The sequence below is a fragment of the Nostoc sp. DedQUE08 genome, from assembly GCF_034530895.1.
Taxonomy (GTDB): domain Bacteria; phylum Cyanobacteriota; class Cyanobacteriia; order Cyanobacteriales; family Nostocaceae; genus Nostoc.
The window spans coordinates 1-57,671 of sequence record NZ_JAVRCD010000041.1; the positions used below are offsets into that span (position 1 = coordinate 1).

At 41.7% G+C, this 57,671-nt stretch carries 48 protein-coding genes, 1 tRNA gene and 1 CRISPR repeat array (1 of these 50 running past the window's edge); of the genes, 22 read left to right on the forward strand and 27 right to left on the reverse strand.

Translation table 11 applies throughout. The annotated features are described in order from the left end of the window. Window positions 1-154: 154 nt before the first annotated feature. The 3 genes from sigC to lipA all read right to left on the reverse strand — a co-directional run bounded on the left by sigC (window position 155) and on the right by lipA (window position 3,955). Window positions 155-1,405: an RNA polymerase sigma factor SigC gene (gene sigC, locus RMY64_RS24120; protein ID WP_322674151.1), complete on the reverse strand. Its 1,251-nt coding sequence runs from the start codon at window positions 1,403-1,405 to the stop codon at window positions 155-157. A gap of 705 nt (window positions 1,406-2,110) precedes the next feature. Next, on the reverse strand, window positions 2,111-3,046 hold the full coding sequence (locus RMY64_RS24125) for an NAD(P)H-dependent glycerol-3-phosphate dehydrogenase (protein WP_322674209.1): 936 nt from the start codon (window positions 3,044-3,046) through the stop codon (window positions 2,111-2,113). 24 nt (window positions 3,047-3,070) lie between these two features. Next, window positions 3,071-3,955 (reverse strand): lipoyl synthase, encoded by an 885-nt coding sequence (gene lipA, locus RMY64_RS24130; RefSeq protein WP_322674152.1) that lies wholly within the window; start codon window positions 3,953-3,955, stop codon window positions 3,071-3,073. Window positions 3,956-4,091: 136 nt separating this feature from the next. Between lipA and RMY64_RS24135 the strand changes: the two genes are divergently transcribed. After that, window positions 4,092-4,165: transfer RNA gene (locus tag RMY64_RS24135), tRNA-Pro, on the forward strand. A 109-nt stretch (window positions 4,166-4,274) separates the two neighbouring features. Beyond that, window positions 4,275-5,967: direct repeats of the CRISPR family, unit length 37 nt; unit sequence GTTTCAATCCCTAATAGGGATTTTAGTTGATTGCGAT. Between the two features lie 253 nt (window positions 5,968-6,220). On the opposite strand, the gene RMY64_RS24140 is transcribed toward RMY64_RS24135, so the two are convergent. Together RMY64_RS24140 and RMY64_RS24145 are read right to left on the reverse strand one after the other, a co-directional pair. Beyond that, window positions 6,221-6,988: a circadian clock KaiB family protein gene (locus tag RMY64_RS24140; protein WP_322674153.1), complete on the reverse strand. Its 768-nt coding sequence runs from the start codon at window positions 6,986-6,988 to the stop codon at window positions 6,221-6,223. A 200-nt stretch (window positions 6,989-7,188) separates the two neighbouring features. After that, entirely contained in the window at window positions 7,189-8,472 is a 1,284-nt protein-coding gene (locus RMY64_RS24145; protein ID WP_322674154.1) for a type IV pilus twitching motility protein PilT, read from the reverse strand. A 731-nt stretch (window positions 8,473-9,203) separates the two neighbouring features. Between RMY64_RS24145 and RMY64_RS24150 the strand changes: the two genes are divergently transcribed. Next, a complete protein-coding gene (locus tag RMY64_RS24150) occupies window positions 9,204-9,575 on the forward strand; it encodes a hypothetical protein (RefSeq protein ID WP_322674155.1) in 372 nt (123 codons plus the stop codon). A gap of 260 nt (window positions 9,576-9,835) precedes the next feature. Beyond that, window positions 9,836-10,948 (forward strand): non-hydrolyzing UDP-N-acetylglucosamine 2-epimerase, encoded by a 1,113-nt coding sequence (wecB, locus tag RMY64_RS24155; protein WP_322701329.1) that lies wholly within the window; start codon window positions 9,836-9,838, stop codon window positions 10,946-10,948. 127 nt (window positions 10,949-11,075) lie between these two features. On the opposite strand, the gene RMY64_RS24160 is transcribed toward wecB, so the two are convergent. The 5 genes from RMY64_RS24160 to RMY64_RS24180 all read right to left on the reverse strand — a co-directional run bounded on the left by RMY64_RS24160 (window position 11,076) and on the right by RMY64_RS24180 (window position 15,134). After that, window positions 11,076-11,666, reverse strand: a complete 591-nt coding sequence (locus RMY64_RS24160; RefSeq protein ID WP_322674157.1) for a peptidoglycan-binding domain-containing protein — start codon at window positions 11,664-11,666, stop codon at window positions 11,076-11,078. Between the two features lie 377 nt (window positions 11,667-12,043). Beyond that, window positions 12,044-12,463, reverse strand: coding sequence for a response regulator (locus RMY64_RS24165; protein ID WP_322684839.1), 420 nt, complete (start codon window positions 12,461-12,463; stop codon window positions 12,044-12,046). Window positions 12,464-12,603: 140 nt separating this feature from the next. Then, window positions 12,604-13,380: a Crp/Fnr family transcriptional regulator gene (locus RMY64_RS24170; RefSeq protein WP_322701330.1), complete on the reverse strand. Its 777-nt coding sequence runs from the start codon at window positions 13,378-13,380 to the stop codon at window positions 12,604-12,606. 80 nt (window positions 13,381-13,460) lie between these two features. Further along, the gene (locus tag RMY64_RS24175; protein WP_322701331.1) at window positions 13,461-14,207 is read right to left on the reverse strand and encodes a Crp/Fnr family transcriptional regulator; all 747 of its coding nucleotides are present in this window, start codon (window positions 14,205-14,207) and stop codon (window positions 13,461-13,463) included. A 189-nt stretch (window positions 14,208-14,396) separates the two neighbouring features. Beyond that, complete coding sequence (locus tag RMY64_RS24180; protein ID WP_322701332.1) at window positions 14,397-15,134, reverse strand: Crp/Fnr family transcriptional regulator; 738 nt, start codon at window positions 15,132-15,134, stop codon at window positions 14,397-14,399. A gap of 837 nt (window positions 15,135-15,971) precedes the next feature. On the opposite strand from RMY64_RS24180, the gene RMY64_RS24185 reads away from it, so the two are divergent. The 3 genes from RMY64_RS24185 (at window position 15,972) to RMY64_RS24195 (ending at window position 19,183) form a co-directional block, all read left to right on the forward strand. Continuing rightward, window positions 15,972-17,009, forward strand: a complete 1,038-nt coding sequence (locus tag RMY64_RS24185) for an NADP(H)-dependent aldo-keto reductase (RefSeq protein ID WP_322701333.1) — start codon at window positions 15,972-15,974, stop codon at window positions 17,007-17,009. Window positions 17,010-17,217: 208 nt separating this feature from the next. Beyond that, window positions 17,218-18,345, forward strand: coding sequence for an aryl-sulfate sulfotransferase (locus tag RMY64_RS24190; RefSeq protein WP_322701334.1), 1,128 nt, complete (start codon window positions 17,218-17,220; stop codon window positions 18,343-18,345). Between the two features lie 166 nt (window positions 18,346-18,511). Further along, on the forward strand, window positions 18,512-19,183 hold the full coding sequence (locus RMY64_RS24195; RefSeq protein ID WP_322684844.1) for a glutathione S-transferase family protein: 672 nt from the start codon (window positions 18,512-18,514) through the stop codon (window positions 19,181-19,183). A 242-nt stretch (window positions 19,184-19,425) separates the two neighbouring features. Here RMY64_RS24195 and RMY64_RS24200 read toward each other — a convergent pair whose 3' ends face one another. Together RMY64_RS24200 and RMY64_RS24205 are read right to left on the reverse strand one after the other, a co-directional pair. Then, window positions 19,426-20,439 carry an NAD(P)-dependent alcohol dehydrogenase gene (locus RMY64_RS24200; protein ID WP_322701335.1) on the reverse strand — a complete coding sequence of 338 codons (1,014 nt, stop codon included), beginning with the start codon at window positions 20,437-20,439 and terminating at the stop codon, window positions 19,426-19,428. Window positions 20,440-20,620: 181 nt separating this feature from the next. Beyond that, window positions 20,621-21,643, reverse strand: coding sequence for a tetratricopeptide repeat protein (locus tag RMY64_RS24205; protein ID WP_322701336.1), 1,023 nt, complete (start codon window positions 21,641-21,643; stop codon window positions 20,621-20,623). A gap of 837 nt (window positions 21,644-22,480) precedes the next feature. Between RMY64_RS24205 and RMY64_RS24210 the strand changes: the two genes are divergently transcribed. Continuing rightward, entirely contained in the window at window positions 22,481-24,361 is a 1,881-nt protein-coding gene (locus RMY64_RS24210) for an ABC transporter ATP-binding protein (protein ID WP_322701337.1), read from the forward strand. A gap of 200 nt (window positions 24,362-24,561) precedes the next feature. Here RMY64_RS24210 and RMY64_RS24215 read toward each other — a convergent pair whose 3' ends face one another. The 3 genes from RMY64_RS24215 to RMY64_RS24225 form a co-directional block, all read right to left on the reverse strand. Next, window positions 24,562-25,263 carry an acetoacetate decarboxylase family protein gene (locus RMY64_RS24215; protein ID WP_322701338.1) on the reverse strand — a complete coding sequence of 234 codons (702 nt, stop codon included), beginning with the start codon at window positions 25,261-25,263 and terminating at the stop codon, window positions 24,562-24,564. 215 nt (window positions 25,264-25,478) lie between these two features. Continuing rightward, complete coding sequence (gene dnaK, locus RMY64_RS24220) at window positions 25,479-27,407, reverse strand: molecular chaperone DnaK (protein WP_292869714.1); 1,929 nt, start codon at window positions 27,405-27,407, stop codon at window positions 25,479-25,481. A 480-nt stretch (window positions 27,408-27,887) separates the two neighbouring features. Beyond that, entirely contained in the window at window positions 27,888-28,706 is an 819-nt protein-coding gene (locus RMY64_RS24225; protein WP_322674169.1) for an SDR family oxidoreductase, read from the reverse strand. A gap of 777 nt (window positions 28,707-29,483) precedes the next feature. Here RMY64_RS24225 and RMY64_RS24230 point away from each other — a divergent pair. Further along, the gene (locus RMY64_RS24230; RefSeq protein WP_322674170.1) at window positions 29,484-31,199 is read left to right on the forward strand and encodes an ATP-binding protein; all 1,716 of its coding nucleotides are present in this window, start codon (window positions 29,484-29,486) and stop codon (window positions 31,197-31,199) included. Between the two features lie 198 nt (window positions 31,200-31,397). After that, window positions 31,398-32,948: a HAMP domain-containing sensor histidine kinase gene (locus tag RMY64_RS24235; RefSeq protein WP_322674171.1), complete on the forward strand. Its 1,551-nt coding sequence runs from the start codon at window positions 31,398-31,400 to the stop codon at window positions 32,946-32,948. 109 nt (window positions 32,949-33,057) lie between these two features. On the opposite strand, the gene RMY64_RS24240 is transcribed toward RMY64_RS24235, so the two are convergent. The 4 genes from RMY64_RS24240 to RMY64_RS24255 form a co-directional block, all read right to left on the reverse strand. Continuing rightward, on the reverse strand, window positions 33,058-34,299 hold the full coding sequence (locus tag RMY64_RS24240) for a M20 family metallopeptidase (RefSeq protein WP_322674172.1): 1,242 nt from the start codon (window positions 34,297-34,299) through the stop codon (window positions 33,058-33,060). Window positions 34,300-34,536: 237 nt separating this feature from the next. Beyond that, the gene (locus RMY64_RS24245; RefSeq protein WP_322701339.1) at window positions 34,537-35,304 is read right to left on the reverse strand and encodes a phycoerythrobilin:ferredoxin oxidoreductase; all 768 of its coding nucleotides are present in this window, start codon (window positions 35,302-35,304) and stop codon (window positions 34,537-34,539) included. Window positions 35,305-35,340: 36 nt separating this feature from the next. Continuing rightward, the gene (locus RMY64_RS24250) at window positions 35,341-36,075 is read right to left on the reverse strand and encodes a 15,16-dihydrobiliverdin:ferredoxin oxidoreductase (protein WP_322701340.1); all 735 of its coding nucleotides are present in this window, start codon (window positions 36,073-36,075) and stop codon (window positions 35,341-35,343) included. 224 nt (window positions 36,076-36,299) lie between these two features. Beyond that, a complete protein-coding gene (locus tag RMY64_RS24255; protein ID WP_322682882.1) occupies window positions 36,300-36,878 on the reverse strand; it encodes a phycobiliprotein lyase in 579 nt (192 codons plus the stop codon). A 115-nt stretch (window positions 36,879-36,993) separates the two neighbouring features. Here RMY64_RS24255 and RMY64_RS24260 point away from each other — a divergent pair, with 115 nt between their 5' ends. Beyond that, entirely contained in the window at window positions 36,994-37,818 is an 825-nt protein-coding gene (locus RMY64_RS24260) for a pentapeptide repeat-containing protein (protein WP_322688562.1), read from the forward strand. A 93-nt stretch (window positions 37,819-37,911) separates the two neighbouring features. On the opposite strand, the gene RMY64_RS24265 is transcribed toward RMY64_RS24260, so the two are convergent. Both RMY64_RS24265 and RMY64_RS24270 read right to left on the reverse strand, forming a co-directional pair. Continuing rightward, window positions 37,912-38,112 carry a hypothetical protein gene (locus RMY64_RS24265; protein WP_322674177.1) on the reverse strand — a complete coding sequence of 67 codons (201 nt, stop codon included), beginning with the start codon at window positions 38,110-38,112 and terminating at the stop codon, window positions 37,912-37,914. A 151-nt stretch (window positions 38,113-38,263) separates the two neighbouring features. Then, on the reverse strand, window positions 38,264-38,926 hold the full coding sequence (locus RMY64_RS24270) for a HEAT repeat domain-containing protein (RefSeq protein WP_322682885.1): 663 nt from the start codon (window positions 38,924-38,926) through the stop codon (window positions 38,264-38,266). 202 nt (window positions 38,927-39,128) lie between these two features. Here RMY64_RS24270 and RMY64_RS24275 point away from each other — a divergent pair, with 202 nt between their 5' ends. From RMY64_RS24275 to RMY64_RS24310, 8 genes are all read left to right on the forward strand, one after another. Then, window positions 39,129-39,710 carry a phycobilisome protein gene (locus RMY64_RS24275; protein WP_322682886.1) on the forward strand — a complete coding sequence of 194 codons (582 nt, stop codon included), beginning with the start codon at window positions 39,129-39,131 and terminating at the stop codon, window positions 39,708-39,710. A gap of 452 nt (window positions 39,711-40,162) precedes the next feature. Beyond that, window positions 40,163-41,026, forward strand: coding sequence for a phycobilisome linker polypeptide (locus RMY64_RS24280; RefSeq protein WP_322688559.1), 864 nt, complete (start codon window positions 40,163-40,165; stop codon window positions 41,024-41,026). A gap of 476 nt (window positions 41,027-41,502) precedes the next feature. Continuing rightward, window positions 41,503-42,261 carry a phycobilisome rod-core linker polypeptide gene (locus RMY64_RS24285; RefSeq protein ID WP_322701341.1) on the forward strand — a complete coding sequence of 253 codons (759 nt, stop codon included), beginning with the start codon at window positions 41,503-41,505 and terminating at the stop codon, window positions 42,259-42,261. A 242-nt stretch (window positions 42,262-42,503) separates the two neighbouring features. Further along, complete coding sequence (locus RMY64_RS24290) at window positions 42,504-43,028, forward strand: phycobiliprotein lyase (RefSeq protein WP_322701342.1); 525 nt, start codon at window positions 42,504-42,506, stop codon at window positions 43,026-43,028. A 155-nt stretch (window positions 43,029-43,183) separates the two neighbouring features. After that, the gene (locus tag RMY64_RS24295; protein ID WP_322688557.1) at window positions 43,184-43,813 is read left to right on the forward strand and encodes a chromophore lyase CpcT/CpeT; all 630 of its coding nucleotides are present in this window, start codon (window positions 43,184-43,186) and stop codon (window positions 43,811-43,813) included. Continuing rightward, window positions 43,807-44,145: a CpeR family transcriptional regulator gene (locus RMY64_RS24300; RefSeq protein ID WP_099102916.1), complete on the forward strand. Its 339-nt coding sequence runs from the start codon at window positions 43,807-43,809 to the stop codon at window positions 44,143-44,145. The genes RMY64_RS24295 and RMY64_RS24300 overlap by 7 nt, the downstream gene beginning before the upstream one ends. A gap of 345 nt (window positions 44,146-44,490) precedes the next feature. Next, window positions 44,491-45,498 (forward strand): phycobilisome rod-core linker polypeptide, encoded by a 1,008-nt coding sequence (locus RMY64_RS24305; RefSeq protein WP_322701343.1) that lies wholly within the window; start codon window positions 44,491-44,493, stop codon window positions 45,496-45,498. Between the two features lie 421 nt (window positions 45,499-45,919). After that, window positions 45,920-46,837 carry a M23 family metallopeptidase gene (locus RMY64_RS24310; protein ID WP_322701344.1) on the forward strand — a complete coding sequence of 306 codons (918 nt, stop codon included), beginning with the start codon at window positions 45,920-45,922 and terminating at the stop codon, window positions 46,835-46,837. Window positions 46,838-47,095: 258 nt separating this feature from the next. Here RMY64_RS24310 and RMY64_RS24315 read toward each other — a convergent pair whose 3' ends face one another. Together RMY64_RS24315 and RMY64_RS24320 are read right to left on the reverse strand one after the other, a co-directional pair. Continuing rightward, window positions 47,096-47,950, reverse strand: coding sequence for a cyanophycinase (locus tag RMY64_RS24315; protein WP_322682894.1), 855 nt, complete (start codon window positions 47,948-47,950; stop codon window positions 47,096-47,098). Between the two features lie 403 nt (window positions 47,951-48,353). Continuing rightward, the gene (locus tag RMY64_RS24320) at window positions 48,354-48,557 is read right to left on the reverse strand and encodes a hypothetical protein (RefSeq protein ID WP_322674187.1); all 204 of its coding nucleotides are present in this window, start codon (window positions 48,555-48,557) and stop codon (window positions 48,354-48,356) included. A gap of 328 nt (window positions 48,558-48,885) precedes the next feature. On the opposite strand from RMY64_RS24320, the gene RMY64_RS24325 reads away from it, so the two are divergent. Together RMY64_RS24325 and RMY64_RS24330 are read left to right on the forward strand one after the other, a co-directional pair. Beyond that, entirely contained in the window at window positions 48,886-50,796 is a 1,911-nt protein-coding gene (locus RMY64_RS24325) for an acetate--CoA ligase family protein (RefSeq protein ID WP_322701345.1), read from the forward strand. A 226-nt stretch (window positions 50,797-51,022) separates the two neighbouring features. After that, window positions 51,023-51,613, forward strand: a complete 591-nt coding sequence (locus RMY64_RS24330; RefSeq protein WP_322701346.1) for a thioredoxin family protein — start codon at window positions 51,023-51,025, stop codon at window positions 51,611-51,613. A 122-nt stretch (window positions 51,614-51,735) separates the two neighbouring features. Here the strand turns inward: RMY64_RS24330 and RMY64_RS24335 are convergent, their stop codons facing one another. From RMY64_RS24335 to RMY64_RS24350, 4 genes are all read right to left on the reverse strand, one after another. After that, window positions 51,736-52,755, reverse strand: coding sequence for a sensor domain-containing diguanylate cyclase (locus RMY64_RS24335; protein ID WP_322701347.1), 1,020 nt, complete (start codon window positions 52,753-52,755; stop codon window positions 51,736-51,738). 923 nt (window positions 52,756-53,678) lie between these two features. Further along, the gene (locus tag RMY64_RS24340; RefSeq protein ID WP_322701348.1) at window positions 53,679-53,993 is read right to left on the reverse strand and encodes a hypothetical protein; all 315 of its coding nucleotides are present in this window, start codon (window positions 53,991-53,993) and stop codon (window positions 53,679-53,681) included. 107 nt (window positions 53,994-54,100) lie between these two features. After that, the gene (locus RMY64_RS24345; RefSeq protein WP_104906287.1) at window positions 54,101-54,331 is read right to left on the reverse strand and encodes a DUF6737 family protein; all 231 of its coding nucleotides are present in this window, start codon (window positions 54,329-54,331) and stop codon (window positions 54,101-54,103) included. Between the two features lie 59 nt (window positions 54,332-54,390). Continuing rightward, window positions 54,391-56,010 (reverse strand): cyclic peptide export ABC transporter, encoded by a 1,620-nt coding sequence (locus tag RMY64_RS24350; protein ID WP_322701349.1) that lies wholly within the window; start codon window positions 56,008-56,010, stop codon window positions 54,391-54,393. A 406-nt stretch (window positions 56,011-56,416) separates the two neighbouring features. Between RMY64_RS24350 and RMY64_RS24355 the strand changes: the two genes are divergently transcribed. Further along, window positions 56,417-57,295 (forward strand): NAD(P)H-binding protein, encoded by an 879-nt coding sequence (locus tag RMY64_RS24355; RefSeq protein WP_322701350.1) that lies wholly within the window; start codon window positions 56,417-56,419, stop codon window positions 57,293-57,295. Between the two features lie 292 nt (window positions 57,296-57,587). Beyond that, on the forward strand, window positions 57,588-57,671 hold the 5' end (the start) of the coding sequence (locus tag RMY64_RS24360; RefSeq protein WP_322701351.1) for a B12-binding domain-containing radical SAM protein. 1,572 nt of this gene lie beyond the right edge of the window; 84 of the gene's 1,656 nt are visible here — the first part of the coding sequence; the start codon lies at window positions 57,588-57,590; its stop codon lies beyond the right edge, outside the window.

The window sequence follows — 57,671 nt, forward strand, 5'->3', positions numbered from 1 at the left end:
CAGAAGTTGGACTTTAATACACATAATCATGATTCTGTCAATGCGTAAGTCCTAAGCCAATAAAAGGCTTTTGACCTGGGAATAAAATCACCCTTTTGTCCCTAGTCATTTGTCAAGTGTAGTTTTCTAATGACAAATGACTAATGACAAATGACTAACTCAGAGACTCCAAATAGTCGCGGATGAGGTTGCGGCGCTTGGGTTGACGTAGCTTTTGCAAAGCCTTAGATTCAATTTGGCGGACTCGTTCGCGCGATAAGTCAAGAGCGCGGCCAATTTCTGCTAAAGAATAAGGATGACCATCTGCCAAACCAAACCGCATCAGAATTACATCGCGCTCCCGACTAGTCAAATCTGATAGAAGATGATGCAAATCTCTTTGTAAAGATTCTCGCATTAACATCTCTTCTGGAGTTACACTGTCAGTTTCGAGTAATTCACCTAACTCAGTGTCTTTATCTTTTCCTACTTTGGTTTCCAAAGAAACGGAGCGAGGAACCCGCAACAAAACTTCTCGGACTTGGGTAGGTGTCATCTCTAACTCAGTTGCTAAATCTTCCAGAGTTGGGGTGCGACCTTTTTCTTGAGCAATTTTGCGTTGAGCTTTTTTGATTTTGTTTAACTTTTCGGTAATATGGACAGGGAGGCGGATCGTGCGACTAGAAGTAGCGATCGCCCGTGTAATACCCTGACGAATCCACCAGTAAGCATAGGTACTGAAGCGATAACCCTTAGTTGGGTCAAATTTTTCTACAGCCCGCTCCAAACCTAATGTACCTTCTTGGACTAAATCTAACAATTCCAAACCACGATTTTGATACTTCTTAGCAACAGACACAACTAAGCGAAGATTCGCCTTAATCATGTGTTCTTTTGCTTGGAGTCCTTGGGACTGGACTTGCTCCAACTCTTCTACAGTCAACTTAGCGATTTCAGCCCAGCGACGTTTCCCATTTGCCAAAATCGGTCTGAGATCGGATAAAATTATGTCAGCAGTGGCAGCCCATCTTTCCAAAGACGGGCGATGTCCTAGTTCCGAGGTTAGACGTTCTTGAACTTCAACTAACCTTAGATAGGGTGTAATCACTTCATCCCCTTGCTTTGCGGCGTTAGCAAGTACTATCCGCATCCGCAAGTAGCGCTGGACTTTTTGAGCTTCTGAAACCTCTTCATCGCGCCCCAACAAGCGAACCCGACCAATTTCTTGAAGATATAGACGTACTAGGTCTGTACTCCGACGGTTGGTGCTAGCAGCAAAGTTAGCATTGTCTACAGTTGCCAGTTCTAGCTCCTGTAGGTCATCTACCGATAACTCACTGTCATCAACCGTGAGATCCGAGTCCAAAGCCTGGCTAGACTTTTTGGTGTTGTAGGGGGCGTCTGCATAAAAAGATGTTGCTGGCATAAAGATCGTCTCAATGGCTCCAGGTAACAATAGATTTCGGTCAGCTTAGATTACGGTCAGCTATTCAACTGTTGCTATTGTTCCCGCGATTAACGATGAACTAACATGGTTGAACGTTCCCTTACAATTTTTTTTAGAAATTAACTGTAAGGGTTTTATTGGATACAGAATTACTGAACTTAATCGGCTGCTAAACTTTTGATTAAACCAATAGCTATTTAAATCCACAGCTAGGTTTGCAATATTTGAACTACTTAGTTAATATTTCAACCTTGATGGTTTTTTGATAGTAACTTTTGTAACACAGTATAAACATCCTTCAGTGAATGTCATCTTTATAATTGGCATAGTCACATTTACATGGGTGCAAAAGTAATATCCTGACGATTTAGCAATTTTTTCTCAGGATTATTCAGGTATAAGTAGAACTAATAGATATCGGGAAAGTGATTAGCATTAACGGCAAAAATTCTCTCGACACGGAGATAGAAGATGCGGATAAATTATCAAACACCCTCTCCGTGTTCCTGCGCCGTCTTGTATGTCAGTCTGAAAGTGCCAATTTCAAATTGACAGACTACTAACTAGTAGTCCATCAAGCTAAGGAAAGCTTGTTATGTAGTAAGCACTTCAGTGCTTAATATAAGGACTAAAGTCCTTACTACTAACTTATTTAGCTATCAAGTTGATTTGACAGACCAGTAACTAGTAGTTGTATTCTGGCTTGATATCTCGCAACATTAGTTCATCAAGTGCTTGTCGGGGTGTGATTTCGCCTTGAAGTAATCGATAAACTTGCTCGGTAATTGGGACTGCGATATTTTGTTGGTTGGCTCGTTGCATCAAAACTCGGCAAGTGTTTACTCCTTCAGCAGTTCCTTGTAAATTGGCGAGAGTTTCTGTAAGTGACTTACCGCCAGCTAGCTGATAGCCGACTTGGTAATTGCGACTTAAGGGACTGTTGCACGTTGCTAACAAATCTCCTAGACCCGATAAACCATAAAATGTTTCCGTCTTAGCGCCCCAGTTGTTGCCGATGCGAACCATTTCTGTAAGTCCACGGGTAACTAAAGCAGCTTTGGCATTGGTTCCCAGTTGTAAACCATCGCATACACCAGCTGCGATCGCAATCACATTTTTCAGTGTTCCTCCCAGTTCTACCCCCAAGGGATCGGGATTCGTATATACCCGGAAACGATGAGAAGAAAATACTAACTGCACTACTTCCGCAGCCGTGGGGATGTTACTAGCTACCACCGTGGCTGCTGGTAATTCCATTTGAATTTCTTTTGATAAATTAGGCCCAGATAAAACAACCACTGCATGGTTAGGGAATATTGTTTGCCAAATTTGTGAAGGTGTACAGGTGGTTTGGGGATCTAAGCCTTTCGTCGCCGTCACAAAAATTGTCTCTGGAGAAAGGGGGAAAGACTCAACTTCAGAAGCAACACCTCTCACACCAATCATTGAGATAGCGGACAGGATTATTTGAGCATCTTTTAAAACTGCTTGAAGAGTTTGGGAACCTTGACGCGACCACACGCGCACCTGATGACCATTTGCAGCAGCAAGATTTGCCAGAGATGCACCCCAAGCACCCGCACCCAGAATTGCAACGGAAAGTTTTGTGTTGGAGTACATCTGCTCACTCATAACTCCTAATTCCTAACTCCTAACTTTTGAGCGTGGGTAGCGTTCCATCAACTCCCTGACTTGTTCAGCATGATAAGAGCTTCTTGTCAATGGCGAAGAAACAACTTGTAAAAATCCGATTTCTTCGCCGAATGCCTTCCAATCAGCAAATTGTTCTGGATTGACAAATTCGTTTACCTGCAAGTGTTTTTGACTGGGTTGGAGATATTGCCCAATGGTCAAAATGTCGCAATCGACAGATCGCAAGTCTTGCATAACTTGGCGAATTTCGGCATCAGTTTCACCAAGTCCAACCATGATGCCAGATTTAGTGTATGTGCTAGGAGAAAGTTGGCGAGTGCGTTGCAATAATTCTAATGTGCGATCGTAGTTTCCTTGGGGACGCACCCGGCGATATAGGCGTGGAACAGTTTCGGTATTGTGGTTTAATACCTCTGGCGCAGCCTGTAGAATTAACTCTAGAGCATTCCAATTACCGCATAAGTCAGGAATTAGCACCTCAATTGTGGTGTTGGGTGAAACAGAGTTAACTGCATCAATACACGCTATAAACTGAGATGCACCACCATCAAGCAAGTCATCTCGGTTTACAGAAGTGATGACTACATGATTAAGGTTCAGGCGGCGAACAGCTTGGGCCAGTCGTGTAGGTTCTGTGGGGTCTAGTGGTTTGGGTTTTTTCTCAAAATCAATATCGCAGTAGGGACAAGCGCGTGTACAAGCGGGCCCCATAATCAAAAACGTGGCAGTCCCAGCGTTGAAGCATTCACCAATATTCGGACAGGACGCTTCCTCGCAAACTGTATTGAGGGCTAAATCCCGCAAAATTTCTTTAACGTTACCGATGCGCTCACGTCCAGGTGCTTTCACCCGCAACCAGTCTGGTTTTACAGTCACAATCCGCTTTTACCACTAGAGTTATACAAACTTAATCCTAGCAAGCAAAGTCTTTGATGAAGCGATCGTATATAGATGTAATTCTGCTATTTAGTGCAGGTTATGATATTCTTAATTTACAATGCCATTTTTATGGCGGGATGTGGCGCAGCTTGGTAGCGCACTTCGTTCGGGACGAAGGGGCCGCTGGTTCGAATCCAGTCATCCCGATTTTTTGATGTAGAGCGACAAATTATTTGTCGAATGCTCCTCTATTAACTTAAATATAGCTGACTTTCTTTGAGTCTAAAAAGTACCGCCCGAAGTCGTGTACTTAAAGGTTTCAATCCCTAATAGGGATTTTAGTTGATTGCGATGTGTAGCGGTATCAATAGAATTATCACCAATGTTTCAATCCCTAATAGGGATTTTAGTTGATTGCGATTCTTTTGATTCACCTTTGCTACAGTGTCAATAAAGGTTTCAATCCCTAATAGGGATTTTAGTTGATTGCGATCTTTTGCCAGTACCCATTTCACCGATAATCATTGTTTCAATCCCTAATAGGGATTTTAGTTGATTGCGATATGTGGGATAAAAATCAAAAAAGTGAAGTGTTTCTGTTTCAATCCCTAATAGGGATTTTAGTTGATTGCGATATCCATTTTTGCTAAATTTGATAAAATGTGTTTAACAAGGGTTTCAATCCCTAATAGGGATTTTAGTTGATTGCGATTGGTAGCGTTGGCAGTTTGGGGAATGTGCTGGTTGTTTCAATCCCTAATAGGGATTTTAGTTGATTGCGATTTTTTATGCAAGCCCCATTAATGCAATCATATTTGTTTCAATCCCTAATAGGGATTTTAGTTGATTGCGATATTGTGTGTGAATCAGTTAATAAGTACGATAAAAGTTTCAATCCCTAATAGGGATTTTAGTTGATTGCGATCTGATAGCACTACTACGGAGAAAAATGAGTTTTCTGTTTCAATCCCTAATAGGGATTTTAGTTGATTGCGATTTTACGCATAATGCGACCAGCTATCGGCATCTTCAGTTTCAATCCCTAATAGGGATTTTAGTTGATTGCGATGAATCGCAACCATCACAAATGCGATCGCAAAACCAGTTTCAATCCCTAATAGGGATTTTAGTTGATTGCGATCAATTCTTTATATTCGGGCTTGGCCTGCATAATCTGTTTCAATCCCTAATAGGGATTTTAGTTGATTGCGATTAAAGTAATTAAAGTCAGTAAAGGATTTGAATTGAAGAGTTTCAATCCCTAATAGGGATTTTAGTTGATTGCGATCCGGTGCTAACGTATTCCCCTATTGACCAAATTAACGTTTCAATCCCTAATAGGGATTTTAGTTGATTGCGATCTGTTCAATTGCTTCTGCAATCGCGTCTTCTGCAATGTTTCAATCCCTAATAGGGATTTTAGTTGATTGCGATCAGATTTTTTAAGTCTGCTCCTGCCGTCTTTTCAGTTTCAATCCCTAATAGGGATTTTAGTTGATTGCGATCCTAGCATCGAAACTGGTGTCAGCATTGATATTAAAGGTTTCAATCCCTAATAGGGATTTTAGTTGATTGCGATTAATGTCACACTTTCTTAGTTCGATTTGGAGAAGTTTCAATCCCTAATAGGGATTTTAGTTGATTGCGATTCGTCAAGATATCAAATATTATTCTCTGAATTTAAGTTTCAATCCCTAATAGGGATTTTAGTTGATTGCGATATGAGCTTGCGAATCAGCAGAATACAATAAATCGTTTCAATCCCTAATAGGGATTTTAGTTGATTGCGATTCAATTTCGTAATCATTAAATACTAACCAAGCCAAGTTTCAATCCCTAATAGGGATTTTAGTTGATTGCGATCTTCCACTTTGACGTAAGAACAGCTAAAAATTAATGTTTCAATCCCTAATAGGGATTTTAGTTGATTGCGATTTTAGCCGAAACGCGCACTAGAGTAAAAGCAGAATGGGTTTCAATCCCTAATAGGGATTTTAGTTGATTGCGATCGCAGGCGTTTGAAAGCCCTGTGTTATTTTGTTTTCAAGGTTCAACAGCGCGAATGCGAAAATCATAACATAAGGATTGGGAATTGTGCTAACTGTAAATAGCTGAAAGTCAGTTTATATGAGGTGCGCGGATGGTTTCAAGATGCTAAAGCTCTCAAATTCTTGCAGATAAAGCAATCTAGCCATTTTTGTACTAACCCTTTCACCAACACCTACCCATTCGCGCATTTAGCAAAAAAACTAGTCTAATTACTTAAAAGTTTTCCTTAACAGCTAACATCTGTAAAATCTTTTCTACACGATCCAACTCTCCAACGATTCGCCGAATTGGATGAGGCCAAACCTTGACAAGGGTAGGAGTTGCAGAAACCTGATTTAGTTCTGCTTGTTCTGGATGGCTTAAAACATCAATCACCTTCAAAGTATAAGGGTGTTTGAGCGATCGCTCTAACAATTCGTGTAAATTTTGCAGAATGCGTTCAGTAGAACTGCTATGTCCGGCAACAAATAAGCGGAGAACATAGCCTTGGGTAATGGCTTCTTTTTTTTGTACTATTACTGGTTGGTGATATTTTGGCACAGGTTCAGAAAGGTCTAGACGGACAATTAAATCGTGATCCTCCCAAAGCTGGCCAAATGACGAACGATAGGTTGTTAACACCATGCGATCGCACAATCCCTCTTGCCAAGGAGCTGCTTGCCATACTAATTCCCCTGTGCCAAAAACAGCATTAAGCAAAGCTTGATGTCTAATTACAGCCGGATAAGCTTCAGCAAAAGTTCGCACTTGTTGAGTGCGCGGATCTAACCAATTGTCAATAGTTGCAGTATAACAAGGCACTAAAAAGTGTGGTGGCTCTGGTAAATCTAGAATTTCTTGCAAAGCCGAGCATAAATGCAAATGCCATCGACCTTGCTTGCTAGGGTCGATGCAGTAAATTAAATCTCCTCCAGGTGTAAATAGGGCAATGCCTTTAAACAACTGGGGTGTAGATAGTTTATTTGTCGTCAAGTTATTCACAGAGGTTAGGAAGCTAAAAGTAAAAAATTCTCTCTTTACCTTTTACCTTAGCTATAACCGCAACCAGGATAACAAAGATATTTGGGAGTGGAAAGTAGGGAGTGGGGATGAGGGAGATGAGGGAGAATATTGAACAAGTCTCTTCTCCATGCCCAATGCCCAATGCCCCATGCCCCATGCCCAATTCCCAATTCCCAATCCTAAACTCGACCTCGGAGAAACTGCGCCATTTCGTTAGGAGTTGGTGACATTTCCAAAGCAGTTTCTTCAGTGATTCGTCCGTCTTGATAGAGATTCAGCAATGACTGATTCATCGTAATCATGCCGTCAAAGCCGGCTTGTTTCATCAGCTCGCCAATTTCATCATACTTACCATCTTTGATCCATTCTTTAATCGCCTCAGTGTTGATCAGGACATCATGGAAAGCAGCCCGCTTACCGTCAGTTGTGCGACACAAACCTTGAGCAATTACTGCCACTAAAGACTCAGAAATCGCCACCCGCATTGCATCTTGCTCATCACCAGAATAGAGGTTGAGAATCCGTTCAATGGTTTTGACCGCGCTATTGGTGTGCAAAGTTCCCATGACTAAGTGACCAGTCTGAGCGGCTTTTAGGGCGGTGTTAACGGTTTCCTTGTCCCGCATTTCCCCTACCAGAATCAAATCTGGGTCTTCCCGCAAAGCTGCTTTCAAAGCGTTGTCAAATTTCCGGGTATGCATTCCCACTTCCCGCTGTTTGACTAAGGACTTGCGGCTTTGATGGACAAATTCTATCGGGTCTTCAATGGTAATGATATGCTTGGCCATCTCCTTATTGATGTAGTCAATCATCGCTGCCATTGTAGTGGACTTACCAGAACCAGTGGGCCCTGTTACCAAAATTAAACCTTTATGGTGATGGCAAATATCCCGAAAAATCGGAGGTAATCTCAACTGTTCCATAGTTAAGATTTTTAGCGGAATCAACCGCAACACCATTGCAGGCCCTTTGAGGGAGCCAAAAACATTAATCCGCACGCGAGCAAATTCGTATTGAGTTGCTCCGTCAAATTCTAAGGATTCTTCAAAGCGCTGAATTTCTCCCTCAGTCATCACCTCCCGCAACCAACTCATAAAAGTTTCTTTATCTGTTTCTGGATAATCTCCTGATTGAATTTCTCCTCGGCTGCGGAAGCGGGGTGGTTCACCCACACCCAAGTGCAAGTCAGAATATCCCTGATCGTAAGCTTCTCTAATTAACTTTTCTAAAGTTAGTTCTGGACTGCTGTTTTGAGGGCGAACTGAACTAGGTATTGGCGGTGGACTAGCCGGACGATGACCTGCAACAGGCGCATTAGTGCCCCTATCCATTGACATATCAAGTGTTTGTGTCATCTGTCGCTGCGTACTAAAGGTTGGGGCTGGCGGTGGAGGCGGCGGCATTGGTGGTAAATTACGTCCGGCAGCAGAGTTAGAATTTAATGGAGACTGTGATTCTGTCATATATCTTCACATTTGGCAGTTAAAAAGTTGAATTCACGAGAAGTAAAGTCACTTGCTTTGATGACTTTTGGAGAATGCTTGTCTGCAAGCCTTAGCGGTGATAGAAGGCGATTGAAACTCTAGAACCACGGTCAATCTATTTCATCCACCTCAATTGGTATCTTTTATTTCCTAAGATTTCAATACTCAGAATATTTAGACAGATTATTTAACCTATCTAGACTGGTTTAACACACGCAAGTACTTAAAAGACCTCAGAAAATACACATAGGTTACGAAGTAAGATTTAATGCTTTTACTTTTAAAGTAAATATTCTCATGACTTAGATGAGAAATTTATCCCAGGCATGGGCACGAATTGCTAGCAATTAACAGTACAAATACTAGCAGTTCATTTATTCAGCCCGTCTAGGAATTATGAGAAAGACTACTAGTTTTTATAAGAAATGTTAAGTTGAATCGGAGCGATCGCTTGGGGATCGAGGTTTAAAGCTCATACCTTTTAGGTTCTATACCTGAAGGTAGATGCAGTAAACAAGTTTTTCTCATAGATATAAAATTGACTTTATATCCATAATTACAAAAAATTAACTGTAAACTTTAGTAAATAAATGCTCATTTTCCCAATTAGTTTTTATATACTGAATTTCACTGAGACAATTCAGTTTACTCGCAAAAAAGTGAGATATTACTGAAATTAAAATCTGTTGTGTATTTTGGGAGGAAAAGTCATGGTTTCTGCTCAAAGCTCTAATCAAGGAAAGACCTACTCCTTGTTGATGATTAAAAGCTTTTTAATATGGACTTTTACATTAGCAGTATGTTTGTTGGTTGTGGGTTTTCCACTAGTTGTCTTAATGGCTACGGTTGGATGTCTTTTGTCGATTATCTTGCAATCTGTAATGCCTGTTAGTGCGGTTTTGCTTGTAGCAGGCGCTCTAATAATGTTTAATGTCATGGCAGTTGTATTGGCTGCGGGTGTGCTAACCGTTAAGGGAGTTCATCCTAGTGAAATTAAATGGTTAAGCTGGCTGCATGGAGAGGCAGACCAAATGCAGGCTACTGTTTACGCTGCTTGCCCTCTAACTTGTGAAATTAAATAGTTATTACAGGTTAATTAGACAAACAGTGCGTCTGCCCGGTTAAGCCGGGTTTTTTCATGGTTTTTATAATGTGAACTTTTAAATAGTTATTACAGCTTAATTAAACAAATAATGCATTTGTCAAGTTAAGCCGATTTTTTTATATCTTGTGTGATTTATCCATTAATATTTATGGTTTATGTGAGGATTGACCGCCGACTATTGACCATAGAGCATTGACTATAGACCATTGACTATAGATGGTAAATTACAGATAACTAATGACTAATCAAAAACGCGTTTGCATTATCTTAGGTACTCGCCCGGAAGCAATTAAACTCGCTCCAGTGATTCAGGTTTTCCAGAAGTCTTCAGAATTTCAGTTGCAAGTAATTTTAACTGGACAACATCGGGAGATGGTTGAGCAGGTTATGCAACTGTTTAATATCAAGTCGGATTATAACTTGGAAATTATGCAGGTTCAGCAATCTCTAAATGATATTACCTGCCGTAGTTTACAAGGATTAGAAGCATTATTTAAGGCGGAAAAACCAGATTTAGTAATCGTGCAAGGAGATACTACCACTGCTTTTGCCGCAGCTTTGGCAGCTTTTTATCAAAAAATTCCTATTGGTCATGTAGAAGCAGGGTTAAGAACTGATGATATCTTCAATCCTTACCCAGAAGAAGCTAATCGCCGATTGATTTCTCAAATTACTCAGTTGCACTTTGCGCCGACTCCTTGGGCTGTGGAAAATTTGCACCGTTCTGGTGTTTTGGGTGAAATTCACATGACAGGTAACACTGTAATTGATGCATTGTTAAATGTCGCTGCAACTCAAGTAGTTTGCGATGTCCCAGGCTTAGACTGGGAATCATATCGGGTTTTATTAGCAACAGTTCATCGTCGAGAGAATTGGGGAGAACCTCTGTTAGCGATCGCTCAGGGCTTTTTACAAATCTTAGACAAGTTTCCTGATACAGCTTTGCTCTTACCATTACACCGCAATCCGACAGTGCGAGTCCCGTTGCAGGAACTTTTAGGGAATCATCCCCGAATTTTCTTGACAGATCCTCTAGATTATGGGGAATTGGTGGGAGCAATTGGGCGATCGCATCTTTTACTCACTGACTCTGGAGGCTTGCAAGAAGAAGCTCCCAGCTTGGGAAAACCAGTACTAGTTTTGAGAGACACTACCGAAAGACCAGAGGCTGTGGTAGCCGGTACAGCCAAACTTGTTGGCACTACGACTGAGAACATTGTTGCAGCTGCTGCTGAATTACTCAGTGACTCAGATGCTTATGAAGCGATGGCAAACGCAATCAATCCCTTTGGGGATGGTCATGCAGCAGAGCGCATTTTGCAGATTGTCCAAAATTACATTCATGGGTAAGCAAGTTCGTAGTAAGGACTTTAGTCCTTATTTTCTAAGCACTAAAGTGCTTACTACAAACCCTGAAAACTAAAACTAGTTTGACAATATTTACCGAACCACGAGATATTCCAAGGGTAGCTTCTGGTTAAATACCCAGAGCCGATCGAGTTTCGGGGCCTACAACACCATCTACAAGTAGACCTTTGCTTTGCTGAAAGCTTCGGACTCGGCTAACAGTTTCTTGACCGTAAATTCCATCAATTCTAAGATTACCTAAAGCTGTTTGCACGTCTCTGACGAGCTGACCTTTTGAACCAGGAGTAAGAATCACCGAACCGCCAACACCACCAGGTCTAGTCACAGGAGGATTGTTAGGTCTATTACCAATCCATCGCGCAAAAACGTATCTACCTGTAGAAAGTCTGGCAAAACCATTTTCATATCGTTCAATTGCTGGAAGTGTTGCACCATTTGGTACACAGTCCACATACGAGTAGTTGCTGCTTGGGCCGGTACGGACACGTAAACAACTGCCGTTAGTCTTTACATAGGCAGCTGAACTTACTTGAATTTGAGTTACAACAGCAAATAATACACCGACACCAGCAAAAGTTAACCAAGCCGAAGATTTAAGCAGTTTTTTCCAATTGAATTGAGGTTGAGGAAGATGATACTTAGTGTTTCCAGATGCCTCTTCTTGAGCAATAAACATCTGAGAATAAGCAAGATATTCCATAATGCACTCCTTAATATGAAAAAATGAGTACTTCCAGAGAATTACTTGGTCGTTCTCTGTATTTATTCTTAGTATATTTTATATCACTGTATTTTAAAAAGTTTTTTATTGATAGCGAAATTAATAAAAAATAAAATAGGACTCATATTTGATTTTTGAAAAAAACTCAGTACAGCTTTATTCCTTCTTCCCAGTCCCCAGTCCCCAGTCCCTACGATTAATTCAGAAATCAAATCAGATTGCTAAATTAGTCAAAATATTCCTGAAAAAATGCGATGTCTACAACGGGTTAGCTCGTGTAGACATCGCATTTTGAAAATAAATAAAATTTAGTTTAGTTAAAGCTTTTTTATTTAATGATTTATCTCTAGTTACATCTAAACATGACAAACGTATTGTTCGATTCCAACTAAACTAGCAACAATAGAAGTTAACTCGTCTAAATCTATTGGCTTGCATTGGTATATATCATAACCTGCTAATAATGCACGTTTATGGTCAGCCTCGAAAGTAGATGCTGTTAAAGCAATCGCTGGAATCTTTCTACCTCGCTTTGCTTCTAAATTTCTGACTTTCAAGAGCAGTGAGTAGCCATCTTCGTCGGGTAAGCAAATGTCACTAATTAAGATGTCTGCTTTAAAAGATGACATTATTTTTAAAGCCTCGTCTGCTGAAGCCGCTGCAATTACCTCTGCTCCCTCTAATTCAAACAGAAAAGTAAGTAATATTCTCGTATCAGCGTCATCATCAACAATCAGCAATCGCAGACCTTGAAAAGACATCGATTGATTAGACATTATTTTCACGGCTCCGTAGCATAAAGACTAGAAGTAGCGATCGCATAAAAACGCGCTATTTGATTGCATACTTTACTAAATCTTAAAGGAAGCAATTAGCAAATGTCTGTCCGGTTTCAGACATAGTAACTTAATATTCTTCATTGGCGATGTCTACGACGGTCACTGAGCGCAGCCGAAGTGCGGGCTACGCCTATGCGCCTTGACTTATTCCCCAGCAACCGAGTAAATTCCTTTTGGATGACTCGATAACACTCACAGGAAGTTGCTTCCAAATCCTCTCGGTTCAGAATTTTAATATGACCACGTTGGTAGCTAATCATTCCGGCTCGGCTGAGGGTGCTAGCCGCTACTGTCACACCGGAGCGCCTTACACCCAACATCTGGGCGATAAATTCTTGCGTGAGCGGAAATTCTTCTGATGCCAAACGGTCAGAGACTGTGAGCAGCCAACGAGCCAGTCGTTCCTCCAATGAATGAAGACGGTTGCAGGCACATGATTGTGTAAGTTCGGTATATATAGCTCGTACATAGCGCAGCAGCAGCTTTTGAATAGCTCCACCCCGATTGAATTCGGTTCTCAGAATATCTGCATCTATCTGCATTCCAGCACCCGCAACTTGGACAAACGCTTTTGTAGTTGTTGTGTTGCTTCCTAAAATTACTGGGATACCTACCATACCTTCATTGCTCACTATCCCAACTTCCACCGTCGATCCATCTCTCATACAAGTGACTATAGAAACCACTGCGTTTTGGGGAAAATAGACGTGTGTGATGGGTTGTCCCGGTTCGTAAAGAACTTGCCGAGTGGGAAGCGAAACTAACTTTAGGTGCGGGAGAAGACGCTCGTAATCACTGGTTGGCAAAGCCGCGAGTAACTTATTTACTTGCAGCTTAAGAGTGTTTTCGCTCACTGAACATTAAAATAGAAATTCGCTCATAATACTTTAAATTAACTTACTTTTGCAAGTCTGTTCGGTTTCGCACACATAGCTCAAAAAAATTTTTTGGCTCGGTTACTGGGCTTCATGCCCAGTAACCGAGCAAATTCGTTTTGGATAACTTGACGACACTCGCAGGAAGTTGCTTCCAAATGCTCTCGGTTCAGGATGCTAATATGACCGCGTTGGTAGCTGATCATTCCGGCTCGGCTCAGGGTGCTAGCCGCTACTGTCACGCCGGAACGACGTACACCTAGCATCTGGGAGATAAATTCTTGCGTGAGGGGAAAATCTTCTGATTCCAGACGGTCAGAAACTGTCAGTAGCCAGCGAGCCAGCCGTTCTTCCAGTGTATGGAGACGGTTGCAGGCAGCACCTTGCGCCAGTTCAGAGTATACAGCTTGTACGTAGCGCAACAGCACGTTTTGAATAGCTCCGCCCCGATTGAACTCGGCTTTCAGGACATCTGCATTGATTTGCATAGCAGCGCCAGAAATTTGCACAAAGCCTGTTGTGGTTGTGGTGTTGTCTCCTAAAATTACCGGGATACCCACCATGCCTTCATTGCTTACTATCCCAACTTCTGCCGTTGAGCCATCTTCCATAGTGGTGACAATAGAAACCACTGCCTTATCAGGAAAATAGACCTGTGTAATGGGTTCGGCTGCTTGGTAAAGGATTTGCTGAACTTGGAGCGGAACTAGCCTTAGATGGGGGAAAAGACGTTCATAATCACTCGCTGGCAAAGCTGCCAGCAGCTTATTTGGTGGTTGCTGAAAAAGGCTTTTATCTAATGACATTAAAAGTCACTCTCCTTAAGATAGGTGACTTTAGAAAAGCCAACTCAGGGCACAAGGAAAGAACTTCAGAATTTGATCCTAATGTCGAAAGGTGTATTCTCTAAAAGAACACAGGGACGATATAAAAAAGCTTAAATGAACAGACTTTAACAAGTCTGTGCGGTTCCGTACATAGAAGCTTCAAAAAAATTATTTTTGCCGTTTATTGGGCTTATTGCCCAATAAACGGATAAATTCATTTTCTATAACCTGATAACATTCGCAGGAGGTTTTTTCTAAAGCCTCTCGATTCAGGATGTGAATCTCACCACGGTGGTAGGCGATCGTTCCGGCTTCGCTCAGGATGTTAGCTGCTTCGGTGACACCAACACGACGTACACCTAACATCTGCGAGATAAATTCTTGGGTGAGCGGAAATTCGTCTGATTCCAGACGATCGGAAACTGTTAGCAGCCACCGAGCCAACCGCCTCTCTAGTCTATGAAGACGGTTGCAGGCAGATCCTTGTGCTATTTGAGTGTATACAGCTTGCACATAGCGCAGCAGCACACTTTGAATAGCTCCGCCCCGATTGAACTCGCTTTTGAGTATATCCGCATCCATCTGCATCGCACTACCTGGAATCTGCACAAATGCTGTTGTGGTTGTGGTGTTGTCTCCTAAAATTACGGACATACCCACCATGCCTTCATTGCTCACTAAACCAACTTCCACAGTCGAGCCATCTTCCATAGTGGTGATTATAGAAACTACTGCTTTGTTAGGAAAATATACCTGTGCGATCGCTTCGCCTGCATGGTGAAGTATTTGGCGAGTAGAAAGCGAAACTAGCTTCAGGTGGGGAACAAGACGCTCATAATCACTGGCTGGCAAAGTTGCCAGCAACTTATTTGCTGGTTTTTCAAGGATATTTTTATCTAATGACATTGGAATTCTCCTGAATGTAGCCGTCTTTAGAAAAGACAACTTACGGCATAGGGAGAAAAATCAAGAGTTTAACCCTAATGTCAAAAAGCGTACTTCCTAAAAAACTTATAATAAAAGATTGAGATTTTTATACTCATATCTATAATATAACAAAATTGAGTTGTTTATAATAACAAAAAATCCAGAGAAATTAACTTAATTACATTTGCGACATTTGCGATCGCATAATTAAATGAAATTATGTTCGTTAATCATCTTGCTATAGACACGAGCATCCTTGGAAGCGATCGCAGCAAAAAATTCCTGATTATACAACTCATTAAAACCTAAATCTTTTTCATTGCTACAAATCTTTTTAGCTCTCCCAAATAGTCTTGGTATATTTTTATTATCTTAAAAAGAAGATACTTAGAAATTACCCAATTAAGATGAATATTTATTAAGACTTCATTCTAGAAGAATCTTAAGATTTTTAGCTTACTACGGTAAATCTACCGATTTATTGTACTATATACTTAGTCTAAAACAGTCTATTTCACAAATACTCAATAAAAGCAAGTATTTTCTAATACATATTTAAAATTTTGATTACTTAAAACTAACTTACTTATCTGGTTCATCTATGCAATAATAAACAGCTATATACATTAACTACACTTTAACTATCAATTTACAGGAGTATAAACTGTATATTCTCTGAAAAACTTATATTGGCTTAGTGCCGAATCCAGTGTTGTTTGAAGCTAATTTACTTAAAAAATAATAATGCCCTTGACAAAATGCAAAATCTCTAACAAAAATATCACTGTTCAATCGAGTGAATAAAAACGTAGAAATATGAAGTATAACCAACTTGGCAAGAGTGACTTAAAAGTTTCAGAAATTTGTCTGGGCACTATGACTTATGGACAACAAAATACTATTGAAGAAGCCCACGAACAGCTAAATTATTCTATTGCCCAAGGAATCAACTTTATTGATGCAGCTGAGATGTATCCTGTCCCACCAAGTAGAGAAACTTATGGATTAACTGAAACTTATATTGGGGAATGGTTAAAGCGTCAACAAAGAGATCGAGTTATTATAGCTACTAAGATTGCGGGCCCTGGTCGAGGCTTTAAATGGTTACGTGGTGGAGCCGAAGCAATTGACCGTGATAATATCAAAAAAGCTGTAGATGATAGTCTAAAAAGATTACAAACAGACTATATCGATCTATACCAAATTCACTGGCCCGATCGTTATGTGCCACGATTTGGACAAACGGTATTCGATCCGACTCAGGTGAAAGAAACGGTTCCCATTGCTGAACAGCTAGCAGTTTTTGCCGATGTAATTAAGGCTGGGAAAATTCGCTATATCGGTTTGAGTAACGAAACTCCTTGGGGAGTTGCCCAATTTAGTAACGCTGCTAAACAGTTAGGATTGCCTAAAGTTGCTTCGATTCAAAATGCTTACAACTTGTTGAATCGAGTATTTGACGGAGCCTTAGCAGAAGCAGTTTATCACGAAGAAATTGGATTACTAGCTTATAGTCCTTTGGCATTTGGCTTCTTGACTGGCAAATATCTAAACGGCAAACCAGAAAAAGCCAGAGTCACTTTGTTTGATAATTTCGGTCAGCGCTATCTCAAACCAAAAGTAAGTCAAGCCGTATCAGCTTACGTAGAAATTGCCAAGCGCCATCAACTAAGTGCAGCGCATCTAGCTTTGGCATTTGTGCGGAGTCGTTGGTTTGTGGCTAGCACAATTATTGGTGCCACCACACTGGAGCAACTCAAAGAGAATTTAGAAAGCGTGAATGTAGTTCTCGACAAAGACATTTTGGAAGAGTTGGATATAGTTCATGCTCAGTCGCCAAACCCAGCACCGTAAACAATTCAAAATTCAAAATGACGCTCGCGGACTCGCTAACGCTGCGCTAACAAAATTCAAACATTTTAGATAGTTCGCCTCGTTACCAGGCTCCAGCCTGGTAATGCCTCCTTAGAGCTTCTGGCTCTCATTCTCAGAGTAGAAGTAGAGATGCGCGATGCACTTTCTCAATTCTTAGATTCAAAACTAGATATTTAGTCGGTAAAATATGACTTTTACAGCAACATTAATTGACCAAAATACTATTCGTCGTCGGGGTACTGGTTTAAGAGCTTACAATCCCGAAAAAGTATTTAAAGGATACACACTTTTCACACCCCTGACAGGTAAAGGTGAAGTCTACCTTCTGAACTTGGAAGGAGAAGTAGTACACCAGTGGAATCTGCCTTATCCACCAGGGTTATACGGTTATCTTTTGCCCAATGGCAACCTTTTTTATAATGGTAAGACTCCGCCAGAAGAACCCCTACGTTTTGCTTTGTGGGCTGCATTCAAAAGTGGCGTTGTTTTAGAAGCAGATCCCAAAGGAAATATTATCTGGGAATATAAGCATCCAGATCATCATCATGATGGACGCAGGCTAGCCAATGGCAACACGATTCTACTCGCCATTGAAAAGATACCTCAGTCTTTGGTTCCCCGGATCAAAGGTGGCGTACCAGGTACAGAACCAAATGGTGATATCTATGCGGATGTGCTTTATGAGGTGACTCCAGTAGGTGAAATCGTTTGGACTTGGCACGCTCACGAACACCTCGATCCAGATATATTTACGATTACACCCCAAGATCATCGACATGAATGGACTCATGCGAATACTGTGGGTGAACTCGCCGATGGCAGCATTATAGTGAGCTTTCGCAATATCTCCACAGTTGTGATTATCGATCGCAAAACGGGAGAAATCATCTGGACGCTAGGCGATGACGTGCTAGCACAGCAGCACTTTCCGAACGAATTAGCTAACGGTAATATCTTGATTTTCGACAATGGCGCACATCGCCGTAACATTGCTCTCAATTTTTCTCGTGTGATTGAGGTGAACCGTCAAACTAAAGAGATAGTTTGGGAATACACCGACAACCCGCCCCAAAATTTCTTTAGTGCATACATATCAGGAGCGCAACGTTTAGCCAATGGCAATACCTTAATTACAGAAGGTGCTTACGGCCGGATATTCGAGGTGACAGTTGCAGGAGAGATTGTTTGGGAATACATTAATCCCTACTTTGCAACTCGGAATATCCCAGGTGAGAAGTCGCCGGTAACTCGTGGAGAGCAAAATACAGTCTTCCGCGCCTTCCGTTATGCACCTGAAGAAGTGCCCTGGCTTTAGGAGAAGGCAGGGGGCAGGAGGCAGAGGGGCAGAGGAGCAGGGGAGAAGTTGCAGTAAGTTTTTGCCCAATGCCCAATGCCCAATGCCCATTTAAGATTTGGGATTTTGGATGAAAATTCAATTCTCAATGGCGATTAACAAGTCCTATTTACCAAGGAACTTAAACATGACTGAAATTAAAGTATACAGTGCAGTTGTTTGTCCTTATGCTCACCGTACCCGCTTGGTACTCCAAGAGAAAGGCATTGACTTCGATTTGATTGAAATTGATTTGCAGAATAAACCTGAAGGGTTTACCCAAGTTTCCCCTTATGGTAAAGTGCCTGCACTAACTCATGACGATAACCGAGTTTGGGAGTCAGCGGTAATTAACGAATATCTTGATGAGGTATTTCCCAATCCACCACTGTTACCCAGCAACCCCATTGATCGGGCACAAGCTCGCATTTGGATCGATTTTGCTAACACCAGATTCGTTCCCGCTTTTTCTACTCTGCTGCGGAGTTCAGATCCCGAAAAACAAGAAGAAGCGAAACAGGAACTATCTAAACATCTGGAATTCATTGAAAACGAAGGTTTAGCAAAGCTATCTAAAGAAGGCCCTTATTGGTTTGGTGAATCTATTAGTTTGGTAGATTTCACCTATTTCCCCTGGTTTGAGCGCTGGGCTGCATTGAAGCAATATCGCGGTTTTGGAATACCAGAGCAATTTACCCGTGTACGTCAGTGGAAACATGCTTTGAAAGAGCGTGAATCTGTGAAAGCGATCGCTCACTCTAAAGAATTCTACATCGAGCGATATGCTAAATTTGCTACGCCTACTCTCGCTGCTGTTTAAAGGTAATTCATAATACCAATTTAATTAATGATTGCAACACATCCTTAGGTAAAGACGCGACGCCAGTCGTTACAACGGGGAGGCAGCGCGGTCTTGGGGGTTTCCCCCATGAGCGACTGCCGTGGGAACCCCCGCAACGCGCTGGCTCATGAATCGCGTCTCTACAAATGGTCTATTGGTATAACTATGTTTAAACTGGGAATTCAAACCCCACTTGAAACATAGAATTAAACTCTTGAAAATTACGAATTACGAATTACGACTTTACCGAAGTGAGCCGCACTTTTGAGGTAATGATAAGCCTCTCGTGCTTCATTGAAGGGAAAAACTCGATCGATAATTGGTTGGATTTGATGCTGTTGCAGCGCCTGATTCATCGCTTCAAACATTTCCCGACTGCCAACATAAATTCCCTGAACTGTTAAACTCTTAAAAAGTATTGGCATAGGGTCAATCTCATTTCCTCTGCCTGACAATACGCCAATCAAGCTAATACGTCCCCCAATGCGGACTGCTTGTAATGATTTTGGCAGAGTACCTGCACCGCCTACCTCAACTACATGATCTACACCTGTGCGATTGGTTAATTGATAAACTTGCTTTTCCCAATCTGGTGTTGTTTTGTAGTTGATTGTCTCGTCAGCACCAAGCTGTTTGGCTCGTGCCAACTTTTCATCACTGCTAGAAGTAATAATCACTCTAGCACCATGTATCTTGGCAAACTGGAGAGCAAAAATTGAAACTCCTCCAGTACCGAGTAATAAAACACTATCACCTGCACCAATATTGCCTTTTGTTACCAGCCCGTGCCAAGCTGTGACTGCTGCACAGGGTAAAGTTGCACCTTCAATATAGGATAAGTGATCGGGTAATATTACTAAACCATCTTGGTGTAATAAGACATACTCGGCTAGCATTCCATCGATACCGCCTCCGAGATCGGATTTCATTTTCTCTTTGGTTAAAGAGCCATAAATCCAGTCTTGGAAGAAAATACCAGCGACGCGATCGCCTATTTTCACCCGTGTCACACCTTCCCCCACCGCCACAACTTCTCCCGCACCATCAGACATGGGAATTAACGGATATTTCTGTCCAGAACCGTAAGCTCCTTCAATCACCAGCAGATCGCGGTAATTTAAGGATGTTGCTTTGACTTGAATCAGAACTTGTCCAGCTGCGGGTTTTGCTTGGGGGCGATCGACTAATGCCAAGGCATCAATCCCGGCGTTGCTTTGAATTTCGTAAGCTTTCATAGATGTCCTTGTTCTAGCTACAACTTTGGTATTGTAGCTAGGGTAAAAAAGAATCCTTGTAGAGACGTAGCAAGTGCTACGTCTCTACAAGGATTCTGCATAACGCATATTTAATTTCACTAGTAAAGTTGCCCTCATCCCCTAACCCCTTCTCCCAATATGGGAGAAGGGGAACTGGAAGCTACAGAGAATCTATGAACTGCTGTACTTTTTCTAAAAGTGGCTGATATTCAATTTGCTCTGCTAACTCTTGGGCATTTTGGTAGCACGATCGCGCCATTTTTTTGCGTTTTGTGGTGGCGTAAACGTTTCCCATATTTAGCAAAGTTGAAATTTCTCCAAGATTATCGCCCAGTTCTTGATAAATCCCAATGGCTTGCTTGTAGAACTTCATTGCTTGGCGATGCTCTGCCAGGGTGCTGTAGGTAAAACCAATGTTGTGAAGGGTTGTTGCAACGCCTGCGCGATCGCTAATTGCTTGACGTGTCAAAAGAACTTGATAGTAGAGCAATAGCGCTTGTTTCGGTTTTCCTAAATCATGATAGACAGAAGCAATATTGTTCAAGGTGGTTGCTTCTTGAAGCAGATTTTTCACGGCTCGTTGAATTGGCAGTGCTGCTTGAAAAAATTCTAGCGCTTGCTCAAACTTGCCTAAGACATTGTAGGCAAATCCAATACCATTGAGCGTTGTTGCTTCGCCAGAAAAGTCACCTAACAATCGCCGCATCCTCAAAATTTGGTGTTGTAGCAACAGTGCGCGTTTCGGTTCTCCTAAGCGGGTATAAATTAGCGCGACATCATTAAGAGTAGAAACTTCACTTTGAGTATCTTGCGATCGCCTAAAGATTGGTAGTGCTTTGTCAAAATATTCCAACGCTTGCGAAAAGCGTCCAAGACGGCTGTAGGTAGAACCCAGATTGCTAAGTGCAGTTGCTTGTGCTGGCGTGTTGCCAATTTCAATAGCAACCGAAAGCGCCTGATGAAAACGCTCTAATGCTCTTTGAGGTTGCCAGCAACTGAGGTGAGCTAAACCGAGGTCGTTTAATGTATAACCTTCTCTGGCTCGGTCTGGAATTGCTCTGGCCAAGTGTAAATTTTTGGTTGCAAGATCGAGAGACTCTTGAAATTTGCCCCGTTGGTAGTAGCGGTTTGCTTCATCACGACGTTGTTCCCATTCTTTGACTTGATTTAAAGGTTGCGTCATCTGACCTCAGTTGCATTCTGCGATAAGTAGGTAGAACATCTCTTGGGAATGAACCCCTCTTAGGTTTCCCAAATTTTAACCTCAATCTTCTATCTTTAGATATAAGACGTAAACAGATAAGTATGCTATTATTCCATACTTACAGGAATATTTATGAAGCAATTAATACAAATACTGTAGGGGCGCACTTCTCATAGGTGTCTACTTAACGCTCAACCCGCTTGGTAACAACGTTTTGCCTTCACCCCCAGCCCCTCTCCCATCCGTGAGAGGAGAGCTAGACATTCAATTCCCCTTCTCCCAAGGGAGAAGGGGTTAGGGAATGAGGGTGTAAGGGATTTGTAAAACGCTTGTCCGATATAGTTTTCGGCTTAAGTTGACACCAATGATAGCAATGCACCCTGAAGACTTCCACCCCTTGAAAGTCCTGATGTGGCGTTGCTGAATCAAGGGATGATTCTTGTAGGGTGGGCGACACGAGCGCCCTGAAATACAAGGGACGGGCTTTTCGGCCCATCCCACAAAACTAGCAAAATCATCCCGCTTTCTCTGCAACGCCCCTGATGTTTCGCAGTTGGTTCGCCAATGATTTTGCTAGCTGCGATTGTAAATCGTTTTGAATCGCCAAATTAAATTAAACAGTGGCAACATTTCTGGGTAGAAGACTGATAGTTTTAAGATTGCAAAATGTAAAGGAAATCATCCAAATCTTGAGGAATATCCGGATCTTAGTAGTAGTCTTGCAGTCTCTATCTCAGGCATGGTATCAGAGTAGAAAAATAAACGCTACTTTAAACAAGCGTGTTTTTTTCCAAACATTAATATAATGCTCTTACTATGAGCATCTACCAATCTCTGAAAAAATCTTATACCCCAGATCGTCGGCGTGAAAATGACTGGCGGTTATTTTTGCGTTTGGTGCCTTATGCCCGTCGTAACGGACGGCTATTGGCGCTGTCGATGTGCCTACTCATACCGATCGCACTAGCTAATGCCGTACAACCTTTCTTGATTGGGCAAGTAATCTCTCTGATTCGTCACGAACCAAGCACTTACGAACTTTTCAGGAATCGTCCCTTCTCGCAAGGGCTAAATATCCTAGAGGGATTATTGGTAATTGCGATCGCCATCCAAGTGATGTTGACAGGTTTTCAAGGTTATATAGTCCAAAAGCTAGGGCAACAAATCACCGCAGCAATTCGCCAAGACTTATTTCAGCATGTAACATCTCTAGCAGTGCGCTTTTTTGACCGCACACCCGTAGGTAAATTAATTACCAGAATCACCAGCGATGTGGAAGTGTTAGGCGATGTCTTTTCGACTGGGGCAATTGGCATCATATCCGATTTGTTTTTAATGCTGGTGACTTTGGGTTTAATGTTTTCCATCCAGTGGCAACTTTCTTGCTTGCTGTTATTGATGCTGTTACCAACTAGCTGGGTAATTGTTTACATTCAAAAACAATACCGCAAAGCCAATTACAAAGGGCGAGAAGAACTTTCGATCCTAAATTCACAGCTACAAGAAAATGTGCTTGGTATTAACGTCGTGCAGTTGTTCCGTAGAGAAAAATTTAATGCCGAATTGTTTCGTGCTACGAACAGGAACTACACTCAGCAAATGGATAAAACCATCTTTTATGATTCATTTGTTTCAGCAACCTTAGAATGGATTGGACTGATTGCGATCGCAGGTGTTTTATGCGTGGGTGGTTGGTTGCTGTTGGAAAAAACCTTGACTTTCGGGACTTTATCGACATTTGTATTGTATGCCCAGCGATTATTTGACCCTTTAAGGGCTTTTGCGGAAAAATTTACAGTAATACAAGCTGGTTTTACTGCCATTGAACGCGTAGGGGATATATTAGATGAACCGATAGAAATTAGCGATCGCGCCAATGTCCGCTTCTCAATATTTGATGCGAAATTTGGCTACATAGATGAGATCGTAGCTAATCTAGAATCCCCAGACCTCACTTCCCCGCCAGAACTGGGAGAGATTCGCTTTGATCGTGTCTGGTTTGCTTATAAAAATGATGATTACGTAATTAAAGACTTAGATTTTACCATTCATCCTGGTGAAAAAGTGGCATTAGTCGGCCCTACAGGTGCGGGTAAAACTTCGATTATCCGTCTTTTGTGCCGCCTTTACGAACCCACCCAAGGACGCATTCTCATAGATGGCGTAGACATTCGGGAAGTACCACAAGCAGAACTGCGGCGCTACATGGCAGTAATTTTACAAGAAGGCTTTTTGTTTGCTGGCGATGTTAAAAGCAACATCTCTTTAGGAGATGGCTACACCATTGAGCAGATTCAACAAGCAGCCGAAGAAACCAACATTGCCCAGTTTATAGAAGAATTACCCCAAGGTTATGATACTCAACTTCGAGAACGGGGCACAAATATTTCTAGCGGTCAAAAGCAACTTTTAGCCTTTGCGCGGGCTGCCATTCGCAATCCGCAAATTTTGGTACTAGATGAGGCTACCGCTAGTTTGGATGTTGGTACAGAAGCTTCAGTTCAAGAGGCATTAAACCAGCTTTTGCTTAGACGTACCGCCATTATTATCGCTCACCGCTTGTCTACGATTCGCAACGTAGACCGGATTTTTGTTCTTAAGCGTGGCGAATTAATCGAACAGGGAAGTCACGAGCAACTACTGCAACAAGGAGGGCTTTATGCCACTTTACATAACTTGCAGATGTTAGGAAGTTAGGATATTTTATAATTCCAAAGTGGAAAAGAGCGATCGCATAAAATAATACCAATTTGAAAAAAGAATGCGACAAATAGACCATTTGTAGAGACGCGATTCATCGCGTCTTTACCCAAAGATGTGTTGCAATCATTAATTGAATTGGTATAAATTTCTCAAGAATTCATTTCGGTAAAGGGGAAAGAGGAAAGAAAAAACCTTTAACCCTTACCCTTTTCCCTTTTCCCAAAACCTGATTCCGAATTAAAAATACCTAACCGAGAAGTATTGATACCCATCTGACCTACCACTTTTGGCGCATCAACCCGTAAATTCATCTGCTCATACCGCACAGTTAACCAAGGCTGACCTAAACCGATTCCAGAAAAAGGACTTTCGTCTGGGATTTCTAACTTAGAACCAATCAAACCTAATACAGACTCAACTTCAGCAGGGAACATCAGCAAATCACTACCCTTGACGCTGAAACTAGAGGCACTTAACCACTGTCTCCATGCCAAACTTTGTTGATTATACTTAAGACTACACAACTTCCGGTTTTCCTGATGCACAGTAACTTGCTTTCCTTGTTCCCAGGTAAACTTAGCTAGTTCCTTTGGTAGCCCCCAAATTTCTCGACCGCCAGCCACCGAATCAGCATTATCTACATAAATGTGGGAAACCCAACCACCGATTTTTCTTTGGTAATTAACCAAAGTTGGGACAACAATTAACTCACTATACTCCAGTACTGAGCCTGACCCATAATGAGATAAATACACGCTAGCGAGAGTTTTACCAGGCCATACAGAAATAATTTCTAACTCTAAGGGAATTAAAGGGCGCACTTGGTCAATATTTACCAAATGCAAAGTTTGGATGGCATAGCCTTGGAGTGTCCAAGGTGCTTGTGGATATGACATAAGGGAGTTAGGAGTTGAGAGTGAGGAGTTAGGAATAAAGTTAAGAATTAAGAGCAAGAGTTACTAATATTAGTTCTACTCTAACTCTAGACTTCAAACTCCTAACTCCTAACTTCTAACCTCTAACTCCTAAAAAAAAATCCCCACTCAGGCATTTGTCTGAGTGGGTAATATGAGGTCGAACAAAACAATCTTCTCAAAAGAAAGCAGAGGAATTATTTGCTCTCTGTAAAATCAGCGTCAATCACATCGTCGCCGTTACTAGAACTAGAAGAACTGCTACTATCTTGAGGTTCACCACCAGATGTAGCACCGGCACCAGCGCCAGCACTGGCACTAGCACCAGCTTGTTGATAGATGTTGCTACCAACAGCGAATAACGCTTGTTGCAATTCTGGAGTGAGCTTCTTGATTTGCTCATCGTCTTCTTTAGCAACAGCTTCCCGCAGTTCTTTCACCAAACCTTCGACTTTAGTCTTGTCAGCATCGGGAACTTTATCGCCCAATTCTTGTAACTGCTTTTCAGCTTGGTATGCCAAAGAATCGGCTTGGTTCTTGCGTTCAATCTTCTCACGCCGTTCTTTGTCAGATGAAGCATTTTGTTCAGCTTCTCTTACCATCCGGTCAACGTCATTTTTATCCAGAGTGGAAGCGCCAGTTATGCTGATGGACTGTTCTTTACCAGTACCTTTGTCTTTTGCGGTGACGTTAAGGATACCGTTAGCGTCAATATCGAACACCACTTCAATTTGAGGAACGCCACGTGGTGCAGGAGGAATACCATCGAGACGGAAGGTTCCCAAACTCTTGTTATCGTTAGAAAATTCGCGTTCACCTTGGAGGACGTGAATTTCTACGTTGGTTTGTCCATCCACAGCAGTGGAGAAGACTTCCGATTTCTTGGTGGGAATTGTGGTGTTGCGGGGGATAATTTTGGTCATTACGCCGCCCAATGTTTCCACACCCAAAGATAGGGGTGTCACGTCTAACAGCAAGATGCCAGTTACATCACCAGCCAGTACTCCAGCTTGAATGGCTGCACCAACTGCTACAACTTCATCAGGGTTCACGCTTTGGTTGGGGTCTTTACCCAATACCTGCTTCACAATCTGTTGGACTGCGGGAATCCGCGTAGAACCACCAACTAACACCACTTCATCAATATCGCCTTTGTTTAACTTGGCATCCCGAAGGGCGTTTTCTACAGGAATACGGCAACGGTCGATTAAGTCAGAGCAAAGTTCTTCAAACTGGGCGCGAGTCAGGGTTGTATCCAGGTGCTTGGGCCCATCCTGGGTAGCAGTGATAAATGGTAGGTTGATTTCTGCTTGGGTAACGCTAGAAAGCTCAATTTTGGCTTTTTCTCCAGCTTCCGTCAGACGCTGTAAGGCTTGTTTATCTTTGCGCAGGTCAATACCTTCGGCTTTCTTGAACTTCTCAGCTAAGAAATCAACTATTTTTTTATCAAAGTCGTCACCACCAAGGTGGGTATCACCAGATGTGGCTAGTACTTCAAAAACTCCGTCTCCTACTTCCAGCACGGATACGTCGAAAGTACCACCACCAAGGTCAAATACTAGGATGGTTTCGTTACTCTTCTTGTCAAATCCATAAGCCAGAGAAGCAGCGGTAGGCTCGTTGATAATCCGCAGAACTTCAATCCCGGCAATTTTACCAGCGTCTTTTGTTGCTTGCCGCTGAGAGTCGTTGAAGTATGCAGGAACAGTGATTACAGCTTGGGTTACAGTTTCACCCAAGTATTTGCTGGCATCTTCAACTAATTTGCGAAGAACTTTTGCAGAAATTTCTTCAGGAGCAAACGGTTTACCAGCTATTGGACAATCTAATTTGACATTGCCATTGCTGCTAAGAACTTTGTAAGAAACTTCTGTAGCTTCGTTACCCACTTCATCGTAGCGGCGACCGATAAAGCGTTTGACTGAGTAAAACGTATTTTCGGGGTTCATCACCGCTTGGCGTTTGGCGATTTGGCCAACCAAGTTGTCGCCATTTTTCGCAAATGCGACTACTGATGGCGTTGTCCGAAAACCTTCAGCATTAGCAATTACTGTGGGTTTACCACCTTCCATCACTGCCACGCAGGAGTTCGTTGTTCCTAAGTCAATTCCAACTACTTTTGCCATTTTAGGTGCTGGCTCCGTATAACTACAAATGAATGAATGAGAATATAAAGCACTAAATTTTGAACCAACAGGGTCAAGAAATCAGCCAGTTCAGCATGAATACCTTTAATTTGGCTTTCCTGGGGTTAAAACTCCAGACTATGCTGATATATATACTGAAGCTTAGTGGTAGCCAGTCCATGAAGGGTGGTTTCCCGAACCTTACTTGGGACGGTTAAACTAACTAAATTTTGTTTTTAGTTGGTTCATGGATTAATTTGTCTTCACTCTGTCTAATGTAGAAGAATTAATACTTTCAGTAATTAGGGTGAACCGTAACGTCTGAGTGGTGTTTGCCGTCTTTTGAGGCAATAAAGTACAGAAGCATTGGGGATTGGGGATGGGGCATGGGGCATGGAAGAGAATAATAACTCAGCATCAGCACTTGGCACTTGGCACTTAGCACTCAACACTCAGTACTCAATACTAAAGACTCAGTAGTTACTTAAGCCCAGAAAAAAGAGTTTCCCAGGCAATCACAGGTGGTCTTTGTCCTTGGTTGACTATTTCAAAAATTTTCCTAGAGCTATTTGGCTGAAAAAGGCATTCTACACAAGCGTTTGCAACATCAATCCGGCTGGCATCACCCGAAAGGGTATCACCAGTGCCTATGACCACACCGTATTTACCCCCAGTTTTTGCCTTCAGGAGGGTGTTGAGGTCGTATGAGGTATAGGGGCCGTCAATAAGGCGTCCTGGGCGGATAATGGTGTAGGGCAATCCTGAATTAATAATGGACTCCTCACCCTTTTGTTTAGCATCCAACACGCCAAAACTATTAAGAATACTAAAAGGAAACTGATTTTTACGGAGAATTCCACAGGAAGAGACGAAAACGAATCGCTTCAAATTCTGGGGTGCTGCTGCTACTAGATTGCTGACACCTTGAGCATCAATCTTTGTCGGACTATTCTTTGCTTTTGCTTCACTAGATTTGGGATTAAAGAAAATAATTCCCCATTCAATCAAGTTCGGGGTTTCGTCAAACTCCCATCGCGCAGAGGGAAAGGCAGTAGTTCCAGTACAATTTATGATGTGGGTAACACCTAGCATTGCTGCTGGCAGTGTAGCTGGCTGGCGAATGTCACCAACGGCAATTTCCACTTTTTGGTTAAACATCTCTTCAGCTTTTGCAGCATTGCGTGTCAGAACGCGAACTTTTAAACCCTTTTCGAGTAACTTGCCTACCACTAATTGCCCGACTCCACCTGTAGCACCAGCAACTAGTATTAAATCTTTAGCTGAATCAAAAGAAGTCATAAAGTGCCCTTGAGATAGTCTATTGTTAATCTACCTAAAAAATACGATGTCTACGAGAGGCTGTGCCAATCATTATTAGACCTCTTGCAAAAATCCTTGAATCACCCCTCTCCAACCCTCCCCTTGTGAAGGGGAGGGGGCAAGATTTCAAGTTTACCGCTAATATATCGGGGGGATAAAGGGGGTTTATTCGACTTATGCAAGAGGTTTATTAGAATACAAATTAATTGTAGATAGCGCAGAAAGCCTATAGAAAGACCTACGAATTAACTAGGTATTTTTATTATGTTTTAATAGTTAAAAAGAGCTATTTAAAATTAAATATATTTAATTGTATTTGGGATAAAAATTTTGAGAAAAATGTGACTCTTCGCCTTGAAACCCTGATTCTATCCTCAAACTATTGTCAGCGATCGCCAGCCCCAAATAATGGTTCAAACCTATTCCTAGCATACATTTGCTAATTTGCGGATATGTCTACTGTTGTTGGTGTTGATACTATTACTGACTTCAATAGTTCTGAAGGTTACAAGATTGTACTGGATAAGGCTACCTTTAGTGCGTTCCCGCTTCTCCTGTCAAAGACGCTACGCGTCGTTTCGCCGCAGGGGTACGCTATCGGTAATCCACATCATCAAAAAGGAACCAGATTAAAGATTTGGCTAATGGCTGTTGACTCTGTAGCTTTCAGGCACACATCTGGGAATTTTAGGAAAAGCGCAAATTCCCTAGAACTGAATTAGCGCAGTAGCCAGTACTTGAGGTTTCGAGCAAGGAATGAAAATTAGTCAGAAATTAATTTCGGGAATTCTAGGAATAGCGACTCTCTCAGTAATTACTGGTGCGATTAATGCCCATCAACAATTGAAAATAGCTAAGTATATTGCTCAACAAGAGGCTGAAGAAGTTGCTGGACTAGTAGCATATTTCGTAAGTCATGAACTTGATGAATACCACGAAATGGAATCGCGAGATAAGATGTTAGCCGAATTGCAAGAGCATGTTATCTCGCTACACAAGAGACGTCAGCGCGATCTGGAGATTGTAGACCGCAATAAAATCATTTTGGCAGATGTAGTTCCAGAAGACATTGGTACGCGATTAGATCGCGATCGCAATAATGAAGTTGGTAAAACTATTCAAGATGGTATACCAAGAACATATATTGAGTTCAGTCCTGAGTACCCAAATGGGATTCGATTGATTGCTGTTCCTTTTAAGACTGGCAAGGGTGAAAGAATTGGTGCAGTCATTCTGGAATATACACCGCTTTATGAAGCAGCCCTAGCAACAGCCCATAAAAATATTGTTGCCACGTCAGTTATCAGTTTGGCATGTGGCATACTCGCACTATTAGTAGGCTATTTGATCTCTAGAAGCATTTCAAAACCGATTAAACAACTCCAGCAAGCTGTGGTAAATCTGTCTGAAGGTAAGCTGAATACCAGAGTTAATATTTGCTCCCAGGATGAGATTGGCGAGTTAGCTACCTCGTTCAACAAAATGGCGGACGATCTGCAACATTCCAGAGATGAATTGGTCAATGCCAACGAACAATTACGAGACGAGATTGTTGAGCGTCAGCAGACAGAAGCAGAACTTCAGCAAGCTCTGAAAGACCTGCAAAAAACCCAAATCCAATTAATTCAATCTGAAAAAATGTCGAGTCTGGGTCAACTAGTAGCAGGAGTTGCCCATGAAATCAACAATCCAGTTAATTTTATCTACGGCAATCTGCAACACACTGATGATTACACTCAACAACTGCTGTTGTTAATTAAGCTTTATCAAAATCATTATCCCAACCCAGAGCCAGAAATTAAAAATGCTCACGAAGAAGCAGATATTGAGTACCTAACAGAAGATTTGCCTAAGATGTTAACCTCAATGAAGATGGGGGCTAAACGCATTCGGGAAATTGTTCTCAGTCTCCGAATTTTCTCTCGTTTGGATGAAGCTGAGTTCAAAACGGCCGATATCCATGAAGGAATCGACAGTACTCTATTAATTTTGCAACACCGTCTGAAACTACAAAATAATCGCCCTGAAATTAAAGTGATTAAAGAATATGGTGAAATACCTCAAATCCAGTGTTTTGCAGGGCAAATGAATCAGGTATTTATGAACCTCTTAACAAATGCGATCGATGCTTTAGAAGATTGTTTCCAAAAAGAACTTTGTCCAAATCCCTTGATTCGCATTTCTTCTCTTCAGGTAAATGAAAATATAATTATTCGGATTGTTGATAATGGGGTAGGAATTTCAGAAGAAATCCAGTCGCGTTTATTTGACCCTTTTTTCACCACAAAACCAGTTGGCAAAGGGACTGGTATGGGTCTATCAATAAGTTACCAGATAATTACTGACAAGCATGGTGGATCTTTGCAATGTATTTCATCACCGGGACAAGGTGCAGAGTTTGTAATTACAATCCCAATTCGAGTAGCGAAACCAGCACAATTATTAATTGGCGATCGCCACGCCTATCGGTAAAAGTCAGTGCTAATGTTTTTCAGCCTCTAAGTGCGTAAGCATAGCCCGTCATAGACATCGCAGTTAGAGGGTAATTGCCCCTGAATTGTTCGGTTCTACCACTGTCATCAGTATACAAATAGCTATAACCTCTTAGATAGTAGTGAAATGTCTAACCTAGACGCTGTTAGTCGCTCTTGAATTAAGGGGTGAAAGCCTGTGTACCAATGGATATTGCCAAGCCTGAGCGAAATCTTGGCCCAAAATCAATCAAGTGTGGCAGAATGTTCACCTGCTAAAGCAGAGCAGCAGTGGCGTATCAGCCTCGCAGCGACAGAACATTTGCTATTAAATACTTTAGCAGACCCTTCAGTTGACACAACCCAAGGATTAGTTTTAGCTGCACCAGCACCCTTGTTTAGTCAACCAAAATTGACTCAAAGTTTACAAACAGTAACTTTTACAGCAAAACCATTTAACCCTTTGGCGCTGATGCCATTTCAGATGCCAGGTGCAATTGCGTCTGTCAATGAAGATATTGCTCCTAATGAATCGGTACTTCCTTTACTACCTGCCGATCCGCTCGGAGCAGAACAATTTTGCTTGGTTTTTACAGATAAATTCAGATTAGTACTAATTTTAGCAACTCACAAAGACGGTAAAAAAACCTTTTCATTTTCTTTTGAGCCAGAGATAGTGCAGCAGGCTTGGCGATCGCTAGGGGCACGGGTAATGCTGGCTAATCCAGAATTTTTCGCCCGCTTGGACGCATTAGTAGAACAGTATTCTCCGGTAGCACCAGACTACCGCATGATGATCCACTTTAGTCAGTTATTACTTCAGGAATTAACAGAACCAGAAGAGACTAAAGACTGTTTACTAGGGACTGTGGAAGAAGCAGGGGAGCATACTTCGACTGCGCTCAGTAACCGGGGGAGCAGAGGAGCAGGGGAGCAGGGAAGAAAAGTTTTACCCAATGCTCAATATCCAGTTGCCCTGAGCAAAGCCGAAGCGATGCCCAATGTCCAATCCTCAAATCCTGATGTAGAATTGCTCCAAGCTTTTGCTCACGAAGTCCGCACACCTTTAACAACTATTCGCACCATGACTCGTCTGCTGTTGAAGCGGCGAGACTTAGATGCTAGCGCGATCAATCGCTTAAAAGTTATCGATCACGAGTGTACAGAGCAAATTGACCGGATGGAATTGCTGTTTAAGGCCGCAGAACTAGAAACTACTGCCCCAGCAAAATCGTCAAAAACTCAACTCACGCCGATGTCTTTAGATCAAGTGTTGCAGCAGAGCATTCCCCGTTGGGAACAAGCAGCGCATCGGCGGAACTTAACTTTGAATGTTGTTTTACCCCAGCAACTACCGACAGTAGTGAGCAATCCCACCATGTTGGATCAAGTTCTCACTGGTTTGATGGAAAACTTTACTCGCAGCTTACCCGCTGGTAGCCATATTCAAGTACAAGTTATCCCCGCTGGAGATCAACTGAAGTTACAATTATCGCCGCAATTAAGGTGCAAAGATTCAAATAAAGCCACCATACCTGCAACGCCACCAATCCGCAAATCTCTAGGTCAACTGCTAATGTTCCAACCAGAAACAGGTACGATTAGCTTGAATATCGCTGCAACCAAGCATTTATTTCAGGCGATCGGTGGCAAACTAATTGTGCGCCAGCGTCCACACTATGGGGAAGTGATGACGATTTTCCTGCCTTTAGAAGTTAGCAATAAACAGAAACCGATAGTCACGAATTAGAGATATAGCCATCCTAAATGAGATTGTGAAAATTTTTATTATGGTCGTCCTTTGTCATTTGTGACTACAACGGACAAATGACAAATGACAAATGACAAATGACTAATGACTAATGACATGAAACAAAGTACTTTTCCACGCATCTAACAAATATTTCCACACCCATTGCCAAGGCGGTTTCGTCAAAATCAAACCGGGGATGATGATGGGGATATACTAAGTCTTTTGCGGGATTAGCAGAACCCAGAAAGAAATAACAACCAGGAACCTTTTCTAAGAAAAATGACATATCTTCAGCAGCCATAGTTTGACATTCTGGCACAATACCCACAGGAGTTTCTACCACTTCTTCTGCTACAGATCGCACTAGTTCTGCTACTTTAATATCATTAATTACTGGTGGATAAAGTGACCAATATTCTAGATCGTATTTTGCACCATGACTCTGACAAATTCCAGCAATAATCTGCTCGACACGCTGGTTAAAAAAGCCTTTTAAATTAGGATTAAAATACCTGACAGTAGCACTCATTCTCGCTGTATCAGCAATTACATTACGTTTAGTTCCAGCGTGAAGTTCTCCCACTGTCACTACTGCTGAATCAATGGGATTAACATTCCGAGCGACAATAGTTTGCAAAGCATTGACGATTTGGGCAGCAACAACAACGGAGTCAACAGTTTGATGCGGTAGTGCGCCGTGTCCACCTTTACCCAAAATTGTGCAGTTAAAGCACTCTACAGCTGCCATCAATGCGCCAGCGCGCACACCCACTGTTCCTAAAGGCAAATTATTCCACAAGTGCAAACCAATAATCGCTTCAACATCAGGGTTTTTCAAAACTCCAGCTTCAATCATTGGCTTTGCGCCTCCTGGTGATTCTTCCGCTGGCTGAAAGATAATTTTCACAACACCAGAGAAATCTTGGCGATGCTGTTGGAGATAATAAGCTGTACCTAAAGCGATCGCTGTATGTCCATCATGTCCACAAGCGTGCATCACTCCATTATGCTGCGATTTGTACGGCACTTCATTGAGTTCTTGGATTGGCAAAGCATCCATATCCGCGCGAATCGCTAAAACTTTTGGATTTTGGATTGTTTCTGAAACTTCCTCTTTACCCTTGATAGTGGCAACAATGCCAGTGTGGGCAATGCCAGTTTGATGCTCAATTCCCCATTCTTGCAGCTTTTGTGATACAAACTCAGCAGTCAGTTTTTCTTGAAAACCCAACTCTGGTTGTTGATGCAATCGCCGCCGCCACTCTACTAATTGCGGTTGCAATGAGCGGATCGAAAGTCGGATGCGAGATAGATCGACAGAAGCGGGATTGGGAAAGGTGGAAACCATTATAAAGACAAACTAGTTTAAGTACAGCTGATACCAATTTCAAAACGAATGCAACACATACATATAGATAATATCCCTTCCCAACCCTTTCCAAGGTATCGGGGAAGGTGCGCATCAGCGCATCATGTCGCAAACATTTTTTGAATTGGTATTACTGAGATTATTTTCCTAGTTTAACGTTACTTGGATGAGTCTTCAGTAAGGAGGTACTCAGCACTGAGTACGGTCAAAGAGCCTCTAGTTAATAGCTGTTAATTTTCTCTCTAGGTCAAATAAAAAGCCGTGGATATACTCTTCAGTCCATTCGGCACCATAGAAGCGTTTAAACATCCCTCGCGCTGGGTCTTTTTCAGCCCGATATCTGAGGTATCGCAGTTGGGCTTGTTCAATGGCTACTAAATTTTGGGAATCTGTTATGGGTTCTGCGTGCTCTACGAAATCGAGATAAGCTTTCAAATAGTCTTTGAAAGCGGCAAACACCTGAGTTTCTACTACAGCCGTTTCTTGGGGACGAGTCCACAGAAAAGCGGGAGAGAAAAAAGGCTGTGCTTCTTCGGGAAAATCTCCTCCCCAGGATAGATGTTGCTGGTGGGTGTGGAAAATAGGCAAAATTGGTTCAGTATATTTCGCCTGATATGCTGAATCATCCCGAAATAGAGGCTGCATATCCAAAGCAATTAGATGTCCTCCTGGCAATGTCACCAAATCTGCCCCAAAAAAGGGCAAATCGTAGTTGAGGCGAGGAAAAATTACAAAATTCAACACTTGCAGCGAATTGCCACCCTGTACGTGAGCTGCTCGAATTTGCCGCAATTTTGAAGTTTGAAAGGCATAACTGGTGGTGACAACTTCTTCCTGATTCTTTCCCTTGCCCACAACAGCACTTTTGGACTCAAATCCAGTGGGGATAGGATAGGGCTGTAAATCCAAACGCGATCGCATATAGGCGATCGCATAATCGAGAAATGGCTGATAAAGCGTCACGTTGCTTCGCTCCGAATTCAAAATTAATAATCCCCAATGCCCAATGCCCAATGCCAATTATCTTTTGCCGGCACCGACTGCTAGGGGAACAGCATCTTCAAATAAGAATTCATGGAGAAAGCGTTCTGCCCATTCATGACCAAAGTAACTGCTAAACAAACCAGATGCTGGATCGCGGTCTGCACTATATTGGTCATAGTCTTTTTGGGCTTTGACAATCCGTTGGATATCTTCAGGGTCTTGGAGCGGTTTGGCATCGGCTAACATTTGCCAATACAAGTTTAAATAATCCTGAAAAGCTTCAAAGACTCGTGTTGCCACTGTTTCCGGGTCGGTTTTGGCAAACAATAGATATTTAGAAAAATACTGGTTGGCATCGTAAAACTTCATTTCTAAATTTTGCGCCAAATCCGGGTATTTATCGTGAAGACATTTTAGCGGAACTATATATTTTTTTTGATAATCTTCATCCTGAAATAAAGGCTGGAAATCAAGCACAATCAGATTTTTGACTTTTCCAAAAGATAAAAAATCAATCCCTAACAGAGGTAAATCGTAGTGGTGGCTGGGATAAATTACGCTGTTAAAAATTTGAGCGCTTTCTCCAGCATCAATGTAGGTATAGCGAATTTTCCGCAACTCTTGAGATTGGTAACACCAACTGCGAATAGTTGCTGGGTTTCTGCCGCGATCGCTAACTTTGAATTCCAAACCAGGGGGAATGACCCTACTTTGTAAATCAAATCGCTGAAATAGCTCTTTTTCTAAAAATTCCAGGAAAGGCTTATACATGGAGCATGATTTGTTAACCCTTGCATGAAAATAAGTTATGGCGATCGCGCACGTCTCATTTATGAGAAACAAAGCAACATTCCTTAATGGGGAATTGGGGATTGGGGATTGGGGATTGGGGATTGGGGATTAGGGATTGGGCATTGGGCATTGGGCATTGGGAATTAAGAAAATTCTTTCCCAGTTCCCAGTTCCCAGTCCCCAGTCCCCAGTCCCCAATCCCACTAACGCCTAGCATGATTGCGACCGATCATTTGCTGCAAGACTTCTTGGGAAACACAGCGACGCTCCGAACAATAAGTCATCAAGTTAATTCCGTTCATCATTCGTACTGTACTGACTCTGACACGAAAATCATCCGTAACAAACCAACAACGTTCCTGACCTTGATTGTTGTCATAGTCAGTATCAATCGTCAGCACTCCATCATCAGCAAATCGATATCGGCTCACAACCGGAATGCTCTCAACATAGCCTTGGTTGCGAATCAGTTTTCCAGAACGCCTCGTTTCGTCGGGAACATCAACCAAAATTGCAGCATTATCGGTATTCGGTAGTCTGGTATCTAGGTTAGCTTGCCATGCAAAGCTAGCACCGCTTGTTGCTTTATTAGGATCTATCCCTTGGGCTTTACAAACTTCTTGGACTTTCGGATCGTCCTTTTCCATGACTTTTATAATCAAATTCGACTCCCCCGACTCATCCGCCGCCGAGTCAAAATGATGAACGGCGCGTTCCGTAAACCACGTACCCTCACTTTTACGGAAGAAGTCGATCATTGTCAAAGGCGGTATTATATGCATCTGTTTTGAAACCTCGTTTTATCAAATTTTGGCGTTATTAATACTGAGTGATGAGATGAAGTCCCGGTTTAGCTAAAGTGTAGAATAACTCCAAAAGTGATATTTTAATCAGCTGATGACAAATAGTGAAATTCAACTTATTACAAGCGTTCGCCCCAGTCCAACTCCAGAAATCTTAACAGCCCTGAAAGCCGGAATCCCTGTGGATTCGATAGATTTGTACCAATTTAATCTCAAGGAAGTCGATTTCCGACAAGCTAACTTGAGTAAAGCCAATCTATTAGGAGCCGACCTTAGTGAAGTGCTATTAAGTAATCTCGATTTGAGTGGGGCAGATTTGCGAGGCGCTAATCTGCAAGGAGCCGATTTGAGTGGGGCTAATTTGCAAGGAGCCTATTTAAACCGTGCTGACCTCCAACAAGCAAATCTCAGTGGTGCAAATTTGGAGGGAGCCAAACTCCAAGTAGCACGTTATGATTCACAAACGAAATGGCCCGAAGAATATAACTACAAAACTTCGGGAGCGGTAGGGCCGGGTGCTAATCTCAATGGTGCTTTTCTGAATACAGCTTCTTTACGAAATGCAGATTTACAAGGTGCTAATCTGCGTGGAGCCTATCTGAGTGGCGCTGACTTGACAGGAGCCAATTTGCAAGGTGCTTCTTTGAGTGGTGCCGATCTAACAAAAGCTTATTTGACAGGGGCTTGCTTACGGAATGCTCGATTGACAGGAGCCGATTTGCGGGATACAGACCTGCGAGCAACCGATCTCAGTGATGCAGAGATGGAGCATCTTCAAAGTATTGCTGGGGCAGATTTTACTCTTGCTCAAGGACTCACAGAAGCAACTAAAGCTATGCTTTCCAGTCGTCCACATTCAGAACTCGATGTTTGGAACGCCTATACCCGCAAAACAACTCGTGAAAGTTTGAGTGCTTGACCGTGCCAATTTTAGATTTTAGATGCAAGCCGCGCTCCTTGTGAGCGAAATAAATCGATCCAAAATTGTTTGACCAGTTGCTCTGTAGTGAGTTTACAACGGCTGCCAGTTCTTTTTCAGGAGTGCTAAAAATGTCGCGTATCCTTCGGAAAAACCAGGCGGATCGGGTAGAACATATTGGGGAAATTCTTTATACGATCGCCAAGGTTCCGAAGCATTATGCCGCAAATGTAAGGCAATTTCTGAGGAACCTGGTAATCGCCAAGTCATTTGACCCGTTTGTATATCAGTCACAAATGCCTCCTCATCTCGAAAAAGTTGATCTTTTATTCCAGATTTTGGCAGATTAACCGGATATTTTGGTCAAATTTAAGGTAAAATCAAATATTTACTATTTATCTAATAAGTTTTCTCACAATATTGCATTGCAGACAAATCCACACGGCTATTGTGGCAACAGGTCTTCTAAAGCAGCGCCGACAACCCGGTGATCTTTATCCTGTCTGAGTTGGTTCAGGGCTGCTTTGGCTTCCGGTTCATCAAATCGTTTTAGAGCATAGCTAACTCGCACCCGCATCCGCCAAGATTCATCATTCACCAACGTTAGTATTTGGGATAATGCCGCAGTATGTTGACTAGAATTAGCTAGTAAGCCAAGTGCATCAACAGAAGATTCCTGAACTGTGAAATCTTCATCTTTTAAACCCTGAACGCATATATCAAATAGTTCTTCAGGGCAATCCATTTCAGCGATCGCAGCCAAAATGCTCCGTCTAACTAGCCAGTGGTCATCCTGATAATATGCCAAAACTAGATGAGAAACTGCGACTCTGCCAAATAGCGATAAAGAATTTGCCGCCTCAGCCCGCACATTGGGAGTATCATCAAATTTCATAATTTGCATCAAAGCTGCAAAAGATTCCGCTGATTGTTGATTACCCAATCCCCTAGCCACAAAAGAACGCACCAAAAATTCTGAGTCATGAAGTTTACTCGTAAGCAGAGGAACTGCAACTTCTGATTCATAATCATTTAGGGCGGCGATCGCCTTCAAACGATAGTGAAAATCTGGGTTCTTTAGTTCAGCTTGGATTTTATGGATTTCCATAAGTGCATTTGGTACAGCTATTCTTTATTTTAGGGCATTGGGCATAGGGCATTGGAAAAGAAGAGGCAAAGGCAGGAGGCAGGAGGCAGGAGGCAGAAGCTCTAAAATGTTTGAATTTTGAATGCGTGAATTTTGAATTGATTTGTCCCCCTTCCAGCACAATGCCCAATGCCCCATTCCCCATCCCCTATCCCCTAAATCAATGACTCAATTAAGCGAAACCGTTAAAGAATTAATCGCTAAAGCTAGAATTGTCAGCTTTGCTGAGTGGGAACAGTCCCATCCAAAAGCCGCGATCGCTATATTTCAAGCTGCGGATGATGCTTTTCGCTACCTCAGCGACGAAGATTTATCGCAGATTAAAACCTTGTCACCCGATAATTCTGAGTTGATTCCTGTTGCTCAATTGTTACGCGATCGCGCTGCCGAAATCGTTGATGAATCTAGAGAACAAGTGTTGGCAACTTATCCCGAAATTATCCAGCCTGGAGGCGGTCTTTATCCACCTGAACGCGCCCAAGCTTGCTGGCGAGATTTTTGGCATTTTCTTCGCTGCATTACTTATGGCATAGCGGGTGGCCACACTGAATATACAAGTCCCACAGGACTGCATTATATGAATTTGCTCTATCAGGAATTACAAGTTCCATTGGATGCAATGATTTTAGGCTTAAAAAGCATCAAAACTGCTAGTTTGAAACGCTGCCAAGCCGATCGGCAGCAAATTCTTGCTCCCTATTTTGACCATTTAATTAGCCAATTGGCTACTTTCCAAATTCGATAAGTTAAGCGTAAGTGGGCATGAATAATCAAAGGTTTGTAGTCAGAGCTTCAGCCCTGACTAACAAACAATATTACTTAATTTTATATTGCGTAAGATAGTTGAATTTATTCATGCCCACTGATTGAGATAAACTTAAGTGACTCAGCACAATTAATACTCTGGCTTAAGGGAATGGCAAAATACCATCACTTGCATCCCAATTGCAAATCCAATACTAAAAAAAAGCTAAATTTTCTCTAAAGTATAATTTAACTTAACAAATTTTAATAAATATGGTTTCAGCATCGTATCACAATGTGTAAAGGCAAACGATGCAAAAACTTAAAATCATCACGACTAATAAGGATTTAAAGTCTCTATGTCCCCTACTTTGTCACTATGATGTAAAGTTTTTTAACATCTGCTGAATATCCTTCTCATAAAATTTAGTTATTAACTGGGAGATAGTTTGAATGGCTTTTGGACCAGCATCACGATTAGGGGTCGCTCTGTTTGAAGACACCGATCCTATTGATCTGTGGCCAAATCGCTCTAATGAGGATGTTGAAACCGTAATTAGAACTGTCTATAAACAAGTTCTAGGCAACGCTTATGTAATGGAGAGTGAGCGGCTTTCTGTTGCTGAATCTCAACTCAAACGGGGTGAGATTAGCGTTCGCGGGTTTGTGCGTCAAGTCGGGAAGTCAGAACTTTACCGTTCGCGGTTTTTTGATAACACCCCTCGTTATCGGGCGATTGAATTAAATTTCAGACATTTCTTTGGTCGTGCGCCATTGAATTTAGAAGAAACGCGTACACACAGCACTATTCTGGATACAAAGGGTTTTGAGGGTGAGATTGATTCTTATCTAGACAGCGACGAATACCAAGAAACTTTTGGGGAAAACATTGTGCCTTATATTCGGGGCTACAAAACCGAAGCTATTCAGAGTTTGGTTCAGTTTACCCACTTGTTTCAACTGGTACGTGGTTCTTCTAGCAGCAGCCTGAAAGGTGACTTAGCTGGCAAACAACCAAAATTAAACAGTTTGCTAATTCAAAGCACGCCTACTCCTGTAGTTTCACCAGCCAGCAAGGGCGCTACATTCCGCAACCCAATATCTACCCCTCGCACTCGTCAGGGTGTGGGTTCTGGTGATGATGGTAAGGTATACCGGATTGAAGTTACTGGCTACAAAGCAAATGTGGTAAATAATATTTCCAAATTTCGCCGCAGTAACCAAGTCTTTTTCGTGCCATACAATAAGCTTTCACAAGAGTATCAGCGGATTCACAAGCAGGGCGGCACGATCGCCAGTATTACCCCTGTCAACTAAAGAATAAAAATTGGGGATTTAGAGATTAGGGATTGGGAAATAATTCCGGTGTACTCAGTCTCTAATCTTTCAAGCCCCAGTGTTGCTCGTTCTGGGATTTACGCAAAACTAAACGCACTCAAGGGCAATACCTTGCGGAAAGCCGCTTCTGAGCGAGACACTCCGCATAGCTAGCTTCCACCTAGAAGTATGCGTCTACATAAAATTGCCCTTACCTGAAAAGAATGATTTTCGGCTATTTTTTGCGTAAATCGCGATCGCTCAAAAGTTAGCCAAAGCGATCGCTAATCTGGAGTTTAACCAATTCCGCCGTCAGTTGTGATATACGAAGACATTTAACACACTTTCACAAACTAAAGTTTTACAAAAGCTAGTCAGTAGCAAAAATAACTGACAACTGATGGGAAATTCTACCTCCATAAGGGGTAGAAAGCTCGAAAATTAAATTAAATTAGCGTTTTTCAGGAGATACCTCAATGTCACTTTGGGCAATTGATTCACCTAATGTTGAACTGCGTCCGAACACCAGCGAAAGTGAATTACAAACACTGATTCGGGCAGTTTACAAACAGGTTTTGGGTAATGCTCACTTGTTGTCAAGTGAGCGACTAGCCACTGCTGAATCGCAATTGCGCGATCGCAAAATCAGCGTCCGCGAATTCGTCAACATAGTTGCGAAATCAGAGATTTATCAATCCCTGTTTTTCAACTCTTCTTCCCAGTATCGGTTCATTGAACTGAACTTCAAGCACCTACTAGGGCGTCCTCCTGCCGATCAGGCAGAAATTTCCGAACACGTCCGCATCTACAACGAACAGGGCTATGATGCTGAGATCGACTCCTATATCGATAGCAACGAATATCAGCAGAATTTTGGCGAGAATATTGTTCCTTATGTTCGCAGCACAAGCTCCCAAATCGGAATTAAAAATGTTACCTTTAACCGCACCTTTAGCTTAGTCAGAGGATTCGCTAGCAGTGATAGCGATCGCAAAGCTAAACTAATCGGCGATATCGGTTCTAATTTATCCACATCCATCAAGGCTCCCGCAGCTGGTTCTAGTGTAAACAGCACCGACAAACGCTTCTTGATTAAGGCTGTCAAAGGTGCAGGTAATCTCCGTACTCGTTTGGGCAATCTCGAATATGTAGTTAACTACAACCAACTGTCTGGACAAGTGCAAAACATTCATCGCACAGGCGGCAAAATTATCAGTATCACTGAAGTTGCTTAGATTTGTCTAAGTAAGGAGACTGGGGACTGGGGACTGGGGACAAGGGGACAAGGGGACAAGGGGACAAGGGGACAAAAAAAACTCCTAACTCTTAACTCCTAACTCTTAACTCAGCACTCAGCACTCAGCACTCCAAATTCAGTTGTGGTCAAGGAGGCTAACATATAGACTAGGAGAATAACTTTCTTTTTTACCAAGATATCTCTTGGATTTTAAGCTACTTTTTTAAGATCACTTTTCTAATGGAAATTACTGACTTTTTTGAACTTTCAATTGGACGATGGCGATCGCAGCGTAGCGCTCATCATTTAGCATTCGCCCACTTTGAAGAAGTGTTATCTAACATTGACATTGAGTCTCTATCCACTAACGATCCAGCAGTGGCAGCAATCTGTCAATTGTATAACACTGAACCCGCCAGTATCACTCACCCTTTTCGGATGACTTGGGAAGGTGAGTCAGACTGGGACGATAAACCAATCTCTGGCAGTACTGTACTAGTACCAATTCCCGATGTCGAAAATCCTTCTAGAGGCAAACTCCTGCGGGATAAGGGGTACGCTGAAACAATTCCAGCAGTGGCTAAATATCATCTGAGTGATGATGGGATTTTTACCCTGTTAACAGAGTATGAACTCGCTGCTGCTGAGGAGCGAATTTGGTTTGCTAACCCAAATCTTCGGTTTCGGGTAGCGATGATTAAAACCAGTGATGGTAAAGGCGTAACTACAGCTTCCTTTTCTTCAGAGATTCGCTCTTTGTCTTAAACCAATTAGCAAATATCAGGTTAAAACATAAAAGGATACAAACTCCTAAATTTATTTATGGAGATTGTAATACGTGAATACTTCTCCTGGCGGAGAGGCTACGCCAACGACAAGCTCAGTACAAGTTTTGAATTTTGAATTTGGAGCGAAGCGACGTGACGATAGCGCCCAGCGAATCTAGCACTAACGCTAGCGATTTGCTCACCTTAGCCTGTTGGATGGCAGGAGATTTTAGCAACTACAAGCAATCTTTTGCAAATCCGCAACTTTACGCCCACATTCACATTTATTTTCGTCCTTTACCGATTGAATTTTTTTCTGGTATCGGTTTCTATTCTGAACAAGCTTATGACCACGATTTATGGACACCCTACCGTCAGGGAGTACATCGACTAGTCGATTGGGGCGATCGCATTTATATCGAAAATTACAGCTTGAAAGATCAGATGCTTTATGCAGGTGCAGCTCGTGAATTAGATATCCTCAAAACCATCACCCCAGAAAGCATCGAACGGCGTTATCACTGTTCAATGGTTTTCCAACGAGAAGGTGAAATGTTTCGAGGTAGTGTGGAACCAGGCAATCAATGTCTGATTAAACGCAATGGATGCCAGACATATCTTGTCAGCGAAGTAGAAATAACCGAGCGTACTTGGATAAGTCTAGATAAAGGCATGGATATTGAAACCCATAAGCAAATATGGGGATCTACTGCTGGGCCATTACAATTTGAAAAACGGGAGAGTTTTGCTGATGAATTACGTGCGGTGAGCGCATCATGTTGATTCAGCTTGAATCTGTTAAAACCAAAATGTTGCCTCCACTGGCTGAAAAAAAAATGCGCTGCTGGATTCGCAGCCGCCATTTGATTTGTTCGGGTAATTTTTTTATATTCGAGACATTAGAATATACAACGATTGAGAGATTCTCTGAATGCGTTGCTTCTTTAGGAGGGACAGTAATATCCGTTGACCCAGTTAACAAAATTTGGATGGGCGATCATCGCCAAGTAATTTTATATCAGGCAAAAGCCAGTTTACATACACCTCATCATACTTTGAAACAATACTGGATCAAATACGGTGGTTTCTACACTAGATTTGATGAGCGTGCTTGAGAGTTACTATCCTGTAGAAATTGTTCTGACAGGCGTTTATACTCTAATTCAAAATTAAGTTTTGAATTTTAAATACTCCCCAAGGGGGTTGACGGCTAATTATTAATGTCTAATTGCTAATTTCTCATTGTGATTAGTTGTTAGTTATTAATAGTTAGCCGTCTAAGTTTGTTAGAAAATGTAACTAAAAAAATCACCAAAAGTTGATAAGTTAATATCAATAACCAGGAATTAGTAAATCTTAAGTAGGGACTGTTATGGCTTTGCATTTTAGTATTGCCACCCTACTACAGAAATTTTATTTTACTTGACAAATTAGTTCCCCTTACCCACAATAACCCAACTATGCAAACCTTCTTAGACGAAGAAACCAGACGACGCCAATATCAAGCATTTCCCCAAACAGAACCTATAGAACTGTGGACTACTGCTTCAGTTGATGACATTGAAATTGTAATTCGAGCAGTTTATCGGCAAGTGTTGGGTAATGCTTACATCATGGAAAGTGAGCGGCTCGTAGTTCCAGAATCCCAACTCAAGCAAGGTATAATCGATGTGCGTGAGTTTGTGCGTCAAGTTGCCAAATCAGAGTTATATCGCTCTAGATTTTTTGATAACGTTTACCGCTACCGAGCAATTGAACTTAACTTTAAGCACCTGTTGGGTCGCGCTCCTGATGATTACTCTGAGACGATACATCACAGCAACATTCTAGATGAGAAAGGTTTTGAAGCGGATATTGATTCTTATCTTGATAGCGACGAGTATCTAGATGCCTTTGGCGAGAACATAGTGCCATATTATCGGGGTTATAAAACTCAAACGGGCAAAAAGATATTGGAATTTACCAATATGTTACAACTGCTGCGGAGCAACTCTAGCAGTGATAAGAACTTAGCAACTAATAATGAACCTCAACTGGTGCGATCGCTAATTACCAACGCTCCTTACGGTAGACAGAAACTCACAGATATTAGTGCATTGCTGGCTGAAATATTCAAGCCTAAGCCAGAAACTGCTGCTCCAGTTAATACCTTTATTGCAGCTTCCACAGCAGCCGAGGAAAGCTTGCGGCAAAAAATTAAAGAGCAAGAAAGCCAGATTGCAACTTTGCAACAACAATTAGCAGACTTACGACCATTTGCCAGCATCGGCACAACAAAATTTAGTAGTACTTGGCAGTCTTCTAGTGTACCCACCAGCACAGGTGAATATACATCTTTGCAACAGCAAGCTGACGCCCAAGAAAAACAGATTTCAGCTTTGCAAGAGCAAATTGCTGATGCTCGACGATCTGCAACAATTGGGGAAGCTCGGTTGAATAAATGGCGCAGTCGCGTTTTTAATGGCTAATTTCTCTAATATTTCTCTAGTGTTTAGTTTTATCGGGTGGGTTAGGCAAGTTTAACTCACCTATTTTTTTACTGTAGACATGATATAAAATCAAGACCTCGTTGGTGAATTCAAAATCTAACAAGCTAAAAAGCTATAAACTCACTAAGCTAACGCGCCTACATATTGCACTATTTTCTGTGTAAACCGTCATTAGTCATTAGTCATTTGTGTTTACCAATTGGACTTTGGACAATTGACTTAGGACAACCTCTCCTGAAGGAGACGCTGCGCGTAGCTTGCTTCCCCAGAGGGGTACACCAGTTGATGTGCTTTTCTTTTTGCGTAACAGCTTAAAGATTTCCTGATATTTTCCGAGTAAGCTTGAAACAACAAATAATCAGAAAGTGTCTGAATTATTGTTCTAATAGACTTACAACTTATGCAAAAAGCTATAATTTATCGATACCGTACTTATGGACTAGTTGGGTTAATATCCTTAAGCGCTGTATTAACTACACCTAAATCTGCCTTAACACAATTGGCAGGCGATTCCCCAATTGGGCAAACTCCTATCCCTACTGCTAACTTAATCTGGCCAACTAAAGGGTTTATTTCTCAAGGCTTCCGTAAATATCAACATGAAGGCATTGATATCGCAGGAGAATCTGGAACTCCTGTTGTTGCTGCGGCATCCGGTACAGTTGTTAAAGCAGGTTGGGATAATTGGGGATTAGGAAATGCCATAACTATTAAACATCTCGATGGCAGCACTACTGTTTATGGCCACAATCGCCGTTTGTTGGTAAGCAAAGGTCAACAGGTTATTCAAGGTCAAATGATTGCCGAGATGGGATCTACAGGCAATAGTACAGCACCTCATCTGCATTTTGAAGTTCATCCAAATGGTCGAATAGCAGTTGACCCCCTTCGTTTGCTGACATCGGTAACTGCAAGTGTTGGCTCCGGTTCTCAAATTCAGCAAGTGGATAACCAGAACCGCCCAGTCTCGCCATCGCCAATAGCAAATCAAGTTTTACCCTCACAGCAGATAATTCCTATAAATTTTGCACCTGTAAGCACTGATACGAAATGTAATGGAATTAGTCTTATTGAAGGTGAGACTGCAAGCTCTCGTGTAAAAGTCTGTGAAGAAAATGGTCAATTATTTTATATTGGGCAATTGAAGCAAGCCCCTAGCAAGCCTATAAAGATAGTAGCTTTGAATATTGGTAAAGACAGATATCGAGCAGATAATGGTAGTTTTTATTATTTAGTCACTCCACAAAGAGTTGAAGTTTGGCGAAATGGCAGTCAGATTCGTTCTGACAGTTTTTATAGTTTAACGAAATCGCCTTGATATTGTTTCTACCTTACTTTGGTGAAGATGGTTATTTTAAATATCACTCTTTGCTATACCAGATTGTTAAAAACTTAACTACTACACAGACTTTATTTCGCTTAAACTCAGGTTTTAAACAGCTTTCATACCCCCTGCCTACCAAAGGTTCAGACAGGGGGTATGAAAGCAATTAGTTGAAGAAGAATGCAGAATTCAGAATTTTGACTCCTGAATTCTGTTCAATAAAACTTTCTGTTGAAATACACTTGCTAAAAGTTAAGTGTTAATTGAAGCAAGTGGTTGAGAGGCATTTGATACAGAGCCATTGTTTACGAGAGGTTGACGAGTTTTCAGGTCAAATTTGAAGCCATGTGGCAAAATATGAAGCTTTGCTCCACAAATTGCCAAAGACTCATCCTTCAAAATTTCGCCCATATTGTTATATGTAGCTTCTGATTCATCAACAATCGTAACCGCACCTTCACCAATCACTTCAATTTGGTTATCTACTACTACCATAGCGGTATTTTCGTCAATACCAAATCCCAAGACAGCAGGCTGTAGTATCAAAGCTGATATTAAACGTCCCAAGCGTCCCCGTTGGGAAAAATGCTGGTCAATTACTACCCCTGGTAAAAATCCCATACCTGGGCCCATTTCGACAGTTTCAATCCGAGGATGTGTTTCTGAGTCGCCTTCCACAATCATTACGTCTGGCATCACAGCAGCTCCGGCGCTTGTGCCTGCGATAACTGCGCCTTCAGAATAGCGCTGGTGAATCGCCGCATCGATTTCGGTGTCCTTGAGGATGTTGGTAATACGAGCTTGATCTCCCCCTGTAAAAAACACCCCAGTTGCTTTATTAATAGCTTCCAACGCGGTAGATGAAGCTGCATCTTCACGGGTTTCTGTATCAATAATGCGAACAGTTTCGGCTCCCAGGCGCTCAAACACTCTGATGTAATTTTCTCCCACTTCTCTTGGTAGTTCTGTGGCTGCTGTCAGAATTACAATATACGCCTTTGTACCTCCAGCGCGTCTGACAAAGTCCCGCAAAATTACGGAATCACCCTCTTTATCTTCGGCTCCGCCAATAATTACTAACTGCTTTTTGATATTACTTTCAACCATGATGCTCCCTGGGATTTGAGTTAATAAATTTCACTAAAACATGACAATTCAATGTATCAAATCATCCCTTTGATAGATTACTTGATAAAAGTAGGGTTAACATTTGCGTAGACGCATACCCCTACGGGGATCTTGCTACGCAAAGCGTCTGTCTGCGACACCCTGTTCGCGTTCGTACAGAAGCGGCTTGTCGTTAGACATCGCAATTAGACCAAAATACTTTTCTGAAAAATTATTTAATTTTCCAGTCACTAAATAAAATCTACAACATCAACTGCCTCTAGAAGTATTTTCTAGAGGCATTTTTGGCAATATTGCTAACGATCTATTGGAGATTTATCGGGCGATGCGAGTAATTGGTATTGACCCTAGCTAGATGCAAATAGATATCTGATGGCAAGTTCTAATGAATCCGACTTTTGTAAAGCAAGTTAGTTAAGAAAAAACGTGCTTGTTCGAGTGGGAGATGCCTGGGTTTGCCTTGGTAGACAATTTGATATTCATTCATGTCTGGGCCATCCCCATGTCCAGAGATCAGCTTTTGGTGAAAAGCTTCGTCAGCCAGTTCTCGAATTTCATCTCTTAGAGCAGCTTGTGTGCTATTCATACTTTGCTGTCTTTTTATACTGTCTTTTTAATGCCCTACATATATTTATACAATTTTAGGATGAGTGTTGTACCTTTCAAAGGTTATATCTTTAATTATTCATGAGGATGAATTGACTGTTCTTGGTTCCTAACAGAAGATTGAAGATTTAATTATGCCTTAAGATAGTTAAAAATGCTTAGTAATAAAGTTAACGTGGGTTCTGATTAGCTCAGTGGCAAAGCCATCACTCTCCAAAATTAACCTGAGTCAATCTACAATCTATAAGTCTGAGTAATTACAACTCAGCATTAAAAATTTAGGGTGTTTAGCCGAAGGTTCGTAATCAATGGTTCTACAAAAAAGCAGTGAATTAGTCCGCATTAATGCTAGAAGAACGGATGTATTCGATATTTTCAACTTCAAGCATTACCTTGGCCCCAACCCTTATTTAAATGTAGGGGCGCTAGCATTTGATTTTGCTCTAATTGACTCTAGAGAGCCTTTGCCCATTGAAGATTATATTGCCAGCATTGGCGATCGCTATCCAAATCTTCGCGAGCAAACCTACGAATCTTATGCCCATCTCTTTGCCCAAGTTGTATCCGAAGCGGCAAAATTGGACATGGATTTACACCTTCATCGCTGGAGTGTGAAGCCATATCCAAATCTCACCCGGATTAGCATTCAATCACTACATGAACGCACAACTAGAGAGGTAATTTACTTTGTTTGGGATTGGTTTGAAGCCATTACCCAAGATGAAGACTTTGCCTTTGATGACCAGCTGGTAAGGCTGCAAGATAAATTTCGCGCATCTGTCTACGGAGGCCCCACGGTTTACGCCCTATTGCGAACAGCTTATGAAAAAGGTATTCCCGCCTTTTATTTGTGGGAAGAAGGATTGATGCAATACGGTTTAGGAAAAAAACACGTCCGGGGAGTAGCAACAACATTTAACTGCGATAGCCATCTAGATTCGGAATTTACTACCCGCAAGGATGATTGTAAGGCATTTTTGAAAACCTTGGGTTTCCCAGTACCTGAAGGTAGTATTGTCTTTACCGAAAAAGAAGCTTTGGCAGCAGCACGAGAAATTGGCTACCCAGTGGCAGTTAAGCCAGTGGTAGGTCACAAAGGAATTGGTGTCACGGCTGATGTACAAGACTCAAAAGAACTGATATCTGCTTTTAATCGGTCACTGGCAGCGATTCCTGAAAATCAGCAAACCCGAATAATTGTTGAGAAAAGCATCACAGGATCGGATTTTCGTATGCTGTGTGTTAATGGTCGATTTGTAGCCGCCACAGAACGCCGTCCCGCATCAGTTGTGGGTGATGGGTATTTAACGCTTGCAGAGTTAATTCGCCAAGAAAACCGCAAACCTGCACGTTTAGACACGCCAACCTCGCCGATGAGTAAAATTCAGATCGATGAAGCGATGGAACTCTACCTAGAAGAACAGCGTTTATCATTAGAGAGCGTGATTGAGAAAGGACGCACTGTTTACCTGCGTAAAGTTGCCAATCTTTCAGCTGGAGGTATGAGCATCGATGCAACCCCGACAGTTCATGACGACAATATTATCTTGGCGCAAGATATTGCCCAACATTTCCAACTGACTTGCCTGGGGATTGATGTAATCACCAAAAGTCTTGCAGAATCTTGGAAATCCAGTAACTTTGCCATCTTAGAAATCAATGCTGCACCAGGCGTTTTAATGCATCTGAAACCTTCTGTTGGTGAAAGTGTTGATGTACCTTCTCATATTTTAGAAACCTTTTTTGAGTCGGGTACAGATGCCAGGATACCAATTATTACCTTTAACAAAATCTCAGTTGAAGAACTGCAAGCAACGATTGACCATATCCTTTTGCAAAATCCCAACTGGACAATAGGTGCTGTTTGCCGTGATGCTGTTTTTGTGAATCGCTCGAAAAAAGTATTAAGCAAAGATTACAACAGTAATGTTCAAACTTTGCTGCGTCATCCCAAAGTTGATTTGCTAATTGCCGAGTATCCTGAAGAAATCCTCGAAGAACAGGGCATATTTTACCAAAATAGTAATATCGTAGTTTTGGATAATCCCACCGAAATTGAGATGATTTTGGCGCGAGATGTTTTCGATGGTTCGACTGTGGTGATTAAAAAAGGCAACGATATTTCTATTCGTCGCAAAGGGTTGATTGAAGATTATACTTTGGGTGAAGATGAACCATTTACGCGGGTTTATTTGAAGGAAACTGGAGCAATTTTGTAAGTTAAGTAAATAGGGGACTGGGGATTGGGGACTGGGGACTGGGGAGTAGGCGGGTAGGGGAGAATAATTTATAACCAATGCCCAATGCCCAATGCCCAATGCCCAATGCCCAATCCCCAATCCCCAACCCCCAGTTCAACTGTTCCAAAGCTAGAGAAATTAAAGAGCGTAGAGTCAGCTAAACTAAAGAAGAAATTGCTTAAGAAGTTTTAATAATTGTGCTGTTATGAGTACTGATTCATCTGTTAATTCTCCCGAAAAACCTGAATCTATATTCGGGAAGCGTCTGAGAAACTTCTTAATTGTAATGGTAGCGATCGCACTTAGCGTTTCCCTCGTCTTAGGATTGCGAACTGAAACAACCTCGGCAACTCTAGCTAAGTTAAGCGAGACTTCCACACCGTTAGAAGTAGCCCTCAGCAATGGCAAACCATCTCTAGTAGAGTTTTATGCTGATTGGTGTACTGTCTGCCAAAAAATGGCACCAGATATCACTCAACTAGAAACAGAGTATGCTGACAAGATGAATTTTGTCATGTTGAATGTAGATAATACCAAGTGGCTGCCGGAAATGCTGAGATTTCGGGTGGATGGAATTCCTCATTTTGTATTTTTGAGTCAGCAAGGAGAAACCATAGCCCAAGCGATCGGCGATCAACCCCGGAAGATTATGGCTACTAACTTAGAAGCTTTGGTTACTGGTTCCTCTCTCCCTTATGCTCAAGCTAGCGGTAAAGTTTCTAAGTTTTCAGCCCCAGTAGCACCAACGGCGAATCAAGATGATCCCCGCAGTCATGGGAGCCAGGTGGTAAATTAAAATAATTCGTAATTCGTAATACTTCGGCTACGCTCAGTATAAGTTCGTAATTCGTAATACTTCGGCTACGCTCAGTACAAGTTCGTAATTCGTAGTTAAAGACTTTTATGTGATGGGATATTCTATGTAACTGATTGCCGCTTGAGACGCTTTTGAGCATACATTAATTTGTCAGACCTGGCGATTAGTTGTTCTAGTGACATATTGCTCTCTGGTGAGTAACGCTCTATGCCGATACTCATCGAAAGTTTATAGCTACGGTTTTGCTGTTGATTAAAGTTAGCGATATTTGTTTGTAGACGCGCTTGGATAGTATCAGCGTCCTTAAAGTAGCTAGAGATGAAAACAATGAACTCATCTCCACCCAAGCGGGCAACAATATCTGAACTCCGAAAACTTTGCTTAAGTAATCGACCAGCATCAATAATTAAAGCATCTCCCATGTCATGACCAAGGGTGTCGTTAATCTGTTTTAGTCCATCTAAATCAATGAACATAACCCAGCAAAACACTTTCATGCGGTGAGCAATTTTCAACTGCTGTGCAGCCATCAGCAAGAAAGCACGTCGGTTATGCAAACCTGTTAGTTCATCAGTCAGCGATAACTGTCTTCCTTCAATCTCTGCTTGTTTGCGGTAGCGAACTTCCTGAATGAGTTCTATTTGAGCGATCGCCTGACGACTTAGGCGGCGCAGTGCATCTAACTGCTGGTAACTTAGGCGATGAGGAATGGTATCCATAACACACAATGTCCCAATTGGAAGACCATCAGGCGTAATTAGAGGGACACCAGCATAAAAACGAATTTTGGGATTACCTTTGACTAAGGGATTGTTATTAAAGCGATCGTCTTTAAGGGCGTTAGAAACCACTAATATATCATCTGGTTGCAGAATGGCATGGGAGCAAAAAGACCAATCTCTGGGTATTTCGCTACTTTTTAGTCCAAGCTTAGATTTAAACCATTGGCGATCGCTATCAATTAAGCTAATTAAAGCAATTGGAGTCTTACAAATGTAGGCAGCGATCGCAGTTAGGTCATCAAATGCTTGTTCGGGTAGGGTATCTAGAATATTGTAGTCTGCCAGTGCTTTGAGCCTTTCCGTTTCATTGTCAGGTAGAGGAACAGGTTGGATTTTCACAGATGAATGTCTACGCCTTAGCCAGGAAAGTCTAGGGCATTGTAAATTTTGAAACAACCGCGGTATTACCTCTCCAGCTACAAGGCTGGGTAACATAAATATCTCTGCAACGAAAATCAACATTCGGTTGAATATACAGAAATATTTTATTACATGATGTGCTTCATGCCTTTGGTTTGCTCTGTTGTTCATGTCACCCTAACTTTCCCTGTGCAAATTACCTAACTATTTAGATACTTACAAGGTTTTTTGCCCCAAAGAAGCTTAATAAATATCAATTTTATTAAAAAATTATTAAAACTTATTCTATTGTTAGAGTTCTTTATCATGGATTAATGTTTTTGATACTACTAATTTGTTTATATCTACGTAAGTTCCGAGGGTTAGAAACCGATTAGGAGAACTTCTTCTTATAATTTTCTTGAGCGATCGCTTAACTTTGCAGCACAGTTTTGCTCATCTCTGCACGCTTACGCAGATATAATACGTATTTTAGAAGAAGTGGTAGACCTCCCTCCTTACCAAGGGCAGCTACGGTGTATACACAAGTCTGAAATAGCCGAGAAATCACGGTTTTACCCCACCCTAACCCTCCCCTTATAAAGGGAAGGGAACCGGATTTTTCTTATTTCCCCCCTTTATAAGGGGGGATTAAGGGGGGTAATTTGACTTGTACACACACCGTAGTATGTCTTGGGGAGGGAACTAAATTTTCTGTTGTCCCCCTTGATAAGGCAGGGCTGATTCATTCCCTAAAAGGCGCTGATTTACAAGCGTTTCAGGCAAAAAAATCAGGTGACTAAAAAATCTGACTCAAATTCTCACGAATGATTTAGGACTGCTGTATAAGCAACAGATACCTCGAAGTCGTGTTGAGGTACTTAAAAGTCGTTTTGAAGTACTCCAAAGTCGTTTTGAGGTACTTAAAAGTCGTGTTGAGGTACTCCAAAGTCGTGTTGAGGTACTTCAAAGTCGTTTTGAGGTACTTCAAAGTCGTTTTGAGGTACTTCAAAGTCGTTTTGAGGTACTCCAAAGTCGTTTTGAGGTACTCCAAAGTCGTGTTGAGGTACTCCAAAGTCGTTTTGAGGTACTTCAAACTTTGTCGCACCGCGATCGAGTACATAGGTGCGTAGGCGTAGCCCGTTGTAGGCATCGCTTTCATAAATCCTCACAAACAAGTCGATTGTTTGATTTTTCAGACAGTCGCTACATCGATAGATTTTATTACAAGTAATCACCCGAACTTGATATAATTAGCTGCATACAATCAGATATACTAAATCTCGAACGTGGTGGAATAATTTTCTCTACCTAGACTAATTTCCCGCATTACATTAAGCTCAAACTACTCTTTATACGACTCTAAAATTCCACTGCGAATCATTAGTTGCGGCCAAAACAACACAAAAAATACCATCCACGTTCCTATCGGGATGGAAACGAGAACTGTTAGCCAGATAGTTTTAAATAGTAACCAGCTACCACCAATCAGTGTTACACCCGTGAGAACTATAGACCAAGGTTGACACCACCAAGGTTTGTAGTTCCAAGGATTTATGGGCTTTTGTTCAGACATTAGTTTTATTTAGTCAAACTCCAAATATTATTTTAATAATTATGAATGATTTTGCCAGATTAAGTTTTATCGTACTCTATTTTGCCATAGTCAAGTTTGATAATTCGGTCTGCTAAATGAAAATAGCGATCGTCATGGCTAATCACCAGTACTGTTTTACCCCGCGATCGCAGTTCTGGGAGAAGTTGAGTGTAGAATATTTCTTTGAATACTGGATCTTGATCGGCTGCCCACTCATCAAATAGATAAATTGGTCGATCTTCCAAGTAGGCTGTGAGTAAAGCTAGCCGTTTTCGTTGTCCTTGAGAAAGAGCAGTGGTAGAAATTTGTCCATTTTCAACTTTCACTTTATGGTCTAGTTGCAGTTTTTGTAAATATTTTCTGGCTTGAGCATCCAAGTGAGAATTTTTTAATCCTAAAAGTTCTTCAAATAAATAAAAGTCGGAAAACACCACGGAAAAATGCTGGCGATACCATTCACGATTCTCTTCGCTAATTAACTTGTCATCAAACCAGATTTCGCCGTTGTCTGGGATATAAAGTCCAGTAATTAATTTAGCTAATGTAGATTTACCGCTACCATTACCGCCAACAATGAAGACTAATTCTTGAGGATAAAGTGTTAAATCGATGGGGCCAAAAATAAAGCTATTGTCTTCTTGCTCTGTGTAGTAAGTGTGGGTGACACTTTGAAATTTTAACCTGTGCCAGTCAGATTTCAGAGCAGGTGGAACAGTGGATATTTCAGTTCGACTAGCTAGAGATAAACCCAGTGATTCGATTTTTTGTAAAGCAATGCTAGCTTTGCTTAATAAAGGAAGTTTACTGATGATGTTATCCATTGGTAACACCAAGTAAGTAAAGGTCAAAATGTAGCCAGAGAGAGTTTCGGGATTGATAGTAAGCAGATTAGGGAGGACAAACAGTACAAAACCGAGAGCGAAAAAAAATATGAGTTGACCCCAACTTGAAGTTATAGCAAAAAGGCTTAGACCGTTAACGTTGTGATTGCGAAACTCGTTAGCAGTTGATTGTAGTTTCTCTTCTAAAAAGTCTTCACGCCGCTTGTAATTTAGTTTAAGTTCCTTGACTCCTTCGGTAATTGTGCGAAAATGTTTAAATAGATGATCTTCATCTTCACGAGCTAGAGTAAGTAATTGTCCGCCTCTGTTGAGTAGCCACTGACAACTAGCGATCGCAACTACTGAAATCCCACAAACCATCAACAATACTAACCAAGAAAGCCAGGTTATATACGTTATACAACCCAGGACGATCGCTAAATTAATAAAGATAAAAGGCATCTGATAAACAGCATTAGCCACCGCCTGAATATCTTCTGTTAAAGTAGCCAATAATCGAGGATTCCCTAAGCGTTCTAAATGACTCAACTCGGAAGCGAGAATCTGGCGACTTAAACGCATCCGTAATTGCAAGACTGCATTCTGAGAAAGGCGAATCAGCATCACTTGAGAAACGATACTGGTAATTAGTGCAACTATAGCCAGCCCCGCAAAACCCCAAATTATCGATGTGAGGCGGGAAGCATTACCGCTACTTGCAGCATGGCTAATTAAGGCAATCAAGCCAGCACTACTACCGCCACTCAAAAATCCGGTAGCGATCGCGATCGCCACCATCCCCCACGAAGAACGCAAAAGAAAGTAAATCAAATTCATGACAAATGCCTATACCCAGTTGGATACAACAAAAAATGAAAATCTCTCTTTTTATGTCCCATGCGCGATTTCCATAATAGTTGTTTGCCAACCAATTAAATTTGCATTGCTAGGGTAGATTTTATATTTTACCAGTTAAACATCCCTTCAAATATCACCATGAATCAGGCACAAGGTCAGTAAATCGCAAAGTTTTTCTCAAGGGCTACGCCTGTGCCAATTCAATTCCCCGTACATATTAGTTGTAAATAATACCTAAATTTTAATAAAACTTATATTCTTGAAAAGAGTTTCAAAAAATTAAATTATAAGGAATCTACGCCCATCCTAATAATTACCATTAACTTTACCAAAACAAATAGCACTAACCAATTCAAGAACCCTCGCAAACAAAAACGAAATATTTATGAAAGTTATAGTAACAGGTTCGTTAGGAAACATCAGCAAGCCACTGGCAAAGGAGTTAGTGCAAAAAGGTCATACGGTTACGGTTATCAGCAGCAAGCCGGAAAAGCAAAAAGACATTGAAGCTTTGGGCGCCACCGCTGCCATCGGCTCACTGGAAGACGTTAATTTTCTGGTGTCCACCTTTACTGGTGCTGATGCCGTGTATGCTATGGTGCCGCCAAACTATACCGTGCCCGATCCAAGAGAGTATTACCAGAAAACTGGCAGCAACTATGCACAAGCCATTCAACGGTCGGGCGTAAAGCGTGTGGTTCATCTCAGCAGTATGGGCGCGAATTTAGATAAAGGCACCGGATTTATCCTCGGTTCTCACGATGTAGAAGGCATTTTGAATCAGCTGTCAGACGTAGCCATTACGCATCTGCGCCCTGGTTACTTCTACTCCAATCTTTACAACTTTGTAGATATGATAAAAGGGCTGGGCTTTATTGGCGCAAACTATGGTGGCGACGACAAGCTTGTAATGGTTGCCCCAAGAGATATTGCCGCCGCCGCCGCAGAAGAGATAGAAACAGCTGCTACCGACAAGCAAGTGCGGTATGTGGTGAGTGACGAGCATACGGCCAACGAAACCGCTCACATCTTAGGCGCCGCCATTGGCAAGCCGGATTTAAAATGGGTAATCTTGACCGATGAGCAAACACAAAGCGGTTTGGAAGAGAGTGGAATGTCGGCACATATTGCGGCCAACTTTGTTGAAATGGGCAGCAGCATTCACAGCGGCGCATCGCGGCAGGATTATGAACTGCATAAGCCAATTGCTATGGGCAAAGTAAAGTTGGAAGATTTTGCAAAAGAATTTGCTGCTGCTTTTTAACAAGGAATTTACGCCCATCCTAATAATTACTCTTGACTTCACCAAAATAAATAGCCCTAACCGATTCAAAAACCCTTGAGGAAGTTATTAATTGTTTAGTTTGAAAAAAACTTTGCAATTTACTGAAGGTAAGAATGGGCAATTTATAATCGCTAGGACTTTGTTTTGAGCAAAAATACATTTCTAATTCCTTCTGCCTCCTACCTTTCTTTGGTAAGCTAGTTGGAATTACAGCTAATTATGTCAATAAACTGTCAAATTACCTGCTCAGTTTTCCAGGGTGAAATTTGCGATGACTGTAAATTTAAAGTCTTTAGAGAATCAAATTAACGTCGCGGGCAATTCTAAAACCGCTTCTGTCACTCAAGGAACCCGC

Coding starts and splice junctions, on each gene's coding strand:
- sigC (WP_322674151.1), bottom strand. CDS start 1,405: ATGCCAGCAACATCTTTTTATGCAGACGCCCCCTACAACACCAAAAAG.
- RMY64_RS24125 (WP_322674209.1), bottom strand. CDS start 3,046: ATGTACTCCAACACAAAACTTTCCGTTGCAATTCTGGGTGCGGGTGCT.
- RMY64_RS24145 (WP_322674154.1), bottom strand. CDS start 8,472: ATGACAGAATCACAGTCTCCATTAAATTCTAACTCTGCTGCCGGACGT.
- RMY64_RS24150 (WP_322674155.1), top strand. CDS start 9,204: ATGGTTTCTGCTCAAAGCTCTAATCAAGGAAAGACCTACTCCTTGTTG.
- wecB (WP_322701329.1), top strand. CDS start 9,836: ATGACTAATCAAAAACGCGTTTGCATTATCTTAGGTACTCGCCCGGAA.
- RMY64_RS24160 (WP_322674157.1), bottom strand. CDS start 11,666: ATGGAATATCTTGCTTATTCTCAGATGTTTATTGCTCAAGAAGAGGCA.
- RMY64_RS24165 (WP_322684839.1), bottom strand. CDS start 12,463: ATGTCTAATCAATCGATGTCTTTTCAAGGTCTGCGATTGCTGATTGTT.
- RMY64_RS24175 (WP_322701331.1), bottom strand. CDS start 14,207: ATGTCATTAGATAAAAGCCTTTTTCAGCAACCACCAAATAAGCTGCTG.
- RMY64_RS24180 (WP_322701332.1), bottom strand. CDS start 15,134: ATGTCATTAGATAAAAATATCCTTGAAAAACCAGCAAATAAGTTGCTG.
- RMY64_RS24185 (WP_322701333.1), top strand. CDS start 15,972: ATGAAGTATAACCAACTTGGCAAGAGTGACTTAAAAGTTTCAGAAATT.
- RMY64_RS24190 (WP_322701334.1), top strand. CDS start 17,218: ATGACTTTTACAGCAACATTAATTGACCAAAATACTATTCGTCGTCGG.
- RMY64_RS24195 (WP_322684844.1), top strand. CDS start 18,512: ATGACTGAAATTAAAGTATACAGTGCAGTTGTTTGTCCTTATGCTCAC.
- RMY64_RS24200 (WP_322701335.1), bottom strand. CDS start 20,439: ATGAAAGCTTACGAAATTCAAAGCAACGCCGGGATTGATGCCTTGGCA.
- RMY64_RS24205 (WP_322701336.1), bottom strand. CDS start 21,643: ATGACGCAACCTTTAAATCAAGTCAAAGAATGGGAACAACGTCGTGAT.
- RMY64_RS24210 (WP_322701337.1), top strand. CDS start 22,481: ATGAGCATCTACCAATCTCTGAAAAAATCTTATACCCCAGATCGTCGG.
- RMY64_RS24215 (WP_322701338.1), bottom strand. CDS start 25,263: ATGTCATATCCACAAGCACCTTGGACACTCCAAGGCTATGCCATCCAA.
- dnaK (WP_292869714.1), bottom strand. CDS start 27,407: ATGGCAAAAGTAGTTGGAATTGACTTAGGAACAACGAACTCCTGCGTG.
- RMY64_RS24225 (WP_322674169.1), bottom strand. CDS start 28,706: ATGACTTCTTTTGATTCAGCTAAAGATTTAATACTAGTTGCTGGTGCT.
- RMY64_RS24230 (WP_322674170.1), top strand. CDS start 29,484: ATGAAAATTAGTCAGAAATTAATTTCGGGAATTCTAGGAATAGCGACT.
- RMY64_RS24240 (WP_322674172.1), bottom strand. CDS start 34,299: ATGGTTTCCACCTTTCCCAATCCCGCTTCTGTCGATCTATCTCGCATC.
- RMY64_RS24250 (WP_322701340.1), bottom strand. CDS start 36,075: ATGTATAAGCCTTTCCTGGAATTTTTAGAAAAAGAGCTATTTCAGCGA.
- RMY64_RS24255 (WP_322682882.1), bottom strand. CDS start 36,878: ATGCATATAATACCGCCTTTGACAATGATCGACTTCTTCCGTAAAAGT.
- RMY64_RS24260 (WP_322688562.1), top strand. CDS start 36,994: ATGACAAATAGTGAAATTCAACTTATTACAAGCGTTCGCCCCAGTCCA.
- RMY64_RS24270 (WP_322682885.1), bottom strand. CDS start 38,926: ATGGAAATCCATAAAATCCAAGCTGAACTAAAGAACCCAGATTTTCAC.
- RMY64_RS24275 (WP_322682886.1), top strand. CDS start 39,129: ATGACTCAATTAAGCGAAACCGTTAAAGAATTAATCGCTAAAGCTAGA.
- RMY64_RS24280 (WP_322688559.1), top strand. CDS start 40,163: ATGGCTTTTGGACCAGCATCACGATTAGGGGTCGCTCTGTTTGAAGAC.
- RMY64_RS24285 (WP_322701341.1), top strand. CDS start 41,503: ATGTCACTTTGGGCAATTGATTCACCTAATGTTGAACTGCGTCCGAAC.
- RMY64_RS24290 (WP_322701342.1), top strand. CDS start 42,504: ATGGAAATTACTGACTTTTTTGAACTTTCAATTGGACGATGGCGATCG.
- RMY64_RS24300 (WP_099102916.1), top strand. CDS start 43,807: ATGTTGATTCAGCTTGAATCTGTTAAAACCAAAATGTTGCCTCCACTG.
- RMY64_RS24305 (WP_322701343.1), top strand. CDS start 44,491: ATGCAAACCTTCTTAGACGAAGAAACCAGACGACGCCAATATCAAGCA.
- RMY64_RS24310 (WP_322701344.1), top strand. CDS start 45,920: ATGCAAAAAGCTATAATTTATCGATACCGTACTTATGGACTAGTTGGG.
- RMY64_RS24315 (WP_322682894.1), bottom strand. CDS start 47,950: ATGGTTGAAAGTAATATCAAAAAGCAGTTAGTAATTATTGGCGGAGCC.
- RMY64_RS24320 (WP_322674187.1), bottom strand. CDS start 48,557: ATGAATAGCACACAAGCTGCTCTAAGAGATGAAATTCGAGAACTGGCT.
- RMY64_RS24325 (WP_322701345.1), top strand. CDS start 48,886: ATGGTTCTACAAAAAAGCAGTGAATTAGTCCGCATTAATGCTAGAAGA.
- RMY64_RS24330 (WP_322701346.1), top strand. CDS start 51,023: ATGAGTACTGATTCATCTGTTAATTCTCCCGAAAAACCTGAATCTATA.
- RMY64_RS24345 (WP_104906287.1), bottom strand. CDS start 54,331: ATGTCTGAACAAAAGCCCATAAATCCTTGGAACTACAAACCTTGGTGG.
- RMY64_RS24350 (WP_322701349.1), bottom strand. CDS start 56,010: ATGAATTTGATTTACTTTCTTTTGCGTTCTTCGTGGGGGATGGTGGCG.
- RMY64_RS24355 (WP_322701350.1), top strand. CDS start 56,417: ATGAAAGTTATAGTAACAGGTTCGTTAGGAAACATCAGCAAGCCACTG.